This window comes from Hymenobacter sp. (assembly GCF_036387835.1).
In the GTDB taxonomy this organism is placed as follows: Bacteria; Bacteroidota; Bacteroidia; order Cytophagales; family Hymenobacteraceae; genus Hymenobacter.
Window position 1 is genome coordinate 1 of record NZ_DASVSY010000124.1, and the last position, 57671, is coordinate 57671.

General features: G+C 54.4%; 38 protein-coding genes and 3 pseudogenes (1 of these 41 running past the window's edge). 16 read left to right on the forward strand and 25 right to left on the reverse strand.

The features are described from left to right. Positions 1-465: 465 nt before the first annotated feature. A protein-coding gene (locus VF639_RS24920) for an IS3 family transposase (RefSeq protein WP_331148679.1) occupies positions 466-1541 on the reverse strand; the annotation gives its coding sequence in 2 pieces (ribosomal slippage) (positions 466-1292 and positions 1292-1541; 1077 coding nt in all). A 539-nt stretch (positions 1542-2080) separates the two neighbouring features. Between VF639_RS24920 and VF639_RS24925 the strand changes: the two genes are divergently transcribed. Next, a complete protein-coding gene (locus VF639_RS24925; protein WP_331148680.1) occupies positions 2081-7531 on the forward strand; it encodes a T9SS type B sorting domain-containing protein in 5451 nt (1816 codons plus the stop codon). 71 nt (positions 7532-7602) lie between these two features. Next, the gene (locus tag VF639_RS24930) at positions 7603-8571 is read left to right on the forward strand and encodes a PorP/SprF family type IX secretion system membrane protein (RefSeq protein ID WP_331148681.1); all 969 of its coding nucleotides are present in this window, start codon (positions 7603-7605) and stop codon (positions 8569-8571) included. A 340-nt stretch (positions 8572-8911) separates the two neighbouring features. Here the strand turns inward: VF639_RS24930 and VF639_RS24935 are convergent, their stop codons facing one another. Continuing rightward, on the reverse strand, positions 8912-11368 hold the full coding sequence (locus VF639_RS24935; protein WP_331148682.1) for a prolyl oligopeptidase family serine peptidase: 2457 nt from the start codon (positions 11366-11368) through the stop codon (positions 8912-8914). A gap of 223 nt (positions 11369-11591) precedes the next feature. Beyond that, positions 11592-13124, reverse strand: a complete 1533-nt coding sequence (locus VF639_RS24940; RefSeq protein ID WP_331148683.1) for a rhamnogalacturonidase — start codon at positions 13122-13124, stop codon at positions 11592-11594. Positions 13125-13793: 669 nt separating this feature from the next. On the opposite strand from VF639_RS24940, the gene VF639_RS24945 reads away from it, so the two are divergent. Continuing rightward, on the forward strand, positions 13794-16922 hold the full coding sequence (locus VF639_RS24945) for a T9SS-dependent M36 family metallopeptidase (protein ID WP_331148684.1): 3129 nt from the start codon (positions 13794-13796) through the stop codon (positions 16920-16922). Between the two features lie 326 nt (positions 16923-17248). Here the strand turns inward: VF639_RS24945 and VF639_RS24950 are convergent, their stop codons facing one another. The 9 genes from VF639_RS24950 to VF639_RS24990 all read right to left on the reverse strand — a co-directional run bounded on the left by VF639_RS24950 (position 17249) and on the right by VF639_RS24990 (position 29713). Beyond that, positions 17249-19294 carry a HelD family protein gene (locus VF639_RS24950; RefSeq protein ID WP_331148685.1) on the reverse strand — a complete coding sequence of 682 codons (2046 nt, stop codon included), beginning with the start codon at positions 19292-19294 and terminating at the stop codon, positions 17249-17251. A gap of 855 nt (positions 19295-20149) precedes the next feature. Further along, a complete protein-coding gene (locus VF639_RS24955; protein WP_331148686.1) occupies positions 20150-20296 on the reverse strand; it encodes a hypothetical protein in 147 nt (48 codons plus the stop codon). A 481-nt stretch (positions 20297-20777) separates the two neighbouring features. Continuing rightward, complete coding sequence (locus VF639_RS24960; protein ID WP_331148687.1) at positions 20778-22073, reverse strand: replication initiation protein; 1296 nt, start codon at positions 22071-22073, stop codon at positions 20778-20780. Positions 22074-23075: 1002 nt separating this feature from the next. After that, positions 23076-23432, reverse strand: coding sequence for a hypothetical protein (locus VF639_RS24965; RefSeq protein ID WP_331148688.1), 357 nt, complete (start codon positions 23430-23432; stop codon positions 23076-23078). After that, the gene (locus VF639_RS24970) at positions 23429-24193 is read right to left on the reverse strand and encodes a ParA family protein (RefSeq protein ID WP_331148689.1); all 765 of its coding nucleotides are present in this window, start codon (positions 24191-24193) and stop codon (positions 23429-23431) included. Before VF639_RS24970 ends, VF639_RS24965 begins: the two co-directional genes overlap by 4 nt. Before the next feature lie 1061 nt (positions 24194-25254). Next, complete coding sequence (locus tag VF639_RS24975; RefSeq protein ID WP_331148690.1) at positions 25255-25866, reverse strand: recombinase family protein; 612 nt, start codon at positions 25864-25866, stop codon at positions 25255-25257. 161 nt (positions 25867-26027) lie between these two features. Further along, on the reverse strand, positions 26028-27449 hold the full coding sequence (locus VF639_RS24980; RefSeq protein WP_331148691.1) for an FG-GAP-like repeat-containing protein: 1422 nt from the start codon (positions 27447-27449) through the stop codon (positions 26028-26030). A 411-nt stretch (positions 27450-27860) separates the two neighbouring features. Beyond that, positions 27861-28307 carry a hypothetical protein gene (locus VF639_RS24985; RefSeq protein WP_331148692.1) on the reverse strand — a complete coding sequence of 149 codons (447 nt, stop codon included), beginning with the start codon at positions 28305-28307 and terminating at the stop codon, positions 27861-27863. Between the two features lie 86 nt (positions 28308-28393). Continuing rightward, positions 28394-29713 carry an RHS repeat-associated core domain-containing protein gene (locus VF639_RS24990; RefSeq protein ID WP_331148693.1) on the reverse strand — a complete coding sequence of 440 codons (1320 nt, stop codon included), beginning with the start codon at positions 29711-29713 and terminating at the stop codon, positions 28394-28396. 106 nt (positions 29714-29819) lie between these two features. Between VF639_RS24990 and VF639_RS24995 the strand changes: the two are divergent. Next, positions 29820-30158, forward strand: a pseudogene (locus VF639_RS24995) (Tn3 family transposase); the annotation flags it as partial. A gap of 87 nt (positions 30159-30245) precedes the next feature. Further along, positions 30246-31259 (forward strand): annotated as a pseudogene (locus VF639_RS25530) (IS701 family transposase). A 457-nt stretch (positions 31260-31716) separates the two neighbouring features. Here VF639_RS25530 and VF639_RS25010 read toward each other — a convergent pair. The 6 genes from VF639_RS25010 to VF639_RS25035 form a co-directional block, all read right to left on the reverse strand. Further along, positions 31717-32553, reverse strand: coding sequence for an IS3 family transposase (locus tag VF639_RS25010; RefSeq protein WP_331148695.1), 837 nt, complete (start codon positions 32551-32553; stop codon positions 31717-31719). Positions 32554-32621: 68 nt separating this feature from the next. After that, positions 32622-32915 carry a transposase gene (locus tag VF639_RS25015; RefSeq protein ID WP_331148696.1) on the reverse strand — a complete coding sequence of 98 codons (294 nt, stop codon included), beginning with the start codon at positions 32913-32915 and terminating at the stop codon, positions 32622-32624. Between the two features lie 48 nt (positions 32916-32963). After that, entirely contained in the window at positions 32964-33653 is a 690-nt protein-coding gene (locus tag VF639_RS25020; protein ID WP_331148697.1) for an IS110 family transposase, read from the reverse strand. Between the two features lie 471 nt (positions 33654-34124). After that, positions 34125-35132 (reverse strand): glycosyltransferase family 61 protein, encoded by a 1008-nt coding sequence (locus tag VF639_RS25025; RefSeq protein ID WP_331148698.1) that lies wholly within the window; start codon positions 35130-35132, stop codon positions 34125-34127. Positions 35133-35239: 107 nt separating this feature from the next. After that, positions 35240-36325: a glycosyltransferase gene (locus VF639_RS25030; RefSeq protein WP_331148699.1), complete on the reverse strand. Its 1086-nt coding sequence runs from the start codon at positions 36323-36325 to the stop codon at positions 35240-35242. Between the two features lie 1180 nt (positions 36326-37505). Beyond that, entirely contained in the window at positions 37506-38510 is a 1005-nt protein-coding gene (locus VF639_RS25035) for a glycosyltransferase family 2 protein (protein WP_331148700.1), read from the reverse strand. 655 nt (positions 38511-39165) lie between these two features. Here VF639_RS25035 and VF639_RS25040 point away from each other — a divergent pair. From VF639_RS25040 to VF639_RS25065, 6 genes are all read left to right on the forward strand, one after another. Continuing rightward, entirely contained in the window at positions 39166-40239 is a 1074-nt protein-coding gene (locus tag VF639_RS25040; RefSeq protein WP_331148701.1) for a DegT/DnrJ/EryC1/StrS family aminotransferase, read from the forward strand. A 1-nt stretch (position 40240) separates the two neighbouring features. Further along, a complete protein-coding gene (locus tag VF639_RS25045; protein ID WP_331148702.1) occupies positions 40241-40939 on the forward strand; it encodes a WbqC family protein in 699 nt (232 codons plus the stop codon). A gap of 301 nt (positions 40940-41240) precedes the next feature. After that, complete coding sequence (locus tag VF639_RS25050; RefSeq protein ID WP_331148703.1) at positions 41241-41972, forward strand: hypothetical protein; 732 nt, start codon at positions 41241-41243, stop codon at positions 41970-41972. An 86-nt stretch (positions 41973-42058) separates the two neighbouring features. Next, complete coding sequence (locus VF639_RS25055) at positions 42059-42736, forward strand: class I SAM-dependent methyltransferase (RefSeq protein WP_331148704.1); 678 nt, start codon at positions 42059-42061, stop codon at positions 42734-42736. A 75-nt stretch (positions 42737-42811) separates the two neighbouring features. Next, complete coding sequence (locus tag VF639_RS25060) at positions 42812-43510, forward strand: class I SAM-dependent methyltransferase (protein WP_331148705.1); 699 nt, start codon at positions 42812-42814, stop codon at positions 43508-43510. 44 nt (positions 43511-43554) lie between these two features. Then, complete coding sequence (locus VF639_RS25065; RefSeq protein ID WP_331148706.1) at positions 43555-44433, forward strand: glycosyltransferase family 2 protein; 879 nt, start codon at positions 43555-43557, stop codon at positions 44431-44433. A gap of 12 nt (positions 44434-44445) precedes the next feature. Here the strand turns inward: VF639_RS25065 and VF639_RS25070 are convergent, their stop codons facing one another. After that, on the reverse strand, positions 44446-45654 hold the full coding sequence (locus VF639_RS25070; RefSeq protein ID WP_331148707.1) for an ABC transporter ATP-binding protein: 1209 nt from the start codon (positions 45652-45654) through the stop codon (positions 44446-44448). Positions 45655-46282: 628 nt separating this feature from the next. Between VF639_RS25070 and VF639_RS25075 the strand changes: the two genes are divergently transcribed. The 4 genes from VF639_RS25075 to VF639_RS25090 all read left to right on the forward strand — a co-directional run bounded on the left by VF639_RS25075 (position 46283) and on the right by VF639_RS25090 (position 50737). Beyond that, entirely contained in the window at positions 46283-47443 is a 1161-nt protein-coding gene (locus VF639_RS25075; RefSeq protein ID WP_331148708.1) for an acyltransferase family protein, read from the forward strand. Positions 47444-47997: 554 nt separating this feature from the next. Then, entirely contained in the window at positions 47998-48654 is a 657-nt protein-coding gene (locus VF639_RS25080) for a hypothetical protein (protein ID WP_331148709.1), read from the forward strand. A 380-nt stretch (positions 48655-49034) separates the two neighbouring features. After that, positions 49035-49778 (forward strand): type IV toxin-antitoxin system AbiEi family antitoxin domain-containing protein, encoded by a 744-nt coding sequence (locus VF639_RS25085; RefSeq protein ID WP_331148710.1) that lies wholly within the window; start codon positions 49035-49037, stop codon positions 49776-49778. Then, complete coding sequence (locus VF639_RS25090) at positions 49763-50737, forward strand: nucleotidyl transferase AbiEii/AbiGii toxin family protein (protein ID WP_331148711.1); 975 nt, start codon at positions 49763-49765, stop codon at positions 50735-50737. Before VF639_RS25085 ends, VF639_RS25090 begins: the two co-directional genes overlap by 16 nt. Before the next feature lie 46 nt (positions 50738-50783). On the opposite strand, the gene VF639_RS25095 is transcribed toward VF639_RS25090, so the two are convergent. The 6 genes and pseudogenes from VF639_RS25095 to VF639_RS25120 all read right to left on the reverse strand — a co-directional run bounded on the left by VF639_RS25095 (position 50784) and on the right by VF639_RS25120 (position 57103). Next, the gene (locus VF639_RS25095) at positions 50784-52022 is read right to left on the reverse strand and encodes a restriction endonuclease (protein ID WP_331148712.1); all 1239 of its coding nucleotides are present in this window, start codon (positions 52020-52022) and stop codon (positions 50784-50786) included. 13 nt (positions 52023-52035) lie between these two features. Then, a complete protein-coding gene (locus tag VF639_RS25100) occupies positions 52036-52335 on the reverse strand; it encodes a hypothetical protein (protein ID WP_331148713.1) in 300 nt (99 codons plus the stop codon). A 206-nt stretch (positions 52336-52541) separates the two neighbouring features. Next, positions 52542-53198 (reverse strand): annotated as a pseudogene (locus VF639_RS25105) (DDE-type integrase/transposase/recombinase); the annotation flags it as partial. Positions 53199-53383: 185 nt separating this feature from the next. After that, on the reverse strand, positions 53384-54172 hold the full coding sequence (locus VF639_RS25110) for an MBL fold metallo-hydrolase (protein ID WP_331148715.1): 789 nt from the start codon (positions 54170-54172) through the stop codon (positions 53384-53386). A 368-nt stretch (positions 54173-54540) separates the two neighbouring features. After that, positions 54541-56187 (reverse strand): amidohydrolase, encoded by a 1647-nt coding sequence (locus VF639_RS25115; protein WP_331148716.1) that lies wholly within the window; start codon positions 56185-56187, stop codon positions 54541-54543. 67 nt (positions 56188-56254) lie between these two features. Next, a complete protein-coding gene (locus VF639_RS25120; protein WP_331148717.1) occupies positions 56255-57103 on the reverse strand; it encodes an AraC family transcriptional regulator in 849 nt (282 codons plus the stop codon). A gap of 131 nt (positions 57104-57234) precedes the next feature. Here VF639_RS25120 and VF639_RS25125 point away from each other — a divergent pair, with 131 nt between their 5' ends. Continuing rightward, on the forward strand, positions 57235-57671 hold the 5' portion of the coding sequence (locus VF639_RS25125) for an RNA polymerase sigma factor (protein ID WP_331148718.1). Its footprint extends 178 nt past the window's final position; the window shows 437 of its 615 coding nt (coding positions 1-437); the start codon lies at positions 57235-57237; its stop codon lies off the right edge, out of view.

The window sequence follows — 57671 nt, forward strand, 5'->3', positions numbered from 1 at the left end:
CAAGATGCCCTTGCAGCTGATGAACCGAATGACTACCTGCCCGTTGTTGCATGCTGCAAAGTTACTTCCCCTCTACAGCTGAGTAGCAACTAAAGTCTTGCCCTAAAGGGCATAGCTTTAACTAACGCACCTGAAAAGTAAGAGGGCGTGCCATGAGCCCCCAACCCACAGACCACTTATTTTGTTAGTCAATTTCCCTGACTAAGCACTAGGATGGTTTTCCTCAAGCTAGCAGCACCAGCACTTTATCCCCGGGTAATCAAAGCATGATGCCTTTTCCAGGCACCTATTACTGGGCAGTGCGATCCATTGATCGTGCTGGCAATGTTGGTCTTTTGTCGAGTAAACGACCTTTTTCTTTCCGATGAAAAACAAACGGTTATTGTACATTTTGTTGCCAGGAGCTGTAGTAATTTGGAGCTTAATGTACGCTTCCCCTTTCGGTAAGCCAGTCGTTAGCAGAGGCTAAGCGGCTTGTTTAAATTCGGTGGGGGGCATAAAATTCAAGGCCTGGTGCGGCCGTTGTGTGTTGTCGTCGAGCATCCATTCGTCCACCAGTTGACGCACCTGAGTTAATGAGCGAAATAGGTGGACGTCGAGCAGTTCGCGGCGAAACGAGCCGTTGAAGCGTTCGATGTAGGCATTTTGGGTCGGCTTGCCGGGCTGAATCCAGTGCAGGGCGATGCCCTGCGCCTCGCACCATTCGCTCAACCGGGCGCTGATAAATTCCGGCCCGTTGTCGGTGCGCAGCTGCGCCGGCCGGCCATGGTACTCGACCAAGCGCGTCAGCACCTGCACCACGCGAGCGGCGGGCAAGGAAAAGTCAACTTCGAGGCCCAGCAATTCCCGATTGTACTCATCGAGCACATTCAGGGTCCGAAACCGACGGCCGTCCGTCAACACGTCACTGGTGAAGTCGAGCGACCAGCACACGTTGGCCGTCCCGGGCACCGCCAACGGCTGCTTGACACGGGTCGGCACCCGTTTTTTTAGGCGCCGGGGCAGGTTCAGGGCCAGGGCCCGATAAATACGCAACGTGCGTTTGTGGTTGATGACCAAGCCGTTTTTGCGCAAGCGGTGGTGCAGTTTCCAGAAGCCCCAGCCCGGGTGCCGACCGGTTAACGCCCGGAGCGCCTGCTGCACCGGCTCGTCGTTGCGCCCCCGCACCCCCGGCTGGTAGCTGCCACGCGAGAGCCCCACCAACGCACATGCTCGCCGCTGGCTCCAGCCGTTACTCACTAAGCCCTGCGCTGCCTGGCGCCGCGCCGCAGGGCTGGCTACTTTTTTCGCAGTATCTCCTTGATAGCCTGGTTCTCCAAGCTTAGGTCGGCAAACATCTGTTTGAGGCGCTTATTCTCGTCCTCCAAGTGCTTCAGCCGGGTCAGCTCGGCCACACTCGCCCCCGCATACTTGCTCTTCCAGGCATAGAAGGTGGCTTCGCTCAAGCCGTGCTCGCGCACAATTTGTGCCACGGTCTGGCCGCTGGCTTGCTGTTGCAGAATGGCCACAATTTGGGCTTTGCTGAATCGTCCTTTTTTCATCTTGCAGGTGTCAGGTAGTGAAAATACGCTTTTCTCTACTCACAACTGGCTCCCTATTTAGGGAAGCGTACATGCCGTTACGGGCTTGATATTAGGCACCAAATTGTAGCCCGCCAGTAGCCCCGCCAGCAGCCAGCGGGGCAGCCAGCCAGCCCCGCTTAACTTGTTGTCCCACCATATTCACGTAGCAGAAGTACGCAAAGCCTTACCGCTGCTAAAGAGGAAGGCACGGCGGCTGCCCGGACGGGGCACGTTGCGCTATTGGAGAGACTGGAAAGTAGCAAGTACGGAAGAGGCATTAGTGATTAGGGAAACGCTGGTTTAGCTAACCTAGCGTCAGATTGGTGGTTGGCGGTGGCCTTAGGCACTATTCTGATATTGGCTTGCATAAACTTGGCTGGCAGTGTGTAGTTTTACTGATACCGACCAGCAACGCTTTTTAGCAATAATTAGCCATTGGGTTCCGTTTCTTAAGGACAGCGAGTGGCACTTTTCTTCTGAGTATCTGCTTACCTGTTTGCCTATTTATCCGCCCTCCTATGCCTGCAGAGCTACCGTCTCCTGCCTTATCTACTACCCGAAAGCTCTTCCTGCCTATTTCTAAGCCCGGCCAGCCCGTTGGCGTTAGCAATTGGTACGCAGCCAAGAGGGCACGACTAACAGCTAATTGGCTGCTACTGCTACTGGTTTTGCTGCTAAGCGGCACGGCCACAACAGCCCTTGCGCAAGGAACCTCGCCCCCGGAGTGCAGCCAAGATGAGAAGTTTATCAACACCTGGTATTTCGGCTACAAAGCAGGTCTGAACTTCAACGTAGCAACAGACTCCATTCCGCCAGCGGTGCTAACCAATGGCCAGATGGTGGCGCCCGCTGGCTCGGGGGTGATGTCGGATGGTACGGGCAACCTGCTCTTCTACACCAACGGCGACACCATCTGGGACCGTAACCACACTGTTATGGTTAACGGCACGGGCCTGGGCGGCAATCCCCTTGCCACGGATGGTCCCCTGGCTATCAAAATGCCGGGCTTCGTAATGCCGGGCATGCCTACGCGCTACCTCGTTTTCACGCAGGGGGCGCAAGGTAGTCCTGGCCTGAGCTACTCGGAAGTTGTTATTCCCGCCGGCGGGGGGGCGGGCACGGTAACAGCTGCCACCAAGAACACCCCGCTCGCCCGCGGTACGACTGAGAAGATGACGGGCGTGTTTCACAAAAATGGCTGCGATATCTGGATCATTGTGCACGGTTGGGGCACGGCAAATACGGGCACCGACAGCCGGGGCGACGCTTTTCTGGCGTACCAGGTGACGCCGATGGGTGTCCAGCCCACGCCGGTAATTTCCCGCGTTGGGTCTGCGCACACGTCGAGCCTTTCCGCCCAGGGCTACCGCGGCCAAATGAAAGTGTCACCCGACGGCGAACAGCTGGCGGTGGCCCGCTTCAGCGAAGTTGCGGCCGACAGCGCGAGCAACAGCGTCGAGCTGTTTGCTTTCGATGCCGCTACGGGTGTGGTCAGCAACCCCCGGATCATCGACCGCGGGGCGGGCCGTTACTATGGCGTCGAATTTTCGCCGGGCCGCAGCCGGCTCTATGCCACCGTGCTAAGCCCGCCGCAGCTGCTGCAGTTTGATTTGAGCGCCCCCAACGTGCCGGCCAGTAAGCAAGTCATTCCACTCAATCAAACCACCCCGGTCAACCTAGGCTCCATGCAGGCCGCCCCAGACGGCAAGATTTACGTGGCCCGCGAAAACCAGCCCGCGCTAGGCTTTATTGCCTACCCCGATTCTTTGGGCGCTGCCATTGGCTACGCTGATGACAGCTTGCAGCTGGGTGGCCGCCGCAGCGGTCTGGGCTTACCCAACTTCAACCAGAGCTCTTTGCTCCGGGCCGGCATTGGCGCGGAAATCACGGCTTGCCGGGAAATAACTTTTCAGGCCAGCTTCGCCGTGCAAGCCACCAATCTGGTGTATGCCTGGACTTTCGGCGACGGCACTTCCTCCTCACTAGAGAATCCCGTTCACACCTACGCTACCCCCGGCAACTACAACGTTACGCTGCGCATCACCAATGACTGTTTTTGCCGCGAAGCCCAGGGGGTTATTCAGGTGCCAGGCCTGCCCGAGCCGGGTGGCATTGCTGCCCCCCAGACAGTGTGCGCCGGAACAACGCCGGCTGCTCTTACTAGTACTACCAATGCTTCGGGTGATGCTGGCCTGCCGCTCATTTACCAGTGGGAAACGTCATCGGATAACACCACTTTCACCGCTATCAACGGGGCTACCGGTCCCACCTACCTGCCACCAGCTTCGCTGCCAATCGGAACAACCTACTTCCGGCGGCGCGCTCAACTACTTTTGCCCAACCAATCAGGTCCTTACTGTACTCCTAGCTTCACTGCCTCAGTAGCCATCACCGTGGTGCCTACCCTAGCCGCTGGTAGCATTGCCGCCGACCAAACCGTATGCGCCGGCAGCCTCGTCGCGCCGCTGACTAGCACGGCCGCGGCAACAGGCGGCACGGGCACCTTTACTTATCAGTGGGAATCATCAGCGGACAACACAACCTGGACGCCTATTGCTGGGGCCACCGCTGCCGACTACGCGCCCGGTCCGCTCACAGCTACCACCTACTTCCGCCGCGTAGTAACTTCGGGTCCCTGCAACGCGCTGTCTGGCACCGTTACAATTACCGTGGTGCCCGCTTTGGTGGCCGGCAATATTGCTGCCGACCAAGCGCTGTGCGCCGGCGCCACGCCGGCCCCGCTCACCAGCAATGCCGCGGCTACGGGGGGCACGGGTACGTTCGCCTATCAGTGGGAGTCCTCGGTGGACAACACTACCTGGACGGCTGTAACTGGCGCCACCGGACCGACTTTAGCACCTGGCCCACTCACGGCTACTACCTACTTCCGGCGCCAGGTAAGTTCGGGTAGTGCCTGCGCCCCGGCGGTGTCTAACGTCGTCACTATCACCGTAGCGCCTGCCTTGGTTGCCGGCAGCGTTGCCGCCGACCAAACTGTATGTGCTGGCAGCCCCGTCGCGCCGCTGACGAGCACGGCCGCGGCTACGGGGGGTACGGGTACGTTCACTTACCAGTGGGAATCTTCAACGGACAACACTACTTGGACACCTGTAGCCGGTGCTACGAGCGATACTTTCGCTCCTGGCCTGCTCACGGCTACCACTTATTTCCGCCGCCAGGTAAGCTCCGGCGCCTGTACCACCACGCCTTCTAATACCGTCACGGTAACCGTGGTGCCTGCCCTGGTTGCCGGCAATATTGCCGCCGACCAAACCCTATGCGCTGGCGGTACCCCTGCCCCGCTTACCAGCAATACTGCGGCTACGGGCGGCACTGGCACTATCGTTTATCAATGGGAATCTTCGGCGGATAATGTGACGTGGACGGCTGTAGCCGGCGCTACTGGGCCAACGTTGGCGCCCAGCGCCCTCCCAGCCACTACCTATTTCCGGCGCCAAGCTAGCTCGGGCAGCGCTTGCGCCCCGGCGGTGTCCAACGTCGTTACCATCACCGTGGCACCCGCGCTGACGGCTGGCAGCATTGCTGCCGACCAAGCGCTGTGCCCCGGCGCTATGCCTACCCCGCTCACTAGTACGGCGGGACCTAGCGGGGGCACGGGCACCTTTATTTATCAGTGGGAATCCTCAACGGACAACACAAACTGGACCCCAATAGCTGGCGCCACCGGGCCGACTTTTGCACCCGGCGCGCTTACGGCTACCACTTACTTCCGGCGTCAGGTAACTTCGGGACCGTGCGGGCCGGTGTATTCGCCTTCTGTTGCCATTACCGTGCTGCCAACTCTGGTAGCTGGTACCGTTGCCGCCAACCAAACCGTGTGCGCAGGCGCCACACCTAGCCCTCTCACCAGCACAGCCGCGGCTACGGGTGGCACGGGCATGGTTACTTACCAGTGGGAATCTTCGGCAGACAACGTAACCTGGACACCTATTGCCGGGGCTACCGCTGCCGACTATGCGCCTGGTCCGCTCACGGCTACTACCTACTTCCGCCGCCAGGCAAATTCCGGCGGCTGCGGACCAGCGTATTCGCCCTCTATCACTCTAACGGTGCTGCCCGCTCTGGTGGCCGGCAGTATTGCCGCCGACCAAGCGCTGTGCGCCGGCGCCACGCCAGCCCCGCTCACCAGCAATGCCGCAGCTACGGGGGGCACGGGTACGTTCGCCTATCAGTGGGAATCTTCGCCGGATAATACAAACTGGTCGGCCGTAGCCGGCGCCACGAGCGATACTTTTACCCCTGGTGTCCTCACGGCTACCACCTACTTCCGTCGCCGGGTAACTGCGGGGTCCTGTGCACCAGCCTTGTCTAATGTAGTCACCATTACGGTGGCGCCGGCCTTAGTCGCCGGCACCATCGCCGCCGATCAGGCCGTGTGCGCAGGCGCTATTCCCGCCCCGCTCACCAGCACGGCAGGAGCTAGCGGCGGCCCGGGTGGCTATAATTACCAGTGGGAATCCTCGCCTAATAATACTGCCTGGACGCCCATCGCCGGGGCCACCGCTGCCGACTACGCGCCCGGTCCACTCACAGCCACTACCTACTTCCGCCGCCGGGTGAGTTCGGGAGCCTGCGGACCCGAATATTCGGCCTCCGTTGTTCTGACCGTGTTACCCGACCTTATTGCGGGTAGTATCACCGCTGACCAAGATATTTGTGCGGGCGCCACCCCTACCCCCTTGAGCGGCGGTGCAGCCAGTGGCGGCACGGGCACCTTTGCCTACCAGTGGGAATCTTCGCCGGATAACGCAAACTGGACGGCTATTGCTGGTGCCACCAACCCAACGTTCGCGCCCGGTGCTCTCACAGCCACCACTTACTTCCGCCGCCGCGTGACTTCGGGTACGGGCACCTGCTCAACGGGCGTAACAAACGCGGTGACGGTACGGGTGCAGCCCGTCGTGACTCCTACTGTGAGCTTAACTGCTCCGCCCGTGCAATGCCCTGGCACTGCCCTGACTTTCACGGCCGTTCCCACCAACGCGGGTGCCGCCCCTACTTTCCGCTGGCTCGTCAACAATGTGGCCGTGGCCAGTGGGCCCACGTTCACCAGCAGCACGTTGGTTTCCGGCGACCAAGTAACTGTCGAGGTGACGCCTACGGCGGGGCTGTGCAGCACCGGGCCGGCCGTGGCCACGGTTACGGTCACGCGCACCCCGGCGCCGATGCCGTCGCTTTCCATTGCTGTGCAGCCCGGCGGACCGGTTTGCTTGGGTGCGCCACTTACGTTTAGTCTTACCGGTGTAACGGAAGCCGGCCCCACACCCGAATATCAGTGGCAGGTCAACGGCAACGATGTGACGGGTGCCACGGGCCCGGTCTTCACCAGCACGACGCTGCGCGAAGGCCAAACCGTGACGCTGCGTCTGCGCACGAGCAACGCTTGCGGACAAACCGTCACGGCGGTTTCCAATGGCGTGGCGGTGCGTATTCAACCGCCGGTTGACGTGGATGCCGGCCCCGACAAAGAGATTCTGGCCGGTACCTCCGTGGCACTGGAAGGCCGCGCCGATGGCACGTACCCAGTAACGTGGACGACTTCGACAGGGCAGACTTTCCCGGGCAATGACCGACTGCAGCCTATCGTGTCGCCTACGGTGACCACCACCTACACCATCTCGGCCGGGGCCGCGGGCTGCGCCGACTCCGACCAGATGACGGTGACCGTGCGCCCAGCTATTCGCATTCCCAACGCCTTCACACCCAACGGCGACGGCCGCGACGACACTTGGCAGATCGAGTTCATCGAGCAATTCCCCGACAACACCGTAAGCGTATTCAACCGCTGGGGCAACCGAATCTTCTCGGTTAACAACTACAGCCGGGCCAATGAGTGGCGCGGTGACATCAACGGCCAGCCTGCTCCAGTTGGCACTTACTACTACGTCGTCGTCACGAAGGGCCCCCTGGGCAAATCCTACAGCGGGTCGATTACGATTCTGTATTAACAAAACGGCCTGCGGCGTTGGGCGCCGCAGGCCCATGGTTTTCTTAGATAGCCGTCAAGGTCATTACTGATATGAAAAGAGTTCTACCTCTACTGCTGCTCCCGCTGCTGCTGGCAGCCGCGCCGGCCCTGGCCCAGCAGCAGGCGCAGTACAGCCAGTACATGAACAACAACTACATCCTAAACCCTGGCGCAACCGGCGTGGAGGACTACATCGACGTTAAGTTCAGTTACCGTACCCAATGGGTGGGCCTAGAAGGAGCCCCCAAAACCTACTACGCCAGCATCAGTTCTTCCCTCGGCAAGTGGCGCACCACCAACAAGCGCACCATCCGCGACCGGCGCCGGCCATTTCACGCGCTGGGCGCCCTCGTGTACAACGACGTGACCGGGCCCACAAGCCGGAAGGGGGCCTACGTTTCCTACGCCTACAACCTGGTTTTGGCGCCCGATCTGCGGGCGGCACTGGGTGTGTCGGCTGGCATGCAGCAGTTTGCCGTTGATGGTCAGCAGCTGCAGTTCTTCGACCCCACCACCGTCGCCGCTAGCGACGCCTCGCGGGTGCTGGATGCCTCGGTAGGTTTGTGGGTGTACAGCTCCAAGTTCTACGCGGGAGTATCGGGGGCGCAGCTGCTGGCCAACAAGCTCGACTTCTCGTTTGGAAACAACCAGCTGGGCGCGGGCGCGGGCAACTACTTAAAGCGGCACTACTTTGCTACGGCGGGGGTACGGTTGCCGCTCAGCGAGGACTGGTCACTGGTACCGTCGGTACTGGTTAAGGCCGTAAACCCGGCCCCGCTCTCACTCGACCTCAACGCCAAGCTTAAGTACCAGGACCTGCTGTGGGCGGGCGTGTCATGGCGGGCCTTCGACTCGTTTGTGGGGATGGTGGGCCTCAGCTATGAGCAGCTCACGCTAGGCTATTCCTATGATGCAGGCCTCTCAGAACTAGCTGGCTACCACCGGGGTAGCCATGAAATACTATTGGGCCTGCGTCTGAAGAAAAAAGCGCAAGTGGTGTGCACCAACAGGTTCTGGTAGGGCTTGGCTCGCATGAAGTAGCTGGACTGGTCGTTACTCAACACTTCGGCCAGGTTCGGGAAGTCTTCTAAATCCACGAACAGGAACAAGCAGGTTCCGGTGACTGGTAGTTGCGCACCAGCAACTTATGGTTCGGCGTGGTAACGAAGATCCTAGTGAATAAATAAGTTAAATCCGCAGTAGGGGCGGGAATTGCTTGCTGGTGCCAGCGGGCAGTTCCCGCCCCTACTGCGGATTTGGCTGTGTGAAGGCAGCGCCCACGCTAAGGGCAATTGAAACAACTGCATTAAAGCGGAAACACCAGTATTTCCAGGCCGCTCACCAATTATTCAGCAAGGCTTTAGTTGGCAGGCGCCGGGGCTTTCACGTACTTGTTTAGCCACGAATCCATCTCCCACAGCATGTGAAGCAAGTTCTCGCGGGCAGCGTAGCCGTGTGATTCGGCGGGCAGCACCACGTAACGGGCGGTGGCGCCCTGGCCCTTTAGCGCGGCATAATACCGCTCGCTCTGAATGGGGAAGGTGCCGGAGTTGTTGTCGGCTTCGCCGTGGATGAGTAGTATAGGCGTCTTGATTTTGTCGGCAAAGTTGAACGGCGACATAGCGTTATACACCTCCGGGGCCTGCCAAAACGTGCGTTCCTCGCCTTGAAAGCCGAACGGCGTGAGCGTACGGTTATAGGCGCCGCTGCGGGCAATACCGGCCTTGAACAAATTGGAGTGCGAAAGTAAGTTTGCGGTCATGAAGGCCCCGTAGCTGTGGCCCATTACGGCCACCCGGTTGGCGTCCACTACGCCTAGGCGGGCGCCTTCGTCGATGGCGGCTTTGGCGCTGCTTACTAGCTGTTCGATGTAAGTATCGTTGGGTTCCTTGTTGCCCTCGCCCACAATCGGAATGCTGGCGTTGGCTAATACCGCGTAGCCTTGCGTAACCCAATACACGGGGGAAGCCCAACTCAGCCGCGTGAACGTATAAGGGGAGCCGCTCACTTGCCCAGCGTTGGTTTTGTCTTTGAATTCAACGGGATACGCCTCCATTAGCGTGGGCAGCGGGCCGTCGGTTTTCTTGTACTTCTGGGGCAAATACAGGTCAGCCGTCAAGTCTACCCCATCGGCGCGCTTGTAATGCAGCACCTGCTTTTTGAAGCTGCCGCCAAAGCTGGCGTAAGGGTTAGCGAATTTGGTAACGGCCGTTAGCTTGTCTTTTTTGGTGGCGTCGCGCAGGTAATAATTCGGATTATCATTCAACGACTCGCGGCGGGTAAGTAGGTCGCGGTGCTGGCCACTGGCATCCAGAATAGCCACTGGGATTTCATAAACCGGCGCTTCGGACCGCCACCAACGGGTGGTTTTCTTGGTGGTCAGATCCAACTCGTCTACGAAAGGACGGTCGCCCTCGGGGGAAGCGCCTTGGCCGAGCAAATAGATGCTCTGCCCCGTGGGGCCACCGGTGAGCAGCACCGATTTGCCCTGGGCATTACGGTGCTCGTAGGGCGAGCCGGGGTTCTTGTAGGTATCTTGTTCCGAGCCGTCGAAGAGCACCTGGAGCGGCGCGCCTGGGGTGCTAGGGTTGAGCTGCCAGGTGGTTTGGTGGCGGTCGGCCCACCGGTAGCCATCGGCCAGGGCTAGCTTATTGTTGCCCCAGGTGAGGCCCGCAAAACGCATCGGCAGCGCCGCCAGCTCCTGCGCGGCACCTGCAAACGGCGCACTCAGGGTGTAGAGCTTGTCCCGAATATCGGCTTTCACCTTGGGGTCGCCGCCATCTTGGGCTTCGGCGTAGGCAATGGTGGCCGGCTCGTCGGCGCGCCAGGAGTGGCCGCGCGGGCCAGTAGCTACGGCATCGAAATTGGTTGGCACGTTGTCGGCCAGCGGCAGGTCGGCTACGGTTTTCACTAGCGTCCCGCTACCTATGTCAAGTACATCGATGCGCTGCGGGAAACTACTCAGCGGCAGCAGGTAAGAGTACGGCCGGTGGCGGGTACGCAGCAGCACGTATTTGCCATCGGGCGAGGGCGACGCGGTTTGAATAACCGCCGGCTGGCCCAGCGGCTGGGCCTGGCCATCCGTTAAGCTTACTTTTACTAGTTGCGAAGTGGCGTAGTAATCGAATAACCGCTCATCGGCAGGGTTTTTCAATAAGTCTTGGTACGTACGAGCCCCAGATTTTTTGCCACTACTCTCTTGCACGGCAGGACCAGTAGGCGCCGCATCGGCAGATGGCGCGGGGCCGCGGCCGGCGGGTACGGTGCGCGCCAGCAGCGTTTTGCTATCGGATACCCACTCAAAGGAAGCTCCGAAGGCATCGTTGAGGGGGGTGCTAAGCAGGCGGCGGGCCGTGGCCGTGGCCACGTCGGCCACCCATAACTCCACCCGACCATCCGAGCCGGAGCCGGGCGTAGTGAGGGCGAAGGCCATCGTTTTATTGTCGGGCGACCAGCTGACGCCGCTGATGCGCGCCTGCGCTGGGAGACCTTTTACGTCGGTTTCGGCGCCGTTGGGCAACTTTTTGAGCTTGATGCCCACCGCATAGCTAACGCGGCTAGGGCCGTTGGTGCGCGGGTTGAAGCGCAAGCCCGCCAAACGTAGTTCCGGCTGGGCCAACTCTGCCACCGTGGGGAAATCCTGCACTTGCAACAAGGCCATAGTGCGGCCGTCGGAAGTCAAGCTCACGCGGGGCGTAGGAGGCGCTAGCAGCAAATCCTGAATGGCTTTGGGGGGCGTTTGATACTTGAAATCCTGGGCCTCAGACACGGCAGCAGTGGCAAGTAATAAGGTAGCGGAAAGAAGAAGTTTGTTCATGCGCAGAAACGGAAAAAGGAACTGTTGTGGCAGACGCTCATGGTAGTAAGGTACCACTGACAACGGAAATGGCCAGTACATAATTAAGCAACTAAAGCCTGTGGCCGAAGCATTCGATACCTAACGGTTCAGCAAGCAAACTGACTTATGTCAACCCAACCGGACCTGCCCCGCGTGCTGCATACTGAAGCGTCTTTGATACCCGCAAACGAACTTCGATTTCTTAGCGCGTTGGCTTGGTGGCTTTGATGCCGGGCGCATTCTGCACCCGGCGCGCTTTGACGTCAACAAACCGGGCGGTTTCGACACCCTTGGCTACCGGAGCCTGAAAGTCGTCCAGGGAGAGTTCCTCCACGTCTTCGGCGAGCAGGGCCGGGCGCTGGTCTGGTCCGTTCAGCTCGAAGCGGATATTGCTTAGTTTCAGGTCGCGCACGTGCCGGGCGAAAAGGCCGTAGGCGGGCGTGGGGCCCAGCAGGAAAGGTTCGGGGTACTGCGTTTCCAGTGAGGCCAGCTCGGGCAGCGCCCGCTGGCTTTGGGCCGTAGTGCCGCCGCCTTGGTAGCGCACGTAGATGTTGCTGAGCCGAATGCCTTCCAGCGGGTGACCCGGCACGCCGGTGATTTGAATGCCGCTGAGTGAATCACGGGTGGTGGCCACCACGTTGGCAATAGAGATGTTGCGCACTACGCCCGTTTTGGTGGTTTCGGCCGGGCCGCGGTTGCGGCTACCCAAGGTGATATAGATGGGGTAGTGCGAGATGTTGCGCATCGTTAGGTTGGAGATGCTGATGTTCTCCATGATGCCGCCGTCCACTTCCTCCAGGGCCAAGCCGTTGCAGCTCTCAAACACACAGTTGGACACCACGCAATTGCGGAAGCCGCCGTTGGACTCGGTACCAAACTTGATGCGCCCACTCGACCAGCCCACTTTGGCCGGAATGCGGCGGCCGTCCAGTAAGGTGCCTTCCTCGAACCCCGACACGGCGCAGTTGGTGATCAGCAGATTTTCCGTAAGCCAGGGCCGCCCCAGGGCGTAGGAGCTTTTGGGGCAAATAGCGTCGTCGTGGGGCGAATTGACGCGGCAGTTCGAAACCATGGTATTGGTGCAGCAGTCGATGTCGATACCGTCGCGGTTGGTGTCGATGGTCAGGTTGTCGAGGGTGGTCAGGTCGCAGCCCGTGAGCAGGATGGCGAAGTGTCCGCCGCGTACCATCGTCACGTCGCGGATGAGCACGTTGTGGCAGCGCTTGAGGGCGATGGCCTTGTCGCCCAAGCCAATGGAGCCTCCAGTGGGATTACCTAAGTGCTCTTTGTCCTTGAGCGTCAGCCCGCCGCCGTCGATCAGGCCGCGCCCCGTGATGGAAACGTTGGTCAGGTCCTCTCCCCAAATCAGGCTGTTGTGAAAATAAGTGTGGCCGCCATCCTGGTAAGCTTTACCGGCGAAGGTTTCGGCCGGATCGTAGGCATTCATGGCCTGTGGGGCGCCCAACAGAACGGCGCCGGCGCTCAGGTTAAGTTCAATGTTGCTCTTCAAGTGAAGGCTGCCGCTCAGGTAAGTGCCGGCCGGCAAGTACACGGTTCCACCCCCAGCCTGCGCGGCTGCCGCAATAGCTTTATTGATGGCGGGGCTGTCAAGGGTTTTGCCGTTGCCGGTGGCTCCGTAGGTGCGCACATTGTACGCGCCGGGAGTTGGTTGGGCCGCAGCGTGCAGCGTGAGCAGCAGTAAGAAAAGGGAAAGCAGCTTGTGTTGCAACGACATAAAGCGCGGGGCAAAGTAGAGAGGAGATAAAAGTTGGTTGCGGCTCCACCAGGCTTGTCGCCGGGTACTTACTGGCTGACAGCAACCAGCATGCTACCCGACTAAACCAACGGACGGTAGTAAGGTAGGGAATACGGAAATGTTTCAACTCCCTTGGGCTCCTTTGAGCTGTCTGATTCCCGTTCAGCAAGCAGCAAGATAAGCGGCGACTTCTGCGCGCTTTTACGCACCCAGGCTGCTCATAACAAGAACTTTAACTGAGTGGTCGTTCTAAATCCTGAACTGATTGACAGCGCTAACTTCACCAGCGGCCTGTTTGGTAGCGGAATCGTTATAGATGCTACGTATCGCCGTTTAACTGACTTATTTCCGCCTGCTACTACATCCGCGTGGTCGGCTACTTACTGCCGCTAAAGCCAGTTCAGTCCGGCAGCCTGGCCCTGGATAAATGCCAGGAATTAACGCTGAAACCAATGTAGCCCAATGAGGGTGTGAACCCGCCACTGCGCCGCGAGCAGGCAAATTATAACTAAAGCACTAACGTTTAATGTTTTAAAGAATATGCGGTTTGGCTCGTAAACCGAGGAACCGGATAGTCGGTGAATATCGTATGGCTTTCAATCAACCAAAAAACAGCCTCTATAGCCCACTTTTAACCCCTTTTAGTACATGAGTAAACTAGTACTTCTCGCATCCCGGGTGATGTTGACCCTAGGTTTGCTGGCCACGAATCTGGCCTCTTTTGCCCAAAGCAGTGGCAGCGCCGAAAAAAAGCCCGTTCCGCAGGTGGCCCTGGACCACCTCAGAAAAAACAAACAAGCCCTGCAGCTAGCCGACGAAGACCTGGCGGACCTCGTGTTGAGCAGTCAGACGGCCAGCAAGCACAACGGCCTCAAGCACCTCTACATTCAGCAGCGCTACGAAGGCATCGACATTCACGGGGCAGTTAGCAACCTCAACTTGTCGAAAGACGATCAGGTTATCAATCTGGGGAACCGTTTTCAGAAAGGGGTCGGCAAAAAAGTTAAAGCCAAGCAGCCCACGCTGGACGCCACCGCTGCCGTGGCCGCTGCCGCCCGCCACCTTAATCTCTCGCCCAAAGGGTTGACCACAAAAGTCGCAGGGCAAGGCGCTGACCGGGCCACGATGTTCACCGAGGGTGGCATTTCTCTGCGTCCAATTCCGGCCAAGCTGGTATACCAGCCCACCGCCGAAGGATTGGTGCTGGCTTGGGAGGTATCCATTTACGAGCTGGATGCCCGCAACTGGTGGATCGTGCGAATGGACGCTACCACCGGCGCCTTCCTCGAAAAAGATAACCTGGTTGTGGAGTGCAACTTCGACAACGATGGTCCTGGTGGCCAAGCGCTAAGCTCCAGCCGCCCGACAGCGGCGCCGTTTTCGTTCCAGGCCCTGATGGCCGCGCCTACGGCCAATGCCTACAACGTATTTGCTATTCCCACCGAAACGCCTTCGCACGGACCGCGCGTATTTGTAGGCACGGACGTGGCTGATAAAACGGCTTCGCCTATGGGTTGGCACACCGTGGCACCGGGAATATCTTACACGACCACCCGCGGCAACAACGCCTACGCTTACGAAGATCCGGACAACAACAACAACCTGGCCGGCCTCAATTATAGCCCCAACGGTGGTTCCTCGCTGCTATTCGACTTTCCGGTTGACTTCACCAAGCAGCCCGTCACGTACCGCGACGCCGCCACGACCAACTTGTTTTACATGAGTAACATCATGCACGACATCTGGTACCAATACGGCTTCGACGAAGTCAGTGGCAACTTCCAAACCACTAACCCCAATCCCCTGCAAGGCCTAGGTGCTGACCAGGTGATGGCCGAGTCGCAGGACAGCCGCAACGTAATTGCCACCCGCAACAACGCCAACTTCGCCACGCCCACCGATGGCCAGGCTCCCCGTATGCAAATGTACTTGTGGAGCGGAGCGCCTGACCCCAACCTGTTCAAGGTAAGCGCGCCGGCTGGCATTGCCGGCACGTACCCGGCCAGAGAGGGCTCCTTTAGCAAACCTTTGACTGCTACTGCCTTAACCGGCCGCTTGGTGTTGGCCCAGAGCACGCCTCCGGCTTCGCCGGGCATCAGCGAGGAAGGCTGCGGTGCCTTCACCAACGCGGCGGCCGTGAGCGGCAACATTGCCGTGGTGTACCGGGGCAACTGCGGTTTTGCCGATAAGGTCCAGAATGCGCAGAAAGCCGGGGCCGTTGCTGTGGTCGTCATCAACAACGTGAGCGGTGAACCAACCGTGATGGGCGGCACACCGACCACGGCCACGCCAGCCATTGTTATTCCGGCCGTCATGATCAGCCTGGAAGCGGGCCAACGGATTCGGCAGCAGCTGGACGCCGGCACGCCGGTAACGGTGGTACTGCAAAACAGCGGCTCCCTGCCCGAGCTAGACGGTGACTTCGACAACGGCATCATCGCTCACGAATACGGCCACGGCATCTCTACCCGCCTGACCGGCGGCCCCAACAACTCCAGTTGCCTAAACAACGCCGAACAGGGTGGCGAAGGCTGGAGCGACTGGTTTGGCCTGATGCTAACCATGAAAGCCGGCGACACTGGCCCCAAAGCCCGCGGCATTGGCACCTACGTGCAAAATCAGCCGACCTCGGGCCGCGGCATCCGCCCTTCTCCGTACAGCACTGATTTCGCAATAAACAACTACACTTACGCCGCTACCAACAACGCCGTCCTTACGCAGCCTCACGGCGTAGGTTTCGTGTGGGCCACGATGCTGTGGGACGTGACCTGGTCGCTCATCAACCAGTACGGGTTCGACCCGAATTTGTACACCGGTAAGGGCGGCAACAACCTCGCGATGCAGCTTGTCATCGATGGCCTGAAGCTGCAACCTTGTAGCCCCGGCTTCGTGGACGCTCGCGACGCCATTCTGGCAGCCGACCGCGCTGATAACGCCGGCGCCAACCAGCAGTTGATTTGGGCGGCTTTTGCCAAGCGCGGTCTGGGCTTCAGTGCCCGCCAAGGCCTGAGCACCAGCCGGTCCGACCAGGTAGAAGCCTTCGATATGCCGCCCATGTACTCGTGTGCCGCGCCTACTATCACCGCGCAACCTACTTCTAACGTGTACACCGGCGGTCCGGCCACGACCATTTACCTAGGATATGGCGCCCAAAGCGTGCAGCTACAAGCCAATAGCACCAGCACAAGCGCCGTTAGCTACACTTGGAGCCCCGCCGCTGGCCTGAACAACCCGGCCATCGCCAACCCCGTGTTCACGCCCACCACCGCAGGTAGCTATACCCTGACCGTTAAGGCCCTTAACAGTGCCGGGTGCAGCTCTTCGGCTTCGGTGACCATCACGGTGGTCGACGTCCGTTGCGGCTCGGCCAACAACCAGGTGCTTATGTGCCGCGGCAGGTCCACCCGGTGCGTCAACTCCAGCCAGGTAGACGCCTCCTTAAGGCGTGGTGACCAGCTAGGCAGCTGCCCAACCAGCACCAGTAGCTCGACTCTTGCGGAGCAAGAAGTGGCGGCGGACAGCGACCTGGTGAGTGCCCCGAACCCAGGCGTTGGGTCTACGACGGTTTCCTTTACGTTGGGCACGGCCGGCGCTTACCGCTTGGAGGTGCTGAACCTGCAAGGCACAGTAGTAGCGGTACTCGGCGAAGGCTCCGGTGCGGCCGGTCAGCGCTTCACGTATGAATTCACCAAAGGCCGCTTAACCGGTGAGCTTTACCTCGTGCACCTGATTACCGGTAAAAGCAACAAGTTCTCCCGCGTTGTCTTGAAAGATTAAGCAACACAGGAGTGCGTACGTTGCCGTTCGAGGGTGAGCCAGCGCCGAGGCAGAGGTCTGCTTTCCGCAAGTAAACCAACTGCCTCCACGGCAACAACTACCAGTAACTAGAGGACCCATTATCCAGCATAGGCAATAAAGCGCCTATGCTGGATAATGGGTCCTCTAGCATTATAGGGGTTCTTCTTCCAAAAAGGCGGATTTCCCCTACCTCTTTGTTGAAACCGAACACTGGATGCAACGGGCCGATCTGGCCGATGTGCTCTATTTGGAGGGTTCACTCAATTCCAGGCTCTCAACTTACTTTTCGGTAATAAGCAGCCATACTAGGCAGATAAAAACGTGGTGAGCTCTCCTGAGTACGTTAGCGTGAGTTGGTGCATCGCCCGGGTGCAGGCCACATACAGCATCCTTTTATCGATTTCTGTTTTATAATTGCGGGCAGAGGCAAAGGGCACAATCACTTCATCGAATTCCAGTCCTTTCGCTAAATGGGCCGTGGTGATGATAACCCCTTCCTTGAAAGACGTGGACTCGGCCGTCAGCAATTGAACACCTAATGCTTGCAGCGCCTGATAGGCCGCGGCTGCTTGCCGGAGGGTTTTGCAGATAACGCCCAGGGAATGATTGCCGGCGCTTTGGAAGGCTGTGATTTGCTGCCTGATGGTGTCCAACTCTTCGTTCTGGTTGCTGCAATGCACCACGACGGGCTCCGGCCCATGCCGTTCCAGTGGTATGAGGTGAGGATTGGGCGTGATCTGCTGCGCGAAAACTGTAATCTCCATGGTCGAGCGGTAGCTGCGGTACAGCTTGACCACTTCCGCTTGTGGAAAGACGCGTTCGATGGTTTCGGCGGACGAAGCGCTGTAGGGGTTTACGGTCTGGCTAACATCGCCCAGAATGGTCTTTCGGCACAGAAACAACCGAGACAAGACGGCATAGTGCACCGGGGTGTAATCCTGCATCTCATCCACCAGCAAGTGCTTGACTTGCTCGTAGGCAGTGATGCCTTCCAGGCGGATGCGCAAGTAAATCAGAGCAAAGACATCCGCATATTCCAAGTGCAGCCGATGGTCGATCTTCAGGAGTTCGGGTTTGCCGAGCCAGCGGTAAAAATCGCGGTAGAGCTCCAGCACCTGGTGAAACTTGAACATGCGGGGAATGGCTTCCCCAATAATGGATTTCTCGTGCCCGGTCAGCTTCCGGCGGACGGTGTCCCGCACGTGGGCACGAACATCTTCTGCCACCAGCGCAAAGCGTTTCAAGAGTGGCACCCGATGGTAGGACCGGAACTTCTCTTGAATAAAACGGCTGGAAACCAAGGTTTGGCCGACCCGCAGCTCAGTAACCGTAAAGTAGTGATTCTCGATGTGGAGCAGGTACTGATTCAGCTTGCTCAGGAATTCAAACGAAGATTTGAATTGGATGCGTTCAATGAACGCGGCATCGTGGTCTTCCAGCAGCGCAGACACCTGCTCGAAAAAGGTCTGGAACGAGTACCGGTTGTCGAGCAACTCGGCGGCCAGCTCGTCCATGCCCATTTCAGGAAGGTGTTCTTCCCCTAGTTCGGGCAAGACGTTCGAAATGTAATCGGCAAAGACTTTATTGGGCGAAATGAGGAGTAAGTCTTTGGCTGCGATGGTTTCCCGGTAGCGATACAGCAGGAACGCAATTCGGTGCAAGGCAATCGAGGTTTTGCCCGAGCCGGCTACGCCCTGAATGACCATTACCGGCGCGGTTTCGTTGCGGATTACCGCATTCTGGTCTCGTTGAATGGTGGCGACGATGTTCTTCATCTTATCGTCGGAGGACTTGGCCAGTTCGCGCTGCAGCACGTCGTCGTTAATGTTGACGTCATTTTCGAGCAGGAACTCCAGACGGCCGTCCCGGATCTTGTATTGCCGTTTGAGCGCAATATGGCCCTGAATGGGCCCGGAAGGGGTGCTATAGGAAGCCTCTCCCAGCTCGAAATCGTAGAACATGGAGGCGATGGGGGCCCGCCAATCGTAGATCAGGTTCTGGCGCTGCTGCTCGTCGAAAAAGGAATGCACACCGATGTATACCGGCGTTTTCACCTGATTCGGGGTCACAAAATCAAGACGGCCGAAGTAAGGGGATTGCCCCAGCTTGATAAGCTTGCGTTTGCGGGCCACGGCGGCTTCGCCCGTAAAGGCCATGCGGTTGATGGATTGGCCGGCAGCGACCATATCGGCGTCGTCCATGCCCGACTGGTGCTCGTGGATATATTGCTTTTTCTGCCGGAGCTCGTCGGCAAACTGCTTGACAGCGTCATCAACCCGCCTAACGGCCAGCGTCAGTTTCTCCTTGATTTCTTCTAAGTATTCCCGCTCTTCCTGTTCGGTTGTGTTCATCACGTACGGCTCTGGCAAAAGGCCCGCAAAGGTGACAGCAAATTTTGATCGGTAGAAGCGTTCTACTTGTTTTATTAGGCGCCTAGCCTTTCCACAACTTGGCAGGGAATGGCAATACATCGGTGCAGAAGCCTGCGTACCCGTTCCTGTTCGCCACCCTCTTTCGATTGCCTTGATAGCTGCGTAGGGCGAGTTCTCTCGTTCCTCTTACGACGCATTTGTGCTGTACCAAAAACGTTCAGGCTATTTCCAGTGCGAGATTTCCTCTATTTGGTTCGCAGAACCTAGTCTTCTCTAACGCCACTCCTGATACGGCCACCAGCACAGTGCCTCAACCTAGTTTAGGGTAGGGTTTCAGCCATCCGTTCTTGCAGACGTGCTCTTCTCGCTAAGCCGTTGGCCGTACCTATGCCCCCAGAATTCGATCAGCAACGTGTGGTGCTCACCAAGGCCCACCTGTGTACAGACCTCGTCTAGTGACTGGTCAGTCTCCTGCTGAATCGACTTTCAAAAGTCGGAAGCTGCCTTACCCTATGCCAAACCGATTGTCGGCTTGCACTTCATTTCATATTCGTAGGCTTCTAAGTACACCAAGAGTTGGTCCATGGATAATTCCTCTTGCAGGAAGGTATCCAGTAACAAATGCTGATGAGAAGTCAGAGTCAGAAAAGGATGAGTAGGATAGAGGAACGCGGAATAGATGGCTAGGCGACACGCCTGCCAAGAAGAGGAAGTAGGAGAGGAAATCACAAAGCTGGTATAAGTACGGACTACGAAGATCGGTAATCCGTATAAATACCACAAGCTGAACAGGAATGTATGTTGTTTATACGTAGTTCCTAGTGTTCCGCTATGTTACTTGGTATCTAAGGCCAGTTTGAAGGCTTTATATAGAATCAGGTCTTGCCCCTGGCGGATAGATTCCAGTGTCGGCAGCACCAGCACGTCCGGCTGAATACCGATGGTATGGTGGCGGCTACTGTCAGCATTCTTGGTCTGCAAGCCGCTGTAGCTGGTAAAGAAGCCACCCTGCAGCAAGTAATTGTTGATGTTGCCATAATTTAACTGTTTTCATGGACGGTACGACAAGCAGGCAAATAGAAGAGCAAGCTAACCTGTTGCCGGGGTATACAAGCGGGACATTCGAGGGAGGCCGCTAGCCAGCAGAGAGTTGCATCGAGGAGACGAACGCATCTTAAAACCTCGCTCATCAACCAAGCAGCTACCATACGAGCCTTGGTCGAAAGCTCCGTCCTGAAGCCTAAGCAGCTATTGCAAGGCGACATTCACTTAACAGCCATCCTGGCAGCAGCTGATCTTAAGCCGTCCTGAGCCGTCGGGCTGCGCCTGCTGTATGGCTTCCACTTGTTGAACTGCCATTAGGTCGCCGCGCCATTCAAGTACCGGACAAGCAAGAGTGTGTTAGCCGGGCCATGTGATTTGCATCCGTATGTGGTCCGCTAATAGAGCAGTTATTCGGGGGCTACTGTGCTTCGCGTACCACGAATTGCTTGCCTCCCTCTTGCACGATACTGAACCCTTTGGCCAAGTACTTGCGCTCTAAAAATTCAAGAAAAGTTTCCGCTGTGCGCTTCATCTTCTGCTCGTCTTGGTAGAATCCTTCCACCTCCCAGTACTGAAATACCACCCGGGGACGGTTCTGCACCATGGGGGGCGGCGAAATCTTGGCTGGAATGGCGGGTAAGGCCTGGTGCAAGTAGTCTTCCAGCATGTGCTTCTCGATAATGCCTTTGTAGAGGTAGTCCTTGGCCGACTTCTTAATCTTGCCCAGGGCCTGCTGCTTTTCCGTTATGCGCAACACGTAGTGTAAATACCCCTCGTCGTATTCCTGAGCGGCGAGCTGTGCACGAATAATAGGCAAGCTGGCTTTACCGATACCGGCTTGTAGCAGGGCGGTTTCCCAGGAGGGGGCCAGCTCGTTTTCCGAGGGTGTTTTGGTAGCAGTCTTATCTTCTGGGGCCGAGGTCACGAGTTGAAAGTGAAACGTAATGCTCACCGGTATTCCTCGCTCCCGGTTCACCCGGTAGCTGAAGGGCAGATCAGTCTCAGCACATGCTTGCTGGGCTTTAAGGAGTACTTTGCTGTTGAAGTTGTTGAACCGACCTTCGTATTCGCCCTTGGTCATGCCCAGCATGAACTTAAGCTTGTCTAGTTCAATAGTGCGCTCGTTGCGGCCAAAATTCACCCACTCCATGCACCACCAGTAAATCCGGTGGCCATAAGGGTTTTTGATTTTGCGAACTTGATTGAGACGAGCCGATGTGAAGTTGCCATTTGCCTTCAGCCGCAGTAGGTAGGGCACAATAAGCGGGTTGAAGCAAGCAATTACGCCCCCCGCCTGCGTGTCATAATACACCCGCGCCATCAGCGGAATAACCTCGTAGTTGGGGTTTTTACGCCGTTTTAATTTACCGCCGTCTTCTACCAGCCGTTCAATTTTGAGCATCTGGGCACCGATAGAATCTACCATGCGACGCACTTCCTGATAAATAGCGCCCCCGCTCCGCTCTGGAATCAGCTCTTTGGTGTGTACGAAATGATACTGAAACGACTCGTCTTCGGGCTGAATGCGGGCAAGTAAGCTCACAAACAAGCGCATTTCCAGCGTAATCAGGTTGAACGAGGCATTGATTAGCGCATTGTGCTGCTTAATGAATGCTTCCGGATCAACTCGGACGGCGACGACAGCGACGGTTGGATCGGGAGACAGGCCCTCCAACAGGGGTGTTTTAGTAGCAGATTCAGTTACTTCATCCATAAAGACGGACACTAGGGGTGTTTTGGTAGCAGCAGCAGGGGAAATAGGTTGTTTTGGTAGCAGCAACGGGTTGTTTTGGTAGCACTTTCCCTTCACTACGTTCTAAGAATCAAGTAGTTAAGCCGCCCTTAAATAGTAACTAATAAGAAAGTATAAAAAGACTAGTCTGTTTTTTTTGAGAGGTTGTTTTGGTAGCACCTCCCCCAAGAAGCTTTTAAAGCATAAAAAGGCGCAATTTTTTATATGTGCTTGTGCTTTTTTATGCTTTAATGATCTGACATTTAGGGGTATTACCCGCTTGCTTTCAAGTTACGCAAAACAAAGCCGTTCTGCTGGGTTTAGCAACAGGAATGGGGGTGCTACCAAAACACCCTTGTACTATTTTGGCAGTACCTCTTAGTATATAACTGCTACCAAAACAACCTGCGCGCTACTAAATAATGAGGCATAATTGAGTTGAAAGCCTAGGGTGCTACCAAAACAACCTGTGAGGTTAGTCAGATAAGAGTGCTACCAAAACACCCTCTATTCACCACACAAAAAATTTTGTTGTTTGGTAGCTACTTGGGTGTTTTAGTAGCAGCATCGCTGACAGGTCTAGCACCATCCTAGAGAAAAGGGTGCTACCAAAACACCCAGTTGAATACTGATTTAAGTAAATTGGAGTAGCTGCCGACGCCAAGGTCTCGAGCAGGTGGTATTCAAAGCCAATCTCACACAACAACAGCCATCAAGGGTCTGCTGCTGTAGCGGGCTCATGATGGCTGTAATGAACAGTTCTAGTCTCTGATAGGCGTAAGGCTCCCTCCTCCCCTCCTCCCATCCGTCGTCTATACAGATCGACAAAAAGTTGAAGGGCGTAAGCGCAAGACAATCAACTTGGCTACCTAATTCACTTATTGGTCGGCGGCAACCCTCTCTTCTATCAACGACTGATCCACTTGAATGCAGCTGTCTGCTGGTAGTTGGCTAGTAGTTGCAAACCGAGGTTGTGTTATGCTTTCAGGGTTTCAGCTTTTTGTTTTTCAGTAGTAGCTTCTGAAGCTGCTCTTCAGGTAGACTCCGATTAGCATTTTCTAGTGTGTCAAGCAACTCGCTTACTACCCGCTCGATTTGCTGGCGGGCCACGAAACCCGGCTCCCAATACTCGGCCTGCTTAAGCCGTAAATAAGTGTTCCGGCGCAAGTAAGTGCTAAACTGCACCCACTCTTGACCCGCCGCTTCTGGTAGCTGAGTGGGCACCTGGGGAGAGTTGGGAGAAGCTACGGGTGGCACCTCTTCCATGCCGTAAAGAGAAGAGGTATCTAAAACTGGGCGTGGAGTTTTCGCCGTGAAATTACGTTTGGGAGTGCTGCTCATAGCCGGGCTAGAATTTCTTCGGTGAGGGCAATATAGTCGAGGGCGCCGTTGCTGTCCGGAGCATATGCTAAAATAGCTTCCTGAACCGCCTGGGCCTCTCCTAATTTGGTGTTTTGGCGGATACTAACCTCCATTACCAAGGGCGCAAGCTGCTCGTCCTGGCTGATTAGCTCCACATACTGGTGGTGCATGGAGACGCGGTAGGTCGGGGAGTATTTAGTGAAAAAGATGCCGCCTACTTTGAGCTTTTGGTTGTAGTGCTTGCGGACGCGGACGCACGCCTGCAAGAGAGAGGTCAAACCGTTGTAACCGAAATATTCTGGTTGTAGGGGAATGAAAACGGCGTCGGAGGCAATGAGGGCGGCGTATGTAATACCGCCCAAGGATGGCGGTGTATCGATCAGGCAGTAGTCGAACTGCGCTTCCACTTCTTCCAAGGCTTCGCGCAGCACGAACTCCAAGCCAGAGCTACCGGCCATAAGCTTCTCGACCATTTGTAAGCGAGGCGAAGCGGCCACTAAGTGAAGCCCCTCCCCTACTGGCTCCATAATCTGACTTATGGAAACCTGACCGTCACTTTCCAGAATCTCGCCTAAATGTCGGGTGCCCTGCCGATCAAACGACATGGAAAGATTGGTTTGCGAGTCACTATCGATCAAGAGCACACGATTACCGCGGCTGGCTAGTACTTGACCCACATTCAGCGTGGAGGTTGTCTTCCCCACCCCTCCTTTATGGTTGGCAAAGCAGATGGTTTTCATTGGAAACACATGAGTAATACGAGACAATTATACACATTTAAAACTTCACACATACATGATAACTATTAAATACTACGCATACTGCACATTTAATAAATGTCATACATACATAAAGTAGGGGTAGGCATGGTATTTAATAATTTTACGATATGTAGCATATAATGTATGTAGTACATGTATGCGCTAGATTAGCCGTTGAAATTACACAAACATATTATAATGTAGCAGTCAAAAAATAGGCAGTGTATGTAGTGTATGTATAGATTTATCGCTTAAAATGTAGGTTATCAGCTACGAAAAAATGGTTTATAAACTTGGAGTTAAAACGATAAATATATCCATACAATAGAAGTCATACAACGTGTATGCTATTTTATTACACACTATACATATAACACATTTAATGTATGTGTTACATATAATACATGTCTGATGGCAGGACAGAAATGCTTGATGAGTAGTCGATACAAAAAGGCATCAAACTGAAACTCTAGCTGCTGTGGAAGCAGAATCAGTAACGGTAAAAAGATGGACAATCCTTACAACCAAAATACGCCCGCATAAGGAAAGGATCTAATCTGCGGCAAAGCAAACACTAAGCGAGCAAAGAAGAAACGAAAGTTGTAGGTCCATAAAGAACACAAGGCGTTGACGCAAGCAGGTTCAATTAGGGTAGGGGAGGTACCGTAATGCGCCTTAAGATCTTCGGATCAGTTGTTCTAATGTTCATCTGCTTAGCAGCAAGCTGGTCACCAAGTAAAATACTAAGAGCCTAGGCAAAAGCAGAGAAATGTTTAACCCAACAATAGCCTGGGTTTAAATTTCAACTTCAAGTCAGGTGTGCGTTGGGGGCGGAACTAGCGGTTTCATGCATCACCAATGGTCCTAATGGTTGCATAATAGAGTAGAATACGCATTGAACAGATAAAGCCAGTACGCATTTTTTTACAAGCTTTTCCGTAACTGAACTCTGAAAACCGGAGAGTACGCTATAAGGGGTGCTCTCAGAAAACGGAATAAATAGCACGTTAAGGAATTTGACCGACAAAGTGGTATAAAACTCAATCGGTTGGCTTACCCACTGCGGCTTTCCGGTGGCTGTAAATGACGACGCCCCGATGGCGCAGGTATTTGTAAAGCGTCACTTTGGAGATGCGCAGGCGCTGGGCAATCTCGTTCACCCCAAGTTGCTGCTCCTTGTACAGGGTCTCGGCCACGATGGCCGTGCGCTCGGCTTCTTCCGATAGTCCCCGCCGGCGGCCCCCAACCCGGCCTCGCGCCCGAGCTGAGGCCAGGCCCGCGTGGGTGCGCTCCCGAATCAGCTCCCGCTCAAACTCGGCCAGGGAGGCGAATAGATTGAACACGAGCCGGCCCTGGGCCGAGGTGGTGTTAATGGCATCGGTGAGCGAGACCAGACCCACGCCCCGGAACTCCAACTCCGCGACCATGTCGAGCAAATGCTTGAGTGAGCGGCCCAGCCGGTCGAGTTTATAAATGTAGACGGTGTCGCCAGGGCGCAGCCTAGCCAGCATCCGGTCCAGTTCAGGGCGCGCTTTGGTGGCCCCGGACGCTTTCTCCTGGTAGATGGTTTCGCACCTAGCCTTATTCAGGGCGTCGAGTTGTAGTTCCAAGTTCTGGTCGCGGGTCGAGACGCGAGCGTAGCCGATATGCATGGTCTAAGTACAGGTTTCTCATCGCGAAGGTACCCATTGCTGTACTTAGATTGCTGAACAAGTTTTCTGAACCGATTCCGATAGTTTTGCCTGACTTTTATGGTAGCGTAACCTGTTCGCCGAGTTGTACAGGAAAACGAGGATTTAGATGTACCGCCATACTATTTCAACATGATTTTTGACGAGTAAGTACCTTCCTTACCTACCACTCTCAACGTATAGAAGCCGCGCGGCAGGTCGGCCACAGGAATTGGGCTGATATCGGGCTGCACCTCCAGTTGACGTACCGTGCGGCCCAGATTATCGAGCAGCGTGGCTACCAACGGGCCTTTTATTGTGCGGGAAGCGTGTAGCTGAAGCTGGTCGGTGGCAGGGCTAGGGAACACGCTCAGGCCTGTGAGTTGCGGGGCACGGGTAGCCATGGGCTGTAGGCTCCGGTTCAGGTACATCCGCACAGTATTGTCGCCGACACAGCCAACTACGATATCTTTCACCGTATCGCCGTTTACGTCCACGGTTTGCAGGGTGGTGGGGTTCACGCCAGTAGCCAGTAGCTGCGGGGCACCGTAGCGGCCGATACCAAGGGCCCCAGTGTGCTGGAATACCTGAAGCTGATTGTCGGCGGTAATGACCAGCATTTCGGGAGAACTGTCGCCGTTGAGGTCTTCGAGCAATACCTTGCGGGGCGCGGCGGAAAGCGTGTACGCAAAGGGAGAGCCGAACTGATAGGCGCCCACGTTGAGAAACAGGACCAAGTTGTTGCTGCCCGCGTTGGCTACCACGATATCGGGCTGAAAGTCGCGGTTGACGTCGCCGGTGGCCGCGTGGATGGGCTGGATGCCGGCGCTGGGTATTTGAGTTAGCTCGGCGGGAGCATTCCAAACGGGTGGGTTTGACTGCAAAGCAAAAAGCACCCAGAACTGGTTGGACAAGGGGTCGGTATAGACGACGTCGGTGAAACCGTCCCGGTCGAAATCATCGAGGGCCAGACTGGCGGGCGCGAAGGGAATGTCGTAGTAGCTGCCGCCGTTGAAATGGCCGGCCCCGGCGTATGAATCCCATTTCACCCGGCCTTGGTTGGGGCCGTCGTAGGTGTAAGCCACATCGACGTAGAGGTTCCGGTCGATGTTGGCGGCTACCAGCTGGGGGTTGACACTGACTTGCCCCGTGCCGAAGGCCCCGGTGGCCGGTACCTCCGTAAAGGAGCCCTGGCCGTTGCCATCGTTGTAGAGCAGGGTCCATTTGCTGCTCGGGCCGCTCAGGGCTATCAGGTCGCCGGGGGGACGGTTGGGCTGGTTGGTGAGCCGAGTAGCCACGAGCCCGCTCGGCGACTGCCCCGCCGGATATGTGTTGACCGGGCTGGGATACGTACCCGCTGCAGTTTGGAGGTAGATGGCTACCTGGTTGAGCCCCCGCTCACACACGGCCACGTCGAACCGGTTGTCGGCGTTGAAGTCCGCCACAGCAACCGCACTCGGCGCGGCTCCGGTAGGCAGCGTGACGGTGGCCCCCGGCTGGATGACGATGGGTGGGCCTTGCTGGGCGTGGGCGTACTGACTCGTGTACGAGACGCAGGTAAGCAAAGAAAAGGCGAGTAGATTCCTTGTCATTAGCGAATGTGAAAAACTATTTAAAATTGTGAGTAAATATTAACTTTTCAATATATTATACGAAATAATTATATTTTGAATTAGTTAATGTATTTAAATCGCCCTAGTGACAATATTCTTGAAAACTGCCAAATCATAATATTAGGCAATTTTAACTAATCAAGCAATAGGCTTATCATTTTATGATATCTAAGCACCTACACATAATTCATTTAAGTTGATATTTTTTAATAGTTAATTTATAACTTATTTTAAAAATAATTACGATATTGAGATTTATCCTAATTATCAAATACAGCTATCTCAAATTCCAATATTAGTAAATCATATTATTTGGCAAGTATTATCAATTTACTAATTATTAAGAAAAAAACTAACTTCACATTATTGAAAAAAAAGCCAAGTATTTTCTATAATTTTCGATATAAACACAGTAGGCGGACAATTTATTATAGAGTCTCTTTTAAAACCTAATTCAAATTTGTCCGTCTTAATTATTTCCTTAATTATTGGAATGCTTGCACTATTAATATAGAACGCTTTGTTCATGCTTGTTATATATAATTCTATTCCCCACATATCACTTTCTTTACTTAAAGTATTTTGACTTCCATCTACATTCAAAATCAGTTTATTATTGCCCTCTATGCTAATCTTTTTATTGTTTTCTTCTAAAAATATATTACCATCAACTATACTCAAATATACTCCGCCTTTATTGCATATTTTTGAAATAAAAATAACTAATAAAATTGTAACAAACCCTGTAAATATGCTTAATATAATTATATTAATAAAAAAAATATTAATTTTATCAAAGAAAATAAACACGGATAGCAATACGAATACGAGTATAAACAGGCTATTTATTAGCCTGTTTATACTACTCATAGAAGTCTCTTTTACTATTATCCGCGTCATTTAGCGAGTTTTTTTGATGTCTGATAGGCGCCATAGTACAAGCCAGCTACGTGCGATATCACACTGGCAGAGCCATCAATTAATGTTCTTGTGGCATTAACAAAATTTCCAGCAAGCTCCATAGTTACTTGAGTTTTGCTGCCAGGGTTGAATTGCCCATTAGCTGCTGCATCGATACCAAACCCAACAGCACCTAACAAATTACTAGGAGTATTGGCTGCATCCTTATTACCCCCCCATATGCCATAAAGGCGCACAGGTGCAGAATAGACTCTTGTAATTCCATCTAGTAAAGAATATGTACCAACTACCTTGGTTACTAATGTTGGTTCTGGCACAACTTCTAAAGCAAGGCCTGCAATGATTTCTTTGTATCCGACGTAGGCATTAAAGACTACTCCAATAGATTGTCCTAGTTGCTCTCGATGGTCAATAATACCTTGAACAAAATAAGACACAGGTACGAATTTCATCCCTACAATTACTTCCTGCAAAACATCGATACGTGTGCTCTTCTCACCGCCTCCACCAAAAGAGGAATAATATCCAAACTGGCCATTTCTATAGCCTATGTGGGATGCGGAGCCGTCTGCTACACTACTTAGGAAGTCGCCGCCACCACCACCACCACCAAACGAAAGCAATATACCTGTGATGTTATTGTCAGAGTTATTAACCACGTCTAACAAATTATACAAAAGGTTAATATCTGCTTGACTTAGAGCTCCTGTTGGATCATTGGCGGATATTGGATTGCCCATTGCAAACTGGTAGGGGGTCCAGTCAGGCGTCACGTCCGCCAGCGGGTCGACGCCAGTGAAGCGGCCCAGGGCGGGGTCATAGGTGCGGTAGAAGGTGCTGTACACGCCGGCTTCGGTGCCGAGCAGCTCGTCCTGTAACTCGGAACCACCGTTGAACTGCTGCTTGCTGATTTTGACGGCTGGTATAGTATTGACACCTACCCCGCTCATCGCCATTCCTAAGGGATAATAATGATTTTCCTGCGATACCAGGACCTGATCCTGGGGGTGGCTGATGGTGAGCAGGTCAAAGAAGACGGGGTTGCTGGCATCATTCAATTCCTGTACGCGCAAGGTACCGGTGCGCGCTTCCTCGCTGGACAGGTCAATGTCCAGGGCAAGATCCAGTTGGTGCCATAGATTGTCGGTAGCCACGGGTACCGGCGCAATGCCAGCGCGTACTAGCTGTCCTTGCTTATTCGTTAGCGTCCATCGCAAATAAGCATCCAGTGAAACTGGATTAATGCCGCGTGTGCTAGCTGAAGGAATTTTTGGCTTGGTTAGAAGCGAATGCATCAGGCCTGATAGGCTCAGTTGAACACCAAGAGCTGGCTGGACTCGGGAGCAGTCATCAGGAGCTGGAGAATAAGCATTCGGCAACAGAGTAGGCGCCACAGCCCAGCTCAACAAGGGCGAAGAGCTGCACGCGCTACGCGCCTGGTTGTGGTTTGGCAGCGAGGGTGTTATCCGCCGCAAGCAGCAGCAGGCGCAGACCGAAGCGGCCCGGTGCCTGACGCTGCTCACCAACTGCGTGCTGCTCTGGAACACCGTGTACATGCAGGAAGTCCTCCAGCAGCTGCGGGCCGAAGGCTATTCGGTAGACGAGGCCCACTTCCAGTACCTCTCGCCCAGCCGCTACGAGCACATCAACCGACTCGGTAAATACTCCTTCACCAATCCTGCCCACTTGGACCCACTACACCGTCGCCCACTGCGCCATCCCGGTGACCCGATGGCTTAGCGTGTAAATCCGCCCTTTTGGAAGAAGAACCCCCTTTAGTAATAGGACTTACGCACTCGGTAGTATCTTGAAGCAAAGCACTTGCCCATGTTGACCCAAGCCACCTACATCGAGTACCTGCTCAGTACGCCCCGTAATTACACGTGTACCCACCTAGCCGACCACTTGCCTGCCGTGAGCCACGACCAAGTAAACCGATTTTTGCGCAAAAGTTCGTTTTCGCCCACGCAGTTGCGGGAGTTGGTCGTGCCCTTGCTGCACGACTCGCCTGACGCTTTTTTGCTAGTCGATGACAGTGTCCAAGACAAATGCTACAGTCAGTTCATTGAGTTGACCAAGCGCCAGTATTCGGGCAATGAGCACGGGCTAGTCACCGGCATTTGCCTGGTCAATCTGGTACACAGCAGCGGCCAGCCGGGCGATTTCATGCCCCTCGACTACCGCATTTATGCCCCCGAACAAGACTCGCCAACTAAAAACGAGCCCTTCCAGCAGCTGTTTGCCCACGTCGTGGCCGAAGGCAAGATCCAGGCTCGCACCCTCTTGTTTGATGCCTGGTACAGCGGCAGCGACAACCTGAAACTGATTCACCGGGCTGGTTGGACGTTTTTCACCACCCTGAAAAGAAACCGGTTGGTGAGTGTCAGCAAAGAAGTTGGGTAGCAAGCCTTGAACGCGGTGGCCCCACCGGCGGGCGGCGGGCAGGCCGGGCTGGCAGTACGCCTCAAGCAAGTTCCTTTTGCCGTGCGCCTCTTCCGGCTAGTGGCCCCAAACGGCGACGTGGAATGGGTGGTGACCAACAACTTTGCCTTTACCCTCACGCAGGAAGGAGTGGCCGCCACCACGCGCACGCGCTGGCAGGTGGAGGAGTTTCACCGCAGCTTCAAGCAACTCATCGGGACTGAAAAATGTCAATGTCGCCAGGCCCAAGCTCAGCGCAACCAGCTGGCCTGTTGCTACCTGGCGTGGGTGTCGCTCCGACAATTTGCTCGCCAAACGGCACAGACTATCTACCAAGCCCACCAGCAGCAATGGGCGCCTTACTTGCGGCAACTGCTGATCAAGCCCCTGATTTCGGCCCTACTGCCAGCAAGTGCGTAAGTCCTAAGTAAATTGTTTTACACAAGGATTACTTATCAGACACTTGGAAAAGCTGCTTTTATAACGCTGCTCCCACTCACGGCAGGTTTAATCTAAGCCCCGCAAAATATCGAGACGATTGCCGGGGCTGTTGGCGAAAAAAAGGCGGGAATGGTTGTCGCCTCTCTACGGGGGCGGGTCAAAAACTCCACGGGCCATTCCGTCAACCGCTGTTCCTGGATGTGCACAAACACGTCTGGTTCGGCCTGCTCAATGTATTCCTCTTGTAACACTAGCGCGAGAGGTGGTTCCGTTCCTTCGTTGGCGGTGGCAAAGGCTTCTTCATACGTGGCGAAGACGTAGTAGTAATCATTTCCATCTTCCGTGTCTGGCGCTCCTTCATGGGGATGACACCATACCCGGTACTCGAGTACGTCATCCCACACATACCCGCCACCGGCACTATGAGGTGGTCTAGCTATGCCGGACACAATTGGGACGTGGTTTTGAGTTGGGTTTCGAAATGGTTGGGTGATTGGTAACCGAGGGCGAAGTGTCGGCGTTCGGCGTTGTAGTAGGCGATGTGGTGACTGATTTCGAGCTTGGTTTCGGCTAGGCCGGGGAAGCTGCCGCCGGCGAGCAACTCGGCTTTGAAGCGGCTCCAAAACGATTCGGCGTGGGCGTTGTCGTAGCAGTTGCCGCGCCGGCTCATGCTTTGCACGGCGCCGTGGCGGGCCAGCAGGTCCTTGAATCGCGTGGCTGTGTACTGGCTGCCTTGGTCGGAGTGGACGACGAGCCCGGCTGGGGGCCGGCGCACGGCCAAGGCACGGCGGAGCGCTTCGCTCACCAAGTCTTCGGGCATGGTCTCGCGTACGTCCCAGACGACAACTTTGCGCGAGCAGCGGTCGAGCCACACGGCCAGGTAGAGCCAACCACCGCCTTGCCGGGGCAGGGACGTGATGTCGCCTACCCAGACCCGGTTGGGGGCGGTGGGGGCCGGCTGGCCGAGCAGGCGGTTGGGGGCCGCACGCACGGCCGGGTCCGAATCCGTGGTGCGCGGCACGAACGAGCGAGGCTGCTGCGCCCGCAGGCCGTGGGCGTGCAGCACGTGTCGGATGCGCCACCGACCGACCGCATGGCCCTGAGCCTGCACTTGAGCGCGCAGTCGGCGGGTGCCGTAGCGCTGGCTGTGGTCGGCAAACGCCTCGCGCACGGACACTTGCCAGGCCGGCTCGGCCTTGGGCTGCTGCTGGCTGCGCTGCCACGTGTAGTAAGCGGCCGGGGCCACCCGCAGCACGCGGCAGAGCAGGCGCACCGGGACTTAGCTGGCCCGGTGGCGATGTAGCGGTAAGTGCTCATGGGGTCGGCTGGCTGAGCCTGCGCCTAGAGCAGGCAACTGACCAAGGCTTTTTTTAAAATGTCCAGCTCCTGCGCCAGCCGCTTATTGGCGGCGCGCAGGGCGCGCACCTCCGGGTCGCGGGCCTCTTCCACACTGCCGACCTCGGCCACGACTTGCGCTTGTTGCCAGCGGTAGAGCAGCTTGGGGCTGATGCCCAACTGCCGGGCCGCGGCCTGGGTGCTGCGGCTCTCGCTGGCTAAACGTAGCGCTTCAGCCTTAAAGGCCTCGTCGTATTTACGCCGTTTGTCGGGCGACGCCCCACTCTTTTTCGTAGTCATAACAGAAGAAAGATACGTCCTTCTTCTGTCCGGCATAGCTAGACCACCTCAGAGTTGACGATAATTGTCCAAGTGCGTAAAGCCGCTAGCAAACAAGAGGGGCATGCCCGCCGTCTTGCGTCCGATACCGGGAATCGAGCATAGCAACGTCATCTCCGAGCCAAAGCGTTGCTCGAGCAGTGCCAGGAGTGCGGCTTCTACGGCATCGACTTGCTGCGTCAAGATGTGGAGCATCTGTCGTACGTGTTTCAAGGCGACCTTACTGACAAAAGGTTGACGTTGCAGGGCTTCCAACGAGTTGCTGACCATCGTTTTTTGCTTGAGCAGTTGCTTGGCGACTTGTTCTAATTGCCGACACTCCACGAGCACCTGCTCCTCGGGCTGCCAGATCTTGACAGCTTGCTGTTGCCCATAGCGCAACAGCCACTGGGCATCCTTGCGGTCACTTTTGCCTTTGCTCAGGGGCATCTGAATAAAGCGCTTGATGACCAGCGGATTGAGCACGGCCACCTGCCCGCCTTGCTCGTGCAGATAATAGGCCAGCGCCAGGTTATACGTGCCGGTGGCTTCCATCACGAACAGACAGCGGGCACCACAGACCTTGACCAATTGCTGAAAACCCACTTTGCTGTTGCTCACCTCCAAGTGCTTGACCTGTTCGGCTACGAGGTAACAAACAGCCAGCGAAACTTTACTCACGTCAATGCCAACAACGGGAAGAAGCACCTGCGGAGCCATGGTGTAAAGTGAAAAGTGAACGGAAAGGAGAAAAAGGACTTCCAGAGAATCTTTATCTATCCTGACACAGGCTTCTCGGCCTCACGGAACTGTCCAAAGTGGCCCCAGAAAAGAGAAGGGATTGTCATGTAAAACGAGCTCATAGGCTCCATAATCGCTAAATCTTGCTTCTCTCTTTTCCTTTTCAATAGCTTCCCTACGGCAGTTCGGCGAACATAGGATAATCGTTGCTATAGCTCAGCCTTGGAATTTTAGCAGTTATCGTTTAGATCAATTAGCTATCTAAATATGGTACTCTAGCAAGCATAAAGCATCGTCTACCTTGCGAGGCAGTGGCAGCCTGCAAAAGTGTCTAACTACAGGATTAGAAAAACGCGTAAAACTAAAAGGACTGAATTAAAGATGCTTCAGTATATTAATTATACAATTGTTAGTGACTGAATGAAAGTCTCAGTAGGTGCACTTCAAGCGTCAGCTAAAGTTGGCGCATTTCGATTTTTTGGTGAGTGCTAAATTCGTGATAGCTTGCAGTAATGTCATGTCAACTACCACATCCGACTGGTTACCAAGTCGTGGGTCGACGCCGGTGCAGGGGCAGATATAGAATTCTAATTCGAGGCACGACGCCAGCCGCAAGTAGCACGGGTCACCGTATTCTTTGTTATGAATCTCAATCACTTTGGAAGTACTGGGTAGGAACAGCATATTGGTCATGTTGGCCCCGTGTACGGCCAGAAGCACTTCCGTTTCGCGCATTAGGCGGACTTGTTCTAATAAAGACAGTTCTTCGAAATAGACTTTTTCGAAGCCTTCCTGCCGCAGCCACTCTTCCACTTCCGGTTCGTTGCGCAAGTTGCGCAGGAAACCTGCAGCCCGCGCCGCATAAATCCGGCGAAACGGCTGCGTTGGCTCCATACCCAAAGCGGCAAGGAGTTCCTGTTGCACCTGCCGTACCAGTTCTGGACGCTGGGTAAGTGAGGTTGCCGTTAGAGTGGGCATAACGACAGAGTGGGCATTCAGTATCTGCTGAGAGTTGAGCGGTAATTGGTTGGGGAAACCTAGCAGGCGGGCACTAGTGGTAATGAACTCTGGCACAGGATGAATGTCAGAAACCTGGGGCAACAGCAATTTTATGCCCGGATAGGCACTGCGCAGTGCCAACAAGCGAGGGAGACTGTCGATCAGCCAATGGTAGTAGTTTTCTGTTGACCATTGGTTGTGGCATACGGCAATAGCAGTACCGGTCACGCGCACTTTCTCACCCAACCACTGACGTAGCAGTAACGTATCCTGAAATCGGCTCCGGAAGCGACGGTGCACGATGCTGGGCCCAAATAGCCGCAAATTGTGAAACACCGCACCATCCCAAGTTACATGCACGTTGCGTAAGCAGTAGATGTGGTAGGGGTTGAAATGTATTGGCACTGTGAGACGGGCCACTAGCGCGTGCGAGAGCATTAGGGCGTTGGCAGGAGCCACGGGACAGTAGGAAGCACGAGTCGGGAATGTTTTCTCAACCACCGCTCGTTGCAACTCCGGCAATGATTTAGCAATTTTTCTAACAACCGCATCTCCGAAAGCTTTCACTAATCTGTACATTCGATCGGACTGCTAGGAGTGGAGTTTGTGAAACACAGACGCTGCTTGAATTGCAATACCTGCTTGTAGTAAGCTATGACTTGACGATGCCGCCAAACCATTTCTTTTATCACAACTAGCGTGTGGCGTTGGCTCATTAACGGGAGGCGATTGGTTGTTAGCCAAGCCCGTGCAAAGTCAGGGCGGCACACATTTCCAACTAAACTCCACACATTGTACCCCAGATCTTTGAGTAGGTTAACGCTCACGGTGCCATCGGGCCGGCCCCACAAGGCGTTTCGGTAGGCATTGAGGCGGGTGGTAGCTCGGGCCGAATCGTAAAACAACCGGTCGCGATATGCCTCGCTCAGGCGGCCAGCCGCCATGAAATGGTGCAGATGCAGTTGCGTGGAGTACCACACCTCGTAGCCCAGTAACTGAGCGGCGTAGCATAGCTCGTCGTCTTCGCCAGCCGTTAAATAAGCTTCGCCTTGGCGGCCCGTAAATAAGCTTTGAAATCCGTGTGCCTGTAGTTGGCGCCATATCTTGCTGCGGACAAACATGCCAGCGCCCCATAGAACGTTGCGTCCTGCAGGCCCATCAATTAGCGGCGCGAAGCCGCTAACGCGGTTAAGTTGGGGTCCGGATGCGTAGCAGTGCTGAAAGGCGGAAAACCAAGCTGGCGCTGTCCCCTCAAAGGTGGCAGTATTAGGGCCACCCAGAACGCCAATTTCTGGGTGATTTTCCAGCAGTGTCACTCCCTTGTAGAGGTAATCTGCCGCAAGGCGGTTATCATCGTCGACGATACAAGCGTAGCGATAAGTTATTTGCTCAATGGCGCGTTGCATGGCCACTCTATAGCCCGGCCGGGGCTCGTATAGCTGTCGAAATGGCGCAGGATTTTCGAGAATGGCCCATACCTCGCGCGCCATCTGGGCACTGCCATCAGTACTGGCATTATCCACGAAAACAATTTCCCAAGGTAAGCCTGCTGGGTTTTCTTGCGCAGCTAAACAAGCCAGCGTTTCGGCTAGTCGAGCTGCACCATTATAGGTGCAAAGAAGAAAGGAAACCCCCAAAGATTTTTCCGGCATGCCTACAAAAAAATATTAAATACGTTATATCTGCAAGAATTAGTTGAATTTTTTTCAGTTAATTGTACACTTAAACTTATAGCTTCAACCTACTGAGTTTTACAGAACTTTATTCGGGTTTTTGATTAAGCGACACCCTCAGTTGACGCAGAGTTCTGCATTTCAGGTCACTCTAGCTGCGTAATTAGGTTTCTGGGCTTGCCAGTGCAACTCGCAGTAATATGGTGCCACGTTTTTCAAATAATCATTACGGTACTGATGACTCGCTGGGGATGTCAAGTAAAGAGCGGAAGTAAATAGAGTCAGCTGAAGATGTAAACCGGTTGTAGTAAGAACTAATGATGACCGACGCTTTTATGTTCTAGTGACTGCAGTGGAAAAAAGCCAGCTCCGTTTGCGAATTCACCCACCATTTGTTGGTTGCATCGCGCATGAAGGTGAGTTCTTGCAGGCTTCAACTGGCCACGTTATAGCTGGGGCTCTGATAATGTAGTAGGACTCGAAGAAAGTCAGCACGTAGTTCATCCAGACTTGGTCATAGAACAAACTCGCGCGGGCGTCCCGAATCTTGTATTTAAGGCACAGGCCGACCCAACAATCAAGGAGTAAAGCGAGTTGCGGATGCTGGACTAGCCCTTAAAAAGCCTAAGTTGAAAATGCCAGTGGGCAGAATGGGCTTGTCGTTGGGTTAAAACTCGTCATCGACTGGGGAGAGCATGTGGGGCGTCAACATTATTATGCCGCAGTCCAACCCTTTACATACGGCAAGAGGCCGACCCTTCAATGTCGGGGTCGAGGTAGATAACACGAGTAGCACTTAGCGTAAAGAAAAAGTGCTTGCAATAAAACGGCTTTGCCGTAGTACTTGATTCGATGATGTTAAATTTGTGACTGAGCTCACGAGGCGCAGGAATAGTTACGTTTGTGGTTGGCAGCACGGTTTAGTCCAGCGAAGGGTAGACCACTTCTTGCAAGGGCAAATCAACGAGCCCAATAATAAACTCGCACTCGGGATGCAACTGCTTGCAGGAATCAACTAACACTTCGGCCGAACTCAAGTAGTTACTCGGGCAAAGGGTGGAGGCGATTATTGTGGCCGGAGCGAGGATGAGCAAGGGGGAGCAGCGAAACCAAGCGCATAAAGCAGCGGCAGTATTTCGAAGATAAAGTGGTCTTGCCTTTATCGCTTCTGCGCCTTGCTGAGCTGATACCTCGCCCACGACCAGATCAAACGGTTATACATGCCCAAATCCTGGTTCAGTTCGAATGATTTTTTAACCAGTCGATAGGCCAGGCCCCAGTCATGGGTGCGTTCCGCCAATTCGTAGGCCTTCGTGATGAAATAGTGAGCGTAGTATTTGCCTGAAATCTGCGCCAAGCGCTTGCGGTGCTCCGCGGGAACGTGCTCTTGAATGCGTTCTATTATCTGTTTCATATCGGTTATCGATTCACCAGACATAAGCTTGTCCCAAGAAATGGCATCGGGGTGGACTCGGTACTCGGCCAGGGCGTCCAGGGTATAAACAAAAGGATAGTGCTTGGCAATGCGGACCCACATTTCCCAATCCTCGCCATAACTGTTGCCATAGAAGCTACCAAGCTCTTCGTATACTGAGCGCCTGACCACGGTACACACGTACTGTAGCTGCTGGTTTTTGGCCAAGCGCATCAACCAATCATCTAGCAGGCCATCGGTTTCAGCTAGATGCGAAGGTGTGCCAATGATACGGCTAGCCTCGTCAATGTAGGTATGATGGCTGGCAGCAGCACCGGCCTCAGGATAGATGGCCAGCAACTCACCCATTTTGTGGTAGAAACCGGGCATCACTCGGTCGTCACCGTGCAGCAAATGCACTAGGTGGCCGCGCGAGCGGTTAAGGCAAGTTTCGAAGTTACGGATGCTGCCTACGTTGCGCGGCTGTCGGTAGTAACTTATCCGGCCCTGGCCTAATGTCTCGACCAATGCCTGCACGTCGGCGTCGGTGCTGGCGTCGTCCACGACCTCGATCTGCATTTGCTCGGGTCCGGGTGCCTGAACCAGCACGTTCTTCAGTGTTTCGGGCAAGAAACCTGCGCAGTTATAGACTGGAATCATCACCGACCACTGCGGCCGGTTGATCGAGTCGGGGAGTGGCAAGATGCGCGGAGGCGTTTGCGGAAAGCGTTCCGGATCAGGATTTTTCATGCAATGGGCTAAGCCTGCAACAGCAGCTTAGCCAGGGGAAATTAGTGGAAAACTCGCGGAACGAGTGGTGTTAAGGTAAGTGGTTCAGTATTGGTTATAAAGCAGCCAGCAACCAGGACAAACTTTAGCTTCGTTAAAGTGAAATTCCCGGAATACTTTCGTAAAAGGTTGAGAGTAGGGTAACGCTGGTGTTAGGCGTAAACAATATATGTTTTCAATCAGACTTACTTCACAAGCGCTACTATCCGTCGGCTAGTGACCGGGCTTTGAGTAGAGAGGCTGCGAACAGGTTTGCCGGGCCACTCGCAAAGCTAGCAACACGGCAAGCGCGAGCAATTGCGCAGCACCTATTACCGCCCGGCGCTGTTCCTGCGTAAGTCCGCGAAGCGCCAGTAATTCCATTAACTGTGCGTTTATCAAATGGACTGGTAAACTATTTCATATTCCGTAAAAGGGCTGCTTTTGCCAAGAAGCACCTTACTTAACAAGAAATAACTTGCTAAAGCAATAAGCTGCAGAGTTAATTCTACCTTGGATTAAGCACAAGATCAGTTCATTTCTCAGTGGCTTATCCTGGGTGACCTTTCAAACCAGGTGAAGCCAGGAGTATGAATGTTCCATTCAACTTTCTGCGCATTGCTTCGAAATCATTTTAATGATAAACGTTACTAAAACCTATTTGCCTCCTCTAGCGGAATATACCGCGTACCTAGAGGGCATCTGGGGGAGGAATTGGGTCACCAATCACGGGCCGCTTGCGCAAGAGTTAGAAGAAAAGTTAAAGGTTTATTTAGGTGTCAAGCACCTATTCCTGGTAGCCAATGGCACTATCGCTTTGCAAATTGCCATCAAGGCTTTGGGCTTGCGCGGAGAAATATTGACTACGCCTTTCTCCTACGTTGCCACTACTTCCAGTATTGTATGGGAAGGCTGTCAGCCCGTTTACGTGGATATTAATCCTCGGACGCTCTGCTTGGATTCAACCCTGCTTGAACGCGCAATTACCGCCGAAACCACTGCTGTTGTAGCTACGCACGTATATGGCAATCCGTGTGAGGTAGAGGCCATTCAGCTGCTAGCCGATAGGTATGGCCTCAAGGTCATCTACGACGCGGCCCATGCTTTTGGCGTTCAGCTGGGTGGGCAGTCAATCTTGAATTTCGGGAATGTATCGGTACTGAGTTTCCACGCCACTAAGCTATTTCACACGGGTGAGGGGGGCGCTATTGTGACGGCTGACGACGAGTTGGCAGCCAAGATTTCGTCCATGGCTAATTTCGGGCACGATGGGCCGGAGCGATTCCTGGGCCTTGGCATCAACGGCAAAAATTCTGAACTCCATGCCGCGATGGGCCTCTGCGTGCTGCCTAAAGTGGCGGAACTCATTAAGTGCCGTCAGGAGCTAAGTGACCTGTACGACCAGTTGCTGCAAGGACACGGCCTGGTCAGACCGGATATAAGTGCCGAAACAACCTACAACTATGCGTACTATCCGGTGCTTTTTCCAGATGAAGAAAAGCTGATCGCAGTGATAAGAGACCTCAACGCACAGCAAATTTTTCCGCGCCGCTATTTCTATCCTGTCCTCACGGACCTTAATTATGTCCAGCCCCAACCTGCTCCAGTGGCGCGAAGTGTTGCTTCGCGAATCTTATGCCTGCCACTTGCTCATGATTTAACTGCGTGCACGGTTCATCAAATAACGACCATTGTAATTAACTGCCTGTAAGATGCGCATTGCAGTAATGCAGCCCTATATTTTTCCGTATTTGGGCTACTTCCAACTGATTACCGCTGTGGACAAGTTTGTTCTCTTCGACGATGTAAACTTCATCAAGAAAGGCTGGATAAACCGCAATCGTTTATTGGCGAACGGTAGCATTATTAGCTTTACCATCCCGCTCAATAAGGTTTCGCAGAACAAGCTCATCAAAGACATCGAAATCTCGTGCGAAACTAACTGGCGGCCCAAGCTATTAAAAACCATAACTGCGGCATATAGCAAAGCCCCTTACTTCGGGGCGATATTCCCGATTGTCACCCAAGTGCTGACTGCTAGTGAAACGCGGATTTCTGAATTGGCTCATAACAGCCTGCTGCGCGTATTGGAATACTTGAACATTGGCACAGAGGTAGTAGCCAGTTCTGCCGGCTATGCCAATGGGCATCTAAGGGCACAGCACAAAATTCTAGATATCTGCCGCCAGGAGCAAGCTCATGAATATGTCAATCCCTTAGGTGGGGTGGCACTATATGATAAAGCCTTGTTTAAAAAGCATGGGGTGAGCCTGCTTTTTCTCGAGACTGCGCTGCCTGTGTACCCACAATTCTCTTTTGATTATGTACCCGGACTTTCCATCTTGGATGTGTTGATGCACAATTCTTCGGACCAAATCAGCCAAATGCTCCTACAATACCGCTTAGTGTAAATATGTGCTAATGGAAGTTGCCACCACTTCAGCCACAATAAGCCAAGAGCTGATTCCGTTATCCGAGCCCACACGGTGGCGGACAGCCCTCCAACACGTGCCTCATGCTTTTGGGCATACCTGGGAAAATTGCTACGCTATGCAGTTGACTACGGGCTACCCTACCTACCTGTACGTATGGCAAAGCGGCGAGACAAAAGTGGTCTGCCCATTAGCGGAACGAGTGTGCCGGGGATACCGAGATGTAGTGACGCCCTATGGGTTTTCTGGGTTTGTGGGAACACAACCAACTACCAATTTTATGGACGACTGGCGTCAGTTTGCGGCGCAGGCTAGGTATGTATGCGGCTATATTGGGCTAAACTCAGTGCTCACGTACGAAGACACCCTGAGCCTGCCGGAAGCCTTCGTTTCTAGCAGACTCTACATAATGAATTTGCAGCTAAGTGCACAAGAGCTTTACCAAAAGCTGTCACAGAACAGAAAAAGACAGTTGAAGGGCTTTGAAAAGCAAAAGCACCTGTACTCCTTTGAAAAACATTCATTGAAGGAGTTCTTCATTTCCCAGTACCACGCATTCTTTGCTCGTAAGAACGCGGCGTCCACTTATAACTTGTCGTTAACAACCCTTTCCTATTTACTTGATTTAGATAAAGTAATGCTCGTTGGTTATAGCGAAAAGGGCGAAGTAAAAGCTGTGGCCGTATTTGCTTACACCGATAACGTGGGCGAATACTTGTTTAGTGTAACACTGCCTGGTTACGAGCCCCAAACAACACCATTGTTGTGGTATGGCGCGCTGCGATTGAAAGAAAAGAACGTGCCTTATCTTAACCTCGGCGGCGGTGTGACTCCAGGCGATTCCATTGCAAGCTTTAAGCAGCGATTTGGTGCTTTGGACCTGCCGCTGATATGCCTAAAGCAGGTTTACCAGGAAGAGGTATATGTTGCACTGTGCGAGCAGGAGGGGGTAGACCCAGCCAACAAGCAAGGCTATTTTCCGCCCTACCGGCGGGCCTTGCTTGCCAAGTAGGAAAAAGTGGGTGCAGCTAGTAAAACAGGAGGCCCTTACTGAAGATTTTCAGCCTATTATTGCTTCCAGATTATGTTCACTGGCTTATGAGTGCACCGAAAAGTTACTTGGAAATAGCGCGTCATTACGAAGCCTGTTTGCGCCAACATGGCGATACGCATTTGGGTGTGGATTGGCCCAACGAGAAGGACGCCTATCTGCGTTACCAGGTGATGCTCGAAGTCATTCGGGGAACCCTCGACACCCCTGTCTCGCTACTAGATTTCGGCTGCGGCACCAGCCACTTGTACGAGTACATGCAGCGCGGCTCTTGGCGGCAAGTAGAATACATCGGGCTGGATATTTCGCCTGAATACGTGAAGTTAGCACAAGCCAAGTATCCGGACATTGCCTACTATTGCGTTGATATTTTAGCCTATGATGAAGCAATGCCGGAAGTGGATTACGTGGTGATGAATGGAGTGTTTACGGAGAAGCGCGGCTTGTCTTTTGCAGAAATGTGGGAGTACTTTCAGCGTATGCTAACGAGCGTGTTTCGGCGCGTTAGGCGTGGCATGGCTTTTAATGTGATGTCGAAACAAGTGGACTGGGAGCGGGACGACTTGTTTCACCTGTCTACGGATTTGCTGTTCGCATTTCTAAAAGAAAACCTCAGCCGTCATTGGGTGCTTCGGCACGAGTATGGCCTCTACGAGTACACGGTTTACGTCTATAAAACTTCGCACGCCGCTGTGCTTCAGTATAATGTGCCCTATACGGGGTAGCTTAGTACCATGCGAGGTACGGCCGGATGCAGGTGAACGCGAACCACTTTTGACTCCCTCGTTTTTAATTGCCACATGTTCACGAAAACCGCTGAATACTACGACGCTCTTTACCATTTCAAGGACTACAAAGAAGCCTGTAGTGCGCTCTATGACCTTATTCAGAGACACGCGCCGCAGGCAAAAAGCTTGCTCGACGTGGCTTGTGGCACAGGAAAGCATTTAGAGTATTTACAGCACCAATATGCATGCGCCGGTTTGGATTTAAATCCCGAGTTGCTTGCTGTGGCTCACAAACGCTGCCCCAACGTAGCCTTGCATCAGGGCGATATGACCGACTTTCGCCTGCCACACACGTTTGATGTAGTGGTTTGCTTATTCAGTTCCATTGGTTACGTGCAAACCGTAGAAAACCTGCGCAAAACAGTGGCGTGTTTCGCACAGCATCTGAATCCGGGCGGCCTGCTGGTAATAGAACCCTGGATAACGCCCGAAAGGTATTGGGTCGACCGTATCACGGCTAATTTTATTGACCAACCGAACTTGAAAATAGCATGGATGTACACCAGCCAACTGCGTGGCCTTACGTCGGTATTTGACATCAATTACTTGGTGGGCACGTCCGAAGGCGTTGAAAGTTTTACGGAAAGCCACGTGATGGGCTTGTGGACCGACGCCGAATACCGAGAAGCTATTGAAGCCGTCGGCGTGGCCGTGCACTATAATGACCAAGGCTTATTCGGCCGGGGCATGTATTACGGCATAAAGCACTGATTAAAAACATAAATAACGAGTGTATTCGCGCAAATGCAGATTCTATGGTTCAGGGCACAGTTGATATAAGTGTGTGGATTACGACCTACAACCACGAGCAATATATTGTTCAAGCTATTGAAAGTGTCTTGATGCAGCAGACCACATTCAGCTATGAAATAATTATTGGGGAAGACTGCTCGACCGATGGTACCCGCGCAATTGTGGAGCGCTACAAAAACCAATACCCAGACAAAATTCGGTTGCTGTTGCCGGACACCAACCTTGGAATGGTGCCTATGACCAAGGCCTCATACGCATTGTGCACGGGTCGCTATATTGCTTGGCTCGACGGCGACGACTACTGGACTGAACCTCACAAACTCCAGCAGCAAGTCGAGTTTCTAGAAACTCACCCCACATTTTCTTTCTGCTTCCACAAGGTGGTGGTGCTAAATCAGCTGGATGGTTCAAAGTTTGAGTCTTATGATCCACAGCTTGAAGGTGCAAACAACGTACTCTCCACCAAACACTTTATTCGTATCTCTAATCCAGTGTACGCCCTATCGGTGGTGCATCGCAACGTGTTAGGAGATGCATTGCCCAACTGGCTCTTTACGCTACCTTACCCAGACTGGGGCTTTTACTTGGCTTTGTCGCAGCTCGGTGACGCCAAGTACCTAGGCCAGTCAATGGGCGTTTACCGCATTCACAAAAATGGGGCCTACTCGGGCCAAACCCTCAACCACAATTACAACGAGGCAATCCGATTTTTCACCTTGCTTGAAGGCCCGTTCCAGAAAGAGTTTGGCAGGCTAATAAGTGGGGTGATAAGGTATTACCGCACCCGCTTGTTCAGAATCAACTTAAAGTGCTTTCGCTTGCAGGAAGCGGCCAAACACGGGTTCTTGTTGCTGCTTAGCGCGTATGGACGTGCTGCTTGATACTGGTTTCCTTCACAGCGAGAGGGCGGATAGGGTGTCGGTTTGGGTGAGGCGGAATGGCAGCAGGGGCCGCACCACGCCCCACCACTTGCCGTACCACTGTGTACCAGTGCGGTAATCTTCTAAATCAAAGCTTAGACACTCCTCGTAGTCAAACAGATTGGTAGTGGTATCCTTGAGGACGTAAAGGGAAATGTAAAAAGAGCCGTCGTTAAGGAAGTTGCCTGGGATGGTGCATTCCCCACTCACCACACCCTTTTGGCACCTTATGGGAAGCGTTGCCACATCAAAAACGCACTCGCCAGTGTAAGAAAATAAGGTTAGGTGGGTGTTAATGTCAATGTCTTCCGTGAAGTTCCAGAACTGAAATTTAATGGTGAGTGGCGTTCGAATATCCAGCGGAGCATCGGGCTGGGTAAGTTTAGGAATTAGCTCCACTTCCTTGAATCTGATTTTGTCGTTGCCCGGCGCCTCGGTCGGGATAGTCCAGCTGCGCTTGGGATGTAGTTGTTTATTGTCGATTAAATAGTTGTTTACAATGGCTGCGGCCTCCCCGATGGCTTTGACTTGGCCTTGATGCAGCCATAGGCCTTCGTTGCACAAGCTGTTGATTGCCTGCATATTGTGGCTGACAAAAAGAATGGTACGGCCTTGGGAATGAGACACTTCCCGCATTTTGCCCAGGCATTTTTTTTGAAAATCTGCGTCACCCACCGCCAGCACCTCGTCAATTATAAGAACGTCGGGCTCCAGATGCGCCGCCACGGCGAAGGCCAAGCGCACGTACATGCCGCTGCTGTATCGCTTCACAGGCGTATCAATATACCGTTCCACGCCCGAAAAATCTACTATTTCGTCGAACCTGCTGCGAATCTCGACTTTGGTCATCCCAAGGATGGATCCGTTTAGAAAGATGTTCTCGCGGCCAGTTAGTTCCGGGTGAAAACCAGTGCCTACTTCCAGTAAGGAAGCAATGCGGCCTTTTACCTTAACGCGGCCGGTCGTGGGGGCCGTCACTTTAGAGAGAATCTTAAGCAGGGTAGATTTGCCGGCTCCGTTGCGGCCGATGATGCCCAACACCACCCCTTGTTTCACCTCGAAACTTACTTCTTTCAAGGACCAGACGTACTCACTGCTGCCTTTAGTGGTGCGGTCATTCGCTTCGCCAATTTTAGCAAATGGGTCGTCTTTTCCACGCAAGCGTGCCCACCAACGGTTCAAATCGTGACTGAGAGTACCCGTTCCAATCTCGCCCAAGCGGTACCGCTTTCCTAATTCCTCTACTTTTATGATTACACCACTCATTGACGGCCACTCGTTGACGGAAAAAACCTTAATGAAGAGCAAATCTGCCTCCGTCTCATTTGCACAGAGTTGCTAGAATTTTTCTGTATTTTACTAATACCGATGCTCCCTGATCCTTAGCAAAACGATAAAAGTAGTCGAAAAATGGTTGGCGCATCGCAAATACACCGGTCAACTTGGGGAACTAGAAGAAATTCTATAATTTTTTTGCTTTTTGAGCATTCGCGTGTTTAAAAAGAGTTAAAATAAAATAGCGTTAAGATGAACGTACTGCTCCCATGCATAGTGAGGAAAGAAACCCCTTTAAAAAACAATTAAATAAAATTTCGCCTGGGTAATTTGATACGCAATACCGTTTTCATTCTAACGAGACGTGGAAGCGAGATAAACTCTTCCATGGCATGAATCATTTGGTGGTAAGCCTCTAAATAAGTTAAATGAACAACCTTTGTAAAAGCTTGAATGCTGCTTTGTTTCACGTCTCCGGCAGAACAGGCCTATGTTAGTTATTTGCGGAAGGCGGGCTTAATACTATTCTAAGTAGATGATTGCTTTTTTTCAATTGAGGGAGGCAGAGCAAGCCACTCCACCTGCCGTTACTTCTGCGCAGCATTACTTCCCAGCTCTAACTGGTTTGCGAGCTTTAGCCGCCTGGCTAGTTTTCTTTCATCACTTCAACCCTTTCCCGGAATCGAGTATTGGCTGGCGGCTGGCACGGGAGTGGCACACAGGCGTGGCGTTGTTTTTTGTACTGAGCGGCCTGCTCATCTGCGTCCGGTACATGGATAAGGTTGAGCTAAGTAAACCCTGGTGGACGCATTACTTGCGCAACCGCTTGGCCCGCATCTTGCCGATGTATTGTCTGCTTACCTGCCTCACCTTACTAATTATTCAGCTTCGTCCCGCTTATGACGTGATGGGCTTATGGAGTCATTATAGTACAACAGATAAGTGGCTGGTGGCTGCCCTTAATCTTACTTTTTTACGCGGCTTCTTCGAGACTTTTGTCTTTACCGGAATTGTGCAGGGCTGGACCTTAACCGTTGAGGAGTGCTTCTATATTATGGCCCCATTTTTATTACTTGGATTGCGAAAAACAGCTATTGCCTTGTTGCTATACCCAGTACTTATACTTTCTGTGGGCGCTGCCCTAGTGTATTTCGCACATCACCGCTATGGCTTTTTCAATTCATTCACCTTTCTTTTCACCCTCACCTTCTTTGGCCGGTGTATTGAATTTCTAGCCGGGATGGGGCTGGCCTATTTCTTACTCAATCGGCCTAAAGTTGGATTAGCCTCGACAGTATATACTTGGATCGGACTGGCGTGGATTCTAGGTATTATGAGTTTAATGGCCTGGGTGGATGACCCAGCGCTTGCAGAGCAAGAAGTGAATTTACCTCTATTCATTTCTTTAAATATTGTCTTACTAGTCCCGGGAATAAGTGCCTTGTATTATGGATTAATTCGGGAGCAAAGCATTGTGCGACGCTTGCTGGAAACCAACTTATTTAAGTTGCTCGGCAAAGCCTCTTATTGCTTTTATTTGATCCATATGGGTGTGTTAAGTAAGTTTTTAGAGTTTCATGTAACCCACAACGTGCTACTGCGCTTCGTTATCACGAATGCTATTGCTGTAGTGTTGTTCAAATCCATTGAAGAGCCTCTGCAGCAAGCGTTAACACGACGAGGTGCGTATGCGTAGCCTATACCCGCTTTGCTACCTCAACTTAGTAGCACTCCGTAGAATTAAAAAAGGGAGGCTACAAAACTTCATTTGGGGTTTGTAATTTAAAGACCAGTGCTCGAGAAGATGTTACGCAATAAGTTTGGATAGTTGTAAAACGGACGTGGCTGTTGCAAAACTTCCCGCAGAGAATATATGAGTGCTAACCTAACCAAGGAGGCACAGGCGCAAGGTCTAGTAGCTCGGCAGCAGAATGCGCACCTACGAGGCCAATCGGCAGGCCACGGCCTTGATCTTAGCGCGCCTCGCACAAGGGCACGGGTACAATCAGATTGCGCAGGAGCTGGAGAGCTCGGGCTTTCGCACCCGTGGTGGCTGCCAATTTACTTTTCAAGCACGCTAGTTAAAGCTATGCCCTTCAGGGCAAGACTTCAGTTGCTACTCACCTCTTTGCTTCAAGCGCCTCTTGTGCTTTGTGGTTAAAGGTGAGTTGTGAGGGCGACCGGCTTTAGCCGAAACCGTCGAATTTCATTCGCTTTCAAACCTATGGACTTCCAGTCCATAGTCGTTTAGTGAGTTTCTGGCGAGCTTTTCAAGCCGAAAACACGCCTTACTTCGAGTACGAGAACAAACCATTCGGTGCCATCACCAAGCAGCTGCTCTCCAACAAACTCGACACCACCGAGGGCACCGACTCCGCCGCCATGCTTAGCTCTTGGCCCGAACCGCTGCTGTTTGATGCTGATTTCGAAATGGAGCCTGAGTCTGATGCCGTAGAAGTGCCCAACCGCCCCGTGTATCAACCGGAAGCACCAGTGGAAGAATTTATTGCAGAGCTTCGGGCGTACCACGGCGCAGTTCGCGCAAGTGCCGACCATCCCGCTACCCCGGAAGAAATCCAGGACCACATCAGCAAGCCCCCCCTCGTTAACTGGACCGAAATCGTTCAGAAATCAGAAGCCAGGTACATCGCGTGGGGACTGGAACAAATAGTTTTTCACGAACCAGACCCGGCATTTGCTCATTTGCGCGAAGACCCCGCCGAGTATGCCCGCACGTTGACCCGGCTGGTGGGCACCGCCTGGGTAATGGATAGCTTGACAGAGGAGCAGAGCAGCATTGATGTATTGCAGGAGGAAGCTGCTCGGTTGACCGGCGAAGCATACTCCGCAGACTTTCAGGCAGCTTGTGAGCAGTTCGTGCTCAAACAGCGTGAGGCGTTTAAATAGGGGGCCTTTGTGGCTACTGGTATTCTTACCAGATTGGTTGAATACTGCTGCTTGAGCCAATCGTGAGCCAATCTATTTGTTAAGAAAACGCCTTCACAGCGCCCATTTGACAAATTATCGTGGGAAGCCGACGTGTGATGAGCCAATCATGAGTCAATCAACTGGTCTTCCGTCCCAGCACCGCGGGTCCCGATTTTCTAGAGGTAACCGCCCTTTCTCAGCTCACCCAAGTGGCATGTGGCCGTGGGGGTTGCTCGCGTCCGGTTGCTCATGCACCACGGTGTTGGCGACATTGTCGTATTATTTGGCATAGAATATTTTGTAATGTTTCGCAGCAAAAAAACTTTACATTTGCACCGCTCAATACAGACCAATAGTACGTGACAGATAAACCGACAACCGCCCGCCAGAAAATCCTTGACCGCTTGCAAAAGTTGGAGCCAGGTGCCCTCGTGCGCTATAAGGACTTTGCCAGCTTAGGCATCGCGCCGGGCACCGTCGCCGTGAACCTGAGCCGGCTGCGCCAGCAAGGCATGGTGCAGCAAGTAACCAAGGGCACCTATCGCCGGCCTCTGCAAAGCCGGTTCGGCCCGGTACCCGTTTCCGAGCAGCAAGTGCTGCAGCTGCTCATCCAAACGCCCAGTAAGAAGCTGCGGGGCTACCCAACAGGGGTGGCGGCTTTTAATCTTCTGGGCCTAACCACGCAGGTGCCCCATGAAGTCGAAATTGCCACACTCCGGCCGGGCCGGCCGAAAAAAGTTGGCAATGTGCGTGTACGATTTGTGCAAAGCCGGGCTGACGTAAAGCTGGAAGAGGTGAAGCTGTGCCAGCTGCTCGATGCCCTGCGCCAGATTAAACGCCTGCCCGATACCTCGCCGGCGACGGCGTTGCAGCGCCTGAGCGAGCAGGTAAAGCAACTGCCGCCGGCCGAGAAAATCGCACTGGTTCGCCTGGCGCAGGGATACAACCCGGCGACGCGCGCCCTGCTGGGTGCACTGCTGGAAAGGCTGGGCGAAGGCAAGCTAGCCACTAAGCTGAAAGCCAACCTAAATCCCTTAACCACCTATAAGCTTGGCCTGTCCGAACAAGCCTTACCTAACCGCGCGCAATGGCAAATCCGATGACCTTGCACACCCACGAGCAGGACTTTCGCAACCTGATTACCATCACCGCGACGGCCCGGGGGATGCGGCAAAGCTTTATTGAAAAGGACTACTGGGTGACCTGGGTGCTGCGCAACCTGGCCGACTCAGCTGTGGCCGACCACGTCGTGTTCAAGGGCGGCACCTCGCTTTCCAAATGCTACGGGCTCATCGAGCGATTTTCGGAAGATGTGGACCTGGCCGTCATCCTACAGGAACAGCAAAGCGATGGTGCGCTAAAAAGGCTTATCCGCGACATTCATAAAATTGCCGGCGGCGACTTGCCCGAAGTGGACGTGCCGGACTCCACCAGCAAGCGCGGCCACAACCGGCTGGTACACCACCAATACCCGCACCTGTTCACTGACCCGGTACCGACGGCTACGGAGCACATCCTGCTGGAAATAACGGCCTTTGGGGAGCCCGAGCCGCAGAGCAAGCGCCCGTTGATTTCCTATCTGGCCCAGTACCTGCTCGACCACAAGCAGCCGGACGCCGTACAGGAGTTTGGTTTGCAAGCTTTCGACTTTAACGTGCTAAGTCTTTCGCGCACATTTGCCGAGAAAATCATGGCCTTGGTGCGCGCCTCGTACGAAGAAGACCCGCTCGCTGCAGCCAGCCGCAAGGTGCGCCACCTCTACGACCTGCACCAACTGGCCAGTCAACCCGAGGTGGAAGCCCTACTGGCTGGCCCCGGCCTGGCTCAGCAACTGGCGGCCGTGCAGCGCGACGATGCGCGGGCGGGCGTCATCGGCCCGACGCGGGAATGGAAGACCAAACCCTTGACCACCTGCTGGGCTTACGCCGGGGCAGCAGCGAACCTGCGCCAACTCCAACAACCCTACGAGCAGGAGTTACCAGGCCTGCTGCATAGCCCACTCCCCGCATTTGACCAAGTGCTGCGCATCGCGCAGCAGCTACGGGCCTACGATGGGATGTGAACAATCACATTGGGACTAGGGGGTGCCCTTCGCAAAAAAAGCATAGTTAGCCGCGCCAGCGCCAAGCTCGCCGGAACCCTTTGGCTTCCGCTTCGGCAACGGTCATCGCGTAAAATTCTCCCGCTTTGTCCAGCTTGGTTCGGTCGTACATCTGGTCGAAGGGCAGGTGATAGATTTTTTCGCCGCTGGCGGTACTGATGTGGCACTTAATCATGGGATAGGGACCAATGGCTACCTGCTCGTGAATGTGAATTCCAAGCGCCTGCGCGAAGTTGCGGGCAGTAAGGGAAAGGCTGGTCGACGTATAAAAAACGGCCGCAATATCACCGGCCGCTAACATCTGGGGAAAAAGGTGTAACTGCTGGGGTCCCTTCTGTTTATTGGCCGAATCCAGGTACAACATCACGGTCGTGCCAAAGAGCTGGTTGATGTGCTTCTCGTGAATCAGCTTTTGCTGACTCCAATATTTACACTGCACCACTTCGGTCTTACCCCCTTTGCGGCAAATCAAATCCCGTCCCAGGTCTTCTTTCCCATTTTCGATGCCGTAGTAGGAAACTTCGTAGCCGCGGCTCTCATACAAGTAGCCCACGTACCGTTCGTAGTCCCTGCCGATTTGAAAACTACTTTTTCGAGCCTGACGATACCGGTACAAGGCCCGCTGGTTGCGTTCAGCAGGGGATAACGCGGCGTACTCGCCGGGCGATAAGTACGTCTTCACCGGGTCGTCCTGTTGCGGCTGGGGCTGCTCGGCGTAGGCCTCCGTAATCTCCAGCAGTGCTTCTTCTACATCGTCTTCCCGGAACTGAGTCAGGAAGGGGAATAAGGACTCGTACTGGTCCAGGGTGTATTGAGCCAACTTCAGCTGCTCGGCCAATGCCCGTTTCTCCTGGCCAATTTGGCGAACCGTTTCGGCAGCCGTGGCAGCTGGGTTACGTTTCGTGCGCAGGTAATCAGATACTTCTTTATTCTTCAACAACACCAGGTCCGCCACGGCCGATGCCAGCCAGGGAAAACTTTTGCTTTTTTCTGTTAACAGCCTTTCCAGATTAACCACGTCTGTTTCGCGCTGCCGCAGACCAGCTTCTTCCTGCGCGAGAACTTTGCGCGATGCCGCTTCCCACTCTTCGATGGCCTGGAGTTTGGCATCGAACTGCGCCGCTGCGGCAGTAAAACTATTGACGAGTTGCTGCGTGGCAGCCAGCTTCTTTTCCAGCTCGCTGTTCACGTTGTCAAACCGCAGCATCCGGCTGATTAAGCCTTTTTCATTCGTTGTCAGCCCCATGGATACTTGTATTCTAACGCCGCTTATACTTTTTCTTGTAGCTTTTTCTGGAGGACGCTGCTGGCCAGCGCACGACTCGTCGCTCACGTAGGTGTTGCTGATAGGCCGCATGCCCTTGCATAGCCGCCGTCAACTCATCCAAAGTATTAAGGGCTTGCTCACCCTGCTGCACCGTTGCCTCATCCAACTCATCAAAGCGGCCTTGTAAGCTTTGCAGCTTCTTGCGGAAGGCCCGCTCGTCCCGCCAATCGGCAATTTTGGCCCACAAGAAAAGAAGCAGGACAAACGCGCTAATGAATACGAAAGCAGCCATGATGTTGCGTAGTGAATGGTAGCTTTTACAAATCAGCGGCTAACCGCAACTGGCGCAGCAGCCGTCCTGATTCTATGATGCTAGCTGCTCCAACAGCTTATCCACCATTCCATGAATCGTCAGTAGCTGCTGCCGCAACTCGGCAGGCGACATGACTCCTGAAGGTTCAATGCTGGCTATTTCCGCTGGCTCGTCTCCAAAAGGCGGCATACCCTGTCAAAACTGTGCCCTCCAGGGAAGAATTGATGCGGCTGCAAGGTAAACGGTACACCATTATCTGTCAATACGGTATGCCCCTTATTGGGGAGTTTATCCAGTACTCGACGCAGAAAATCAGCTGCTACCATGCGCTTGGCCTGGGGATGCAATTCGGCGAAGGCCACCTTACTGGTGCGGTCGATAGCCACAAAGAGGTACTGCCGGCCTTCTGCCGTGTGCACCTCGGCAAAATCGACGTGCAGGTAGCCAATGGGGTAGTCGTTGAATTTCTTCCTTGGCGTGGATTGCCCGTCCTCATTCAAGGGCAGGCGGCTCACGCCATGACGCTGAAAACAGCGGTGTAGGGCCGAGCGTGATAGGTGCGGGATGGTTTCTTGCAGCGCGTAAAGACGATCATCTAAGGGCAGCAGCGTGTGCTGGCGAAAGGCCACGGCAATGGCCTCTTGCTCAGCCGTGAGCACGGTAGAGGCTGGCTTCGGCCCCATCGGCGCGTCAGTCGTGCTAGGGCGCTTACGCCACTTAGATACCGTTTTGGGGTCGATACTGTGGCGCTTAGCTAGCGTTTGGAGGCTTTCCTGACTACGCTGGATACTGCGTCGTATTGCCTGCGTTGTGCGGGCGCTGCCGTGAAGTAGTTGTCCCATAACTTTTGCTGGATGCTGCGGTCGAAAGGTACACCATCACACTCTGGGACTATACACCTAACGTCAAGCCCCGGAAGTAAGGATTGCCAAAAGTATACCGCTCGATGGCCTGCGCCGCTTGCTCAAGTTTACTTGCGCGCCTAAACAAGCGGCTCAGCCGCACGTTCTCAGGGGTTGCGGTGCCCTTACTGGCCGCTCGGATACCAGTTGCGCAGCCGCACGTCGATTTTCTGGTTGGCTGCGTTCACCGTTTTCTTAAAGCCGTCCACGTCGCTCAGCCCATTCTGGCCCCGATAGTGGTAGGGGTACACAATGCCTGGTTTGAAGGCCAATACCGCCTGCGCCGCCTGCTGCACGTCCATGGTGTAGGGTAGGTTCATGCACACGAACGCCACATCGATGTTCTTGAGCGCGCGCATTTCGGCAATGTCTTCCGTGTCGCCCGACAAGTACACATTTTTGCCGCCCAAGTTCAGCACATAGCCATTGCCCCGGCCTTTGGGGTGCCGCGCGTCGGCCGCTTCGGGCAGGTTGTACATAGGAATAGCCGACACGTGCAAACCGAGCGTGTCGAATTGCTGGCCGTTGCGCAGTGAGCGTATGTGCCCTTTGTAAGCGGGTGGCAACTGCTCGGCTACCGCTTGGGGTACCACCAGCAGGGCTTTGCCAAGGGAGAGGCCCGCCAGCGTCTTCGGATCTAGGTGGTCACCATGAATATCGGTGATCAAAACCAGGTCGGGCGCGGCGAGTCCGGCATAGGCCTGTGCGCCGCCGTAGGGGTCCACGTAAATGGTTTTCCCATTCCAAGTCAACACCACGCTGCCATGGGTGATAGGCTGCACCGTGAGGGGACCATTTTTAGTTGGAATCTGGTCGGCGACGACGCGCGGGGTGGCCGCAGCGGGGGTGGTTTGGGTTGGCGCCTGAAGTGCAGCAGTCGCCAGCGCGGCTGTGAGGAGGAGGATAAGTTTCATCCGTTAATTGCCTGTGGAAGAAGAGGTAGGACCGACTGTTTCCCGTGGCAGGGCCTCATAAGAGCAGCCGCCACCGAAAACCGCAACAATAACCAAGCCGCCCCCGACAAGTTCAGTTCCGCTCCGCGCGTGGGCCATGGCCGGCTCTGGCCGGTGCGCTGATCTTGGCAGAGGCGGGTATATGTTAATAGAAGACCAAGTAGCCGACAAGCCCGTGGCCCCGGCCGGCGTTTGCTGCTGGTGCCCGACCTCTTGCTTCCACGGTATTCAAGCCGCTGCTTAAGTGACCCGATACGGGTGGGTTAAAGTATAAATTGCTGCCCCGTTTGCGTTTAGCCCGTTATACCAATCAAGGCCAAGCGCAAGCGTTAAGGACGTCTTGGTTGCTGATACACGATTTTCCCGTTGATAATGGTCAGCACACTACGGAGGTTTGGTAGCTGCGCCGCTGGTACGCTGAACACATCGGCGGATAAGACGGCCAGATCCGCTAGTTTGCCGGCCTGCAGGGTTCCTTTGCTGACCTCCGCGAATTCGGCGTAAGCCGAGCCCACCGTGTACGCCCGCACGGCCTGCTCGCGGCTCAGGTTTTCACTGGCTGTTGCTTGCCGGGTCGTGACCAGCTGAATAGTAAGAAACGGATTGGTGACGCCATCGGGCCCTAGGGCGATGGGGATGCCTAGCGCCAGCCAGCTGCGCAAGGGGCTGCGCATGCCGTACTGCGGAGTATGCACGATGATAATCCCTAGCTGCTTCACGTCTGGGGCGGCCGCCGCCGTGATGCCGGTCCCGTGTTCAATTCGCACGCGTTTGCGTTTCCAGACCTCGGCGGGCGCCAGCTGCTTCATCAGCTGCAACACCAGGGTGGTGGCGCTGTCTCCCGTGACGTGTAGCAGCAACTGCCGGTTACTGGTCAGCGCTTCCCGCAGCAGGCATTGGAGCGTGTCGGGCGGAAAGTTCAACCGCCCATACCACCCAGGCCGGCCCGGATAGGGAGTGGTGCGCAGCGCATTCTGCTCCAGCGAGGTGCCATCGACCATGTACTTGACGCCCGAAAAATATGTCAGCGAATTGCCGACTTGGGTTGGCAAAGCCCATTCCTGCAGGTTGCGGCCTTTATCGGTGGTGCTGGGCATGGCAATGATACGAGTGCGCACGGGCAGGGCAGCCTGGGTGAAGTAGCGCCGGGCGTCGTTTCCCGAAAGCAGGCTGCTCATGTTTTGAACTGAGGTGATACCGAAGGATAGTTGCTGTTGGGCATAGATTTGCATGGCTTGAATCAACTCTGGTGAGTTAGCTGTAGCCACGGCCTGCCAGAAAGGAAACTGAGCGTACTCGTAAAGAGGGCCCGCTAGTTGGGTGGTGCCAGGTTGGCGCGCGTACCAGCCACCAAGCGGGTCCGGGGCCGTATCCGCCAGATGCAGGGCGCGCAACGCCTGACTGTTGACGACCATGCCGTGCCCCCACGGCACGCCCAGCATCACCGGGTTGTTTGGGGCCAAGCTGTCGAGCCAGCGCCGTCCCGCCGTAGGGTCGCGCAGCACCGTCAAGCCCACCGGGCCGCTCAGCCACTGCCCAGGGCGGGCTCGGCCGACCAGTTGTTGCAAGGAGTCGGCTATTGCTTGCCGGGAGAGTCCGGGGACGGAAAAGGGAGCCACGAACATATTGGCCGTCTTCACTGCACCCAAGTGGTCGTGAGCATCATTGAAGCCCGGTATCCCGGTTTTGCCTTGCACGTCTAGGACTTTTGTGCTGGCAGTAGCCAGTTTGCGGAGGGCGGCACTTGTGCCCGTAGCCATAATGTGGGTGCCCTGAATGGCCACGGCCTCGACGTAGGGCTGGGCCGGGTCGGCAGTAAAGAACTTGCCGTTCAGCAGGAGCAGGTCGGGGCCCGGCGCGGGGCGGTTGGCGGTAGAGTGGTGGAGAGTAGCTAACTCAGAGAGCGGTAGAGACGTTTGGGCGCGGTCTGGTACCAGGCAGGCACAGGCAACGAAGGCGAAGAGAAAGGCTTTCATAAGGCAGTGAGGACTATACCGGCAAAGCACGGGCCCTAGCTCGCAACTGCGTTGTAAAAAACCGACATTATGGCCCGCCGATCCGCGCATCGCCCCCGGCGAAATGCACGTAGGCCTGGTCGGCGGCCAGCAGGCGGGGCGGCGTCATGCCAGCAAATTCATGGAAATCACGCAGCAGGTGGCGGTAGTCGTAGTAACCGCTGCGCACGGCCACCGTCAGCCAATCCAGGGTTGGCTGGCTGGCTTTGAGGCGATAGGCCTGATCGAAGCGAACCAGGCGGGCGAAAAGTTTGGGCGACAGGCCGACCCGCTCGATAAAGCTGCGCTCGAACTGCCGCGGGCTTAGGCAGGCCTCGGCCGCGAGGTGCTCCAATGGGTGGGTGGCGCGTCCGGTCGGCAGCAGCACGGGTAGCAGGTGGTCGAGGGGGCGCTCGGGCCGAGCCCGGCGACGACGCTGGGCCCCGAGCAGGAAGGCTTCGATTGTGGCCAGCATGGTATCATAGTCGGTCAACTCCGCCAAGCGGGTTTCCACTTCGCCCACTAGAGACCCAAGCAGCGCTCGTCCCTCCACGGCGACATCCAGCAGTTCTTTCACCGGCACATCCAACAGCCGATGCAGCCCGCCCGGCCAAAATACAACGCAGAGCAGGAGGTGGTCGAGGCCGAACTGCAAGGCCACGGGCTTCACCTGAGGTCCTACTACAAAGCTAGGAGGCATGCGGTGCGGGCTCGTTTGACCGGGGGCCAGGGTGTGCAACGCGTCCCGCGGATAGAAATACAGGCAGTGGTGGGGGGTTGGGGGCATCGGCTTGACAGCATGCGCCGGGTCGCCGCCCTCGTAGCGGACGTGCATGAGCAGGTAGTGCTGTACAAAAGGCCGCAAGGACGAGGCGGGCAACTGAAAGCGAATTACCATGAGGTAGCGAGTAACAGTTGGGGTAGCACCAGAACCGGAACAAAAGTATCAGGTAAGAGAATTTGCGTAGGCTGGTGACTCAAATACCATCTTGGTGCAACATCCTGCCGGCTGACCGGTCTCATCGGTAGATGAGTGATTTGACTACCTCTCCTGTAACAGACCAGCAGCTTGTTGCGCAGGTGCTGGGGGGGAATACTGCGTCTTTTGGGCAGCTTGTGCGGCGCACGGAAGGCTTGGTGACGCAATTGGTATTCAAGATGATTCGCCATCCTGCCGACCGCCCGGATGTTGCGCAGGAAGTGTACCTAAAGGTGTTTAAGAGCTTGGCTGGATTCAAGTTTCAAGCAAAGTTTTCGACGTGGGTTGGCCAGATTGCCTACAATACCTGCCTGCATTACCTGGAGAAGAAGCGGCTGGTGCTGGTGGACTTGTGGGAGCAAACGCCGGATAACTCGTTGGAAGAAGGCCGCCAGGCCCTACCAAACCTGGTTGCCGGGCCAGACTACGACCCTGAAACCGCCCTTTTCGAGCAAGACCTGACCGGCATTTTAAGTACGGCTATCGA

Bases quoted from the DNA above. Each gene is read 5' to 3' on its own strand.
- VF639_RS24965 (WP_331148688.1), bottom strand. From the start codon at position 23,432: ATGAGCAGCACTCCCAAACGTAATTTCACGGCGAAAACTCCACGCCCA.
- VF639_RS24935 (WP_331148682.1), bottom strand. From the start codon at position 11,368: ATGAACAAACTTCTTCTTTCCGCTACCTTATTACTTGCCACTGCTGCC.
- VF639_RS25060 (WP_331148705.1), top strand. From the start codon at position 42,812: ATGTTCACGAAAACCGCTGAATACTACGACGCTCTTTACCATTTCAAG.
- VF639_RS24940 (WP_331148683.1), bottom strand. From the start codon at position 13,124: ATGTCGTTGCAACACAAGCTGCTTTCCCTTTTCTTACTGCTGCTCACG.
- VF639_RS24945 (WP_331148684.1), top strand. From the start codon at position 13,794: ATGAGTAAACTAGTACTTCTCGCATCCCGGGTGATGTTGACCCTAGGT.
- VF639_RS25110 (WP_331148715.1), bottom strand. From the start codon at position 54,172: ATGAAACTTATCCTCCTCCTCACAGCCGCGCTGGCGACTGCTGCACTT.
- VF639_RS25020 (WP_331148697.1), bottom strand. From the start codon at position 33,653: ATGGCTCCGCAGGTGCTTCTTCCCGTTGTTGGCATTGACGTGAGTAAA.
- VF639_RS25100 (WP_331148713.1), bottom strand. From the start codon at position 52,335: ATGGCTGCTTTCGTATTCATTAGCGCGTTTGTCCTGCTTCTTTTCTTG.
- VF639_RS25090 (WP_331148711.1), top strand. From the start codon at position 49,763: ATGGCAAATCCGATGACCTTGCACACCCACGAGCAGGACTTTCGCAAC.
- VF639_RS25075 (WP_331148708.1), top strand. From the start codon at position 46,283: ATGATTGCTTTTTTTCAATTGAGGGAGGCAGAGCAAGCCACTCCACCT.
- VF639_RS25040 (WP_331148701.1), top strand. From the start codon at position 39,166: ATGATAAACGTTACTAAAACCTATTTGCCTCCTCTAGCGGAATATACC.
- VF639_RS25030 (WP_331148699.1), bottom strand. From the start codon at position 36,325: ATGCCGGAAAAATCTTTGGGGGTTTCCTTTCTTCTTTGCACCTATAAT.
- VF639_RS25095 (WP_331148712.1), bottom strand. From the start codon at position 52,022: ATGGGGCTGACAACGAATGAAAAAGGCTTAATCAGCCGGATGCTGCGG.
- VF639_RS25120 (WP_331148717.1), bottom strand. From the start codon at position 57,103: ATGGTAATTCGCTTTCAGTTGCCCGCCTCGTCCTTGCGGCCTTTTGTA.
- VF639_RS24950 (WP_331148685.1), bottom strand. From the start codon at position 19,294: ATGAACACAACCGAACAGGAAGAGCGGGAATACTTAGAAGAAATCAAG.
- VF639_RS25055 (WP_331148704.1), top strand. From the start codon at position 42,059: ATGAGTGCACCGAAAAGTTACTTGGAAATAGCGCGTCATTACGAAGCC.
- VF639_RS24960 (WP_331148687.1), bottom strand. From the start codon at position 22,073: ATGGATGAAGTAACTGAATCTGCTACTAAAACACCCCTGTTGGAGGGC.
- VF639_RS24975 (WP_331148690.1), bottom strand. From the start codon at position 25,866: ATGCATATCGGCTACGCTCGCGTCTCGACCCGCGACCAGAACTTGGAA.
- VF639_RS25035 (WP_331148700.1), bottom strand. From the start codon at position 38,510: ATGAAAAATCCTGATCCGGAACGCTTTCCGCAAACGCCTCCGCGCATC.
- VF639_RS25065 (WP_331148706.1), top strand. From the start codon at position 43,555: ATGGTTCAGGGCACAGTTGATATAAGTGTGTGGATTACGACCTACAAC.
- VF639_RS25115 (WP_331148716.1), bottom strand. From the start codon at position 56,187: ATGAAAGCCTTTCTCTTCGCCTTCGTTGCCTGTGCCTGCCTGGTACCA.
- VF639_RS25050 (WP_331148703.1), top strand. From the start codon at position 41,241: ATGGACGACTGGCGTCAGTTTGCGGCGCAGGCTAGGTATGTATGCGGC.
- VF639_RS25045 (WP_331148702.1), top strand. From the start codon at position 40,241: ATGCGCATTGCAGTAATGCAGCCCTATATTTTTCCGTATTTGGGCTAC.
- VF639_RS24925 (WP_331148680.1), top strand. From the start codon at position 2,081: ATGCCTGCAGAGCTACCGTCTCCTGCCTTATCTACTACCCGAAAGCTC.
- VF639_RS24970 (WP_331148689.1), bottom strand. From the start codon at position 24,193: ATGAAAACCATCTGCTTTGCCAACCATAAAGGAGGGGTGGGGAAGACA.
- VF639_RS24990 (WP_331148693.1), bottom strand. From the start codon at position 29,713: ATGCATTCGCTTCTAACCAAGCCAAAAATTCCTTCAGCTAGCACACGC.
- VF639_RS24930 (WP_331148681.1), top strand. From the start codon at position 7,603: ATGAAAAGAGTTCTACCTCTACTGCTGCTCCCGCTGCTGCTGGCAGCC.
- VF639_RS25015 (WP_331148696.1), bottom strand. From the start codon at position 32,915: ATGACTACGAAAAAGAGTGGGGCGTCGCCCGACAAACGGCGTAAATAC.